The organism is Isoptericola sp. NPDC057653 (genome assembly GCF_042799955.1).
In the GTDB taxonomy this organism is placed as follows: domain Bacteria; phylum Actinomycetota; class Actinomycetes; order Actinomycetales; family Cellulomonadaceae; genus Isoptericola.
This window is the reverse complement of the sequence record NZ_JBHVHP010000002.1, coordinates 840,054-896,199: the sequence shown is the minus strand read 5'-3', so window position 1 is coordinate 896,199 and position 56,146 is coordinate 840,054. Positions and strand designations below refer to the sequence as shown.

At 75.3% G+C, this 56,146-nt stretch carries 55 protein-coding genes and 1 tRNA gene (2 of these 56 only partly in view); 26 read left to right on the top strand and 30 right to left on the bottom strand.

All coding sequences use genetic code 11. The features are described from left to right. The 3 genes from leuA to ACFU9A_RS15315 all read left to right on the top strand — a co-directional run. Positions 1-727 carry the final stretch of a 2-isopropylmalate synthase gene (gene leuA / locus ACFU9A_RS15325; protein ID WP_430576137.1) on the top strand. Its footprint begins 1,043 nt before the window's first position, so the window shows 727 of its 1,770 coding nt (coding positions 1,044-1,770); the start codon falls outside the window, past its left edge; it ends in the stop codon at positions 725-727. 89 nt (positions 728-816) lie between these two features. Continuing rightward, positions 817-1,548, top strand: coding sequence for a DNA repair protein RecO (gene recO, locus ACFU9A_RS15320; RefSeq protein ID WP_430576136.1), 732 nt, complete (start codon positions 817-819; stop codon positions 1,546-1,548). Positions 1,549-1,594: 46 nt separating this feature from the next. After that, positions 1,595-2,392, top strand: a complete 798-nt coding sequence (locus ACFU9A_RS15315) for an isoprenyl transferase (RefSeq protein WP_430576135.1) — start codon at positions 1,595-1,597, stop codon at positions 2,390-2,392. Between the two features lie 116 nt (positions 2,393-2,508). Here the strand turns inward: ACFU9A_RS15315 and ACFU9A_RS15310 are convergent, their stop codons facing one another. From ACFU9A_RS15310 to ACFU9A_RS15260, 11 genes are all read right to left on the bottom strand, one after another. Continuing rightward, entirely contained in the window at positions 2,509-3,564 is a 1,056-nt protein-coding gene (locus tag ACFU9A_RS15310) for an iron-siderophore ABC transporter substrate-binding protein (protein ID WP_430576134.1), read from the bottom strand. Positions 3,565-3,629: 65 nt separating this feature from the next. Beyond that, positions 3,630-4,436, bottom strand: a complete 807-nt coding sequence (locus ACFU9A_RS15305) for an ABC transporter ATP-binding protein (protein WP_430576133.1) — start codon at positions 4,434-4,436, stop codon at positions 3,630-3,632. Continuing rightward, positions 4,433-5,497 (bottom strand): FecCD family ABC transporter permease, encoded by a 1,065-nt coding sequence (locus tag ACFU9A_RS15300; protein WP_430576132.1) that lies wholly within the window; start codon positions 5,495-5,497, stop codon positions 4,433-4,435. The genes ACFU9A_RS15305 and ACFU9A_RS15300 overlap by 4 nt, the downstream gene beginning before the upstream one ends. A gap of 1 nt (position 5,498) precedes the next feature. After that, positions 5,499-6,542, bottom strand: coding sequence for a FecCD family ABC transporter permease (locus ACFU9A_RS15295; protein ID WP_430576131.1), 1,044 nt, complete (start codon positions 6,540-6,542; stop codon positions 5,499-5,501). Then, positions 6,539-7,162, bottom strand: coding sequence for a DedA family protein (locus tag ACFU9A_RS15290; protein WP_430576130.1), 624 nt, complete (start codon positions 7,160-7,162; stop codon positions 6,539-6,541). The genes ACFU9A_RS15295 and ACFU9A_RS15290 overlap by 4 nt, the downstream gene beginning before the upstream one ends. 42 nt (positions 7,163-7,204) lie before the next feature. Next, positions 7,205-7,612 (bottom strand): Fur family transcriptional regulator, encoded by a 408-nt coding sequence (locus ACFU9A_RS15285; RefSeq protein ID WP_430576478.1) that lies wholly within the window; start codon positions 7,610-7,612, stop codon positions 7,205-7,207. Between the two features lie 41 nt (positions 7,613-7,653). After that, positions 7,654-8,574, bottom strand: a complete 921-nt coding sequence (locus ACFU9A_RS15280) for a metal ABC transporter permease (RefSeq protein WP_430576477.1) — start codon at positions 8,572-8,574, stop codon at positions 7,654-7,656. A gap of 14 nt (positions 8,575-8,588) precedes the next feature. After that, positions 8,589-9,458 carry a metal ABC transporter ATP-binding protein gene (locus tag ACFU9A_RS15275; RefSeq protein WP_430576129.1) on the bottom strand — a complete coding sequence of 290 codons (870 nt, stop codon included), beginning with the start codon at positions 9,456-9,458 and terminating at the stop codon, positions 8,589-8,591. Beyond that, positions 9,455-10,411, bottom strand: a complete 957-nt coding sequence (locus ACFU9A_RS15270; protein ID WP_430576128.1) for a metal ABC transporter solute-binding protein, Zn/Mn family — start codon at positions 10,409-10,411, stop codon at positions 9,455-9,457. Before ACFU9A_RS15270 ends, ACFU9A_RS15275 begins: the two co-directional genes overlap by 4 nt. Before the next feature lie 32 nt (positions 10,412-10,443). After that, complete coding sequence (locus ACFU9A_RS15265; protein ID WP_430576127.1) at positions 10,444-11,721, bottom strand: RNA polymerase sigma factor; 1,278 nt, start codon at positions 11,719-11,721, stop codon at positions 10,444-10,446. 8 nt (positions 11,722-11,729) lie between these two features. Beyond that, entirely contained in the window at positions 11,730-12,116 is a 387-nt protein-coding gene (locus ACFU9A_RS15260; protein WP_430576126.1) for a YciI family protein, read from the bottom strand. A gap of 207 nt (positions 12,117-12,323) precedes the next feature. Between ACFU9A_RS15260 and ACFU9A_RS15255 the strand changes: the two genes are divergently transcribed. Continuing rightward, a complete protein-coding gene (locus ACFU9A_RS15255; protein WP_430576125.1) occupies positions 12,324-13,715 on the top strand; it encodes a glycine--tRNA ligase in 1,392 nt (463 codons plus the stop codon). Positions 13,716-13,786: 71 nt separating this feature from the next. Here the strand turns inward: ACFU9A_RS15255 and ACFU9A_RS15250 are convergent, their stop codons facing one another. The 3 genes from ACFU9A_RS15250 to ACFU9A_RS15240 form a co-directional block, all read right to left on the bottom strand. Further along, on the bottom strand, positions 13,787-13,936 hold the full coding sequence (locus ACFU9A_RS15250) for a hypothetical protein (RefSeq protein WP_430576124.1): 150 nt from the start codon (positions 13,934-13,936) through the stop codon (positions 13,787-13,789). Positions 13,937-14,081: 145 nt separating this feature from the next. After that, entirely contained in the window at positions 14,082-14,951 is an 870-nt protein-coding gene (locus tag ACFU9A_RS15245) for an LLM class flavin-dependent oxidoreductase (RefSeq protein WP_430576123.1), read from the bottom strand. Between the two features lie 73 nt (positions 14,952-15,024). Beyond that, positions 15,025-15,975 carry a LysR family transcriptional regulator gene (locus ACFU9A_RS15240; RefSeq protein ID WP_430576122.1) on the bottom strand — a complete coding sequence of 317 codons (951 nt, stop codon included), beginning with the start codon at positions 15,973-15,975 and terminating at the stop codon, positions 15,025-15,027. A gap of 186 nt (positions 15,976-16,161) precedes the next feature. Here ACFU9A_RS15240 and ACFU9A_RS15235 point away from each other — a divergent pair, with 186 nt between their 5' ends. Genes ACFU9A_RS15235 through ACFU9A_RS15225 form a run of 3 tightly spaced genes read left to right on the top strand, consistent with a single transcriptional unit; the run spans position 16,162 to position 20,300 of the window. Further along, positions 16,162-17,358, top strand: coding sequence for an NAD(P)/FAD-dependent oxidoreductase (locus tag ACFU9A_RS15235; RefSeq protein ID WP_430576121.1), 1,197 nt, complete (start codon positions 16,162-16,164; stop codon positions 17,356-17,358). An 18-nt stretch (positions 17,359-17,376) separates the two neighbouring features. Continuing rightward, positions 17,377-18,750, top strand: coding sequence for a 2-oxoadipate dioxygenase/decarboxylase family protein (locus ACFU9A_RS15230; RefSeq protein WP_430576120.1), 1,374 nt, complete (start codon positions 17,377-17,379; stop codon positions 18,748-18,750). Further along, complete coding sequence (locus tag ACFU9A_RS15225; protein WP_430576119.1) at positions 18,747-20,300, top strand: aldehyde dehydrogenase family protein; 1,554 nt, start codon at positions 18,747-18,749, stop codon at positions 20,298-20,300. Before ACFU9A_RS15230 ends, ACFU9A_RS15225 begins: the two co-directional genes overlap by 4 nt. Positions 20,301-20,321: 21 nt before the next feature. Here ACFU9A_RS15225 and ACFU9A_RS15220 read toward each other — a convergent pair whose 3' ends face one another. Then, on the bottom strand, positions 20,322-21,794 hold the full coding sequence (locus ACFU9A_RS15220) for an MFS transporter (RefSeq protein WP_430576118.1): 1,473 nt from the start codon (positions 21,792-21,794) through the stop codon (positions 20,322-20,324). Next, on the bottom strand, positions 21,791-22,357 hold the full coding sequence (locus tag ACFU9A_RS15215; protein ID WP_430576117.1) for a PadR family transcriptional regulator: 567 nt from the start codon (positions 22,355-22,357) through the stop codon (positions 21,791-21,793). The genes ACFU9A_RS15220 and ACFU9A_RS15215 overlap by 4 nt, the downstream gene beginning before the upstream one ends. Before the next feature lie 113 nt (positions 22,358-22,470). Between ACFU9A_RS15215 and ACFU9A_RS15210 the strand changes: the two genes are divergently transcribed. From ACFU9A_RS15210 to dusB, 5 genes are all read left to right on the top strand, one after another. Beyond that, the gene (locus ACFU9A_RS15210) at positions 22,471-23,424 is read left to right on the top strand and encodes an ABC transporter ATP-binding protein (RefSeq protein ID WP_430576116.1); all 954 of its coding nucleotides are present in this window, start codon (positions 22,471-22,473) and stop codon (positions 23,422-23,424) included. Next, positions 23,421-24,230, top strand: coding sequence for an ABC transporter permease (locus ACFU9A_RS15205; protein ID WP_430576115.1), 810 nt, complete (start codon positions 23,421-23,423; stop codon positions 24,228-24,230). Before ACFU9A_RS15210 ends, ACFU9A_RS15205 begins: the two co-directional genes overlap by 4 nt. A 47-nt stretch (positions 24,231-24,277) precedes the next feature. After that, positions 24,278-25,513, top strand: a complete 1,236-nt coding sequence (locus tag ACFU9A_RS15200; RefSeq protein ID WP_430576114.1) for a sensor histidine kinase — start codon at positions 24,278-24,280, stop codon at positions 25,511-25,513. After that, the gene (locus tag ACFU9A_RS15195; protein WP_430576113.1) at positions 25,510-26,115 is read left to right on the top strand and encodes a response regulator; all 606 of its coding nucleotides are present in this window, start codon (positions 25,510-25,512) and stop codon (positions 26,113-26,115) included. The genes ACFU9A_RS15200 and ACFU9A_RS15195 overlap by 4 nt, the downstream gene beginning before the upstream one ends. 99 nt (positions 26,116-26,214) lie before the next feature. Beyond that, a complete protein-coding gene (dusB, locus tag ACFU9A_RS15190) occupies positions 26,215-27,447 on the top strand; it encodes a tRNA dihydrouridine synthase DusB (RefSeq protein ID WP_430576112.1) in 1,233 nt (410 codons plus the stop codon). A gap of 79 nt (positions 27,448-27,526) precedes the next feature. Here the strand turns inward: dusB and ACFU9A_RS15185 are convergent, their stop codons facing one another. Both ACFU9A_RS15185 and ACFU9A_RS15180 read right to left on the bottom strand, forming a co-directional pair. Continuing rightward, complete coding sequence (locus ACFU9A_RS15185; RefSeq protein WP_430576111.1) at positions 27,527-29,335, bottom strand: glycoside hydrolase family 13 protein; 1,809 nt, start codon at positions 29,333-29,335, stop codon at positions 27,527-27,529. A gap of 146 nt (positions 29,336-29,481) precedes the next feature. Beyond that, the gene (locus ACFU9A_RS15180; protein ID WP_430576110.1) at positions 29,482-30,504 is read right to left on the bottom strand and encodes a LacI family DNA-binding transcriptional regulator; all 1,023 of its coding nucleotides are present in this window, start codon (positions 30,502-30,504) and stop codon (positions 29,482-29,484) included. Between the two features lie 221 nt (positions 30,505-30,725). On the opposite strand from ACFU9A_RS15180, the gene ACFU9A_RS15175 reads away from it, so the two are divergent. The 5 genes from ACFU9A_RS15175 to ACFU9A_RS15155 all read left to right on the top strand — a co-directional run bounded on the left by ACFU9A_RS15175 (position 30,726) and on the right by ACFU9A_RS15155 (position 37,175). Beyond that, positions 30,726-31,961: an extracellular solute-binding protein gene (locus ACFU9A_RS15175; protein ID WP_430576109.1), complete on the top strand. Its 1,236-nt coding sequence runs from the start codon at positions 30,726-30,728 to the stop codon at positions 31,959-31,961. Next, positions 31,961-33,541, top strand: coding sequence for an ABC transporter permease subunit (locus ACFU9A_RS15170; RefSeq protein WP_430576108.1), 1,581 nt, complete (start codon positions 31,961-31,963; stop codon positions 33,539-33,541). Before ACFU9A_RS15175 ends, ACFU9A_RS15170 begins: the two co-directional genes overlap by 1 nt. After that, positions 33,538-34,452, top strand: coding sequence for a sugar ABC transporter permease (locus ACFU9A_RS15165; RefSeq protein WP_430576107.1), 915 nt, complete (start codon positions 33,538-33,540; stop codon positions 34,450-34,452). Before ACFU9A_RS15170 ends, ACFU9A_RS15165 begins: the two co-directional genes overlap by 4 nt. A gap of 81 nt (positions 34,453-34,533) precedes the next feature. Next, the gene (locus tag ACFU9A_RS15160) at positions 34,534-35,211 is read left to right on the top strand and encodes a hypothetical protein (protein ID WP_430576106.1); all 678 of its coding nucleotides are present in this window, start codon (positions 34,534-34,536) and stop codon (positions 35,209-35,211) included. A gap of 53 nt (positions 35,212-35,264) precedes the next feature. Next, positions 35,265-37,175, top strand: a complete 1,911-nt coding sequence (locus tag ACFU9A_RS15155; RefSeq protein ID WP_430576105.1) for a glycoside hydrolase family 13 protein — start codon at positions 35,265-35,267, stop codon at positions 37,173-37,175. A gap of 128 nt (positions 37,176-37,303) precedes the next feature. Here ACFU9A_RS15155 and ACFU9A_RS15150 read toward each other — a convergent pair whose 3' ends face one another. Together ACFU9A_RS15150 and ACFU9A_RS15145 are read right to left on the bottom strand one after the other, a co-directional pair. After that, positions 37,304-38,494: a serine hydrolase domain-containing protein gene (locus ACFU9A_RS15150; RefSeq protein WP_430576104.1), complete on the bottom strand. Its 1,191-nt coding sequence runs from the start codon at positions 38,492-38,494 to the stop codon at positions 37,304-37,306. Further along, entirely contained in the window at positions 38,491-38,850 is a 360-nt protein-coding gene (locus tag ACFU9A_RS15145) for a hypothetical protein (protein ID WP_430576103.1), read from the bottom strand. The genes ACFU9A_RS15150 and ACFU9A_RS15145 overlap by 4 nt, the downstream gene beginning before the upstream one ends. 96 nt (positions 38,851-38,946) lie before the next feature. Here ACFU9A_RS15145 and ACFU9A_RS15140 point away from each other — a divergent pair, with 96 nt between their 5' ends. Beyond that, a complete protein-coding gene (locus ACFU9A_RS15140; protein WP_430576102.1) occupies positions 38,947-39,423 on the top strand; it encodes a MarR family winged helix-turn-helix transcriptional regulator in 477 nt (158 codons plus the stop codon). Between the two features lie 49 nt (positions 39,424-39,472). Then, positions 39,473-40,765, top strand: a complete 1,293-nt coding sequence (locus tag ACFU9A_RS15135; protein ID WP_430576476.1) for a deoxyguanosinetriphosphate triphosphohydrolase — start codon at positions 39,473-39,475, stop codon at positions 40,763-40,765. Positions 40,766-40,787: 22 nt separating this feature from the next. Here ACFU9A_RS15135 and ACFU9A_RS15130 read toward each other — a convergent pair whose 3' ends face one another. Next, a complete protein-coding gene (locus tag ACFU9A_RS15130) occupies positions 40,788-41,243 on the bottom strand; it encodes a VOC family protein (protein ID WP_430576101.1) in 456 nt (151 codons plus the stop codon). 93 nt (positions 41,244-41,336) lie between these two features. Between ACFU9A_RS15130 and ACFU9A_RS15125 the strand changes: the two genes are divergently transcribed. Together ACFU9A_RS15125 and dnaG are read left to right on the top strand one after the other, a co-directional pair. Continuing rightward, positions 41,337-42,272: a helix-turn-helix domain-containing protein gene (locus ACFU9A_RS15125; RefSeq protein WP_430576100.1), complete on the top strand. Its 936-nt coding sequence runs from the start codon at positions 41,337-41,339 to the stop codon at positions 42,270-42,272. A 9-nt stretch (positions 42,273-42,281) separates the two neighbouring features. Then, complete coding sequence (dnaG, locus tag ACFU9A_RS15120) at positions 42,282-44,222, top strand: DNA primase (protein WP_430576099.1); 1,941 nt, start codon at positions 42,282-42,284, stop codon at positions 44,220-44,222. 44 nt (positions 44,223-44,266) lie between these two features. On the opposite strand, the gene ACFU9A_RS15115 is transcribed toward dnaG, so the two are convergent. The 4 genes from ACFU9A_RS15115 to ACFU9A_RS15100 form a co-directional block, all read right to left on the bottom strand. Next, positions 44,267-44,833, bottom strand: a complete 567-nt coding sequence (locus ACFU9A_RS15115) for a dihydrofolate reductase family protein (protein WP_430576098.1) — start codon at positions 44,831-44,833, stop codon at positions 44,267-44,269. A gap of 63 nt (positions 44,834-44,896) precedes the next feature. Continuing rightward, the gene (locus ACFU9A_RS15110) at positions 44,897-45,841 is read right to left on the bottom strand and encodes an RNA polymerase subunit sigma-70 (protein WP_430576097.1); all 945 of its coding nucleotides are present in this window, start codon (positions 45,839-45,841) and stop codon (positions 44,897-44,899) included. Positions 45,842-45,901: 60 nt separating this feature from the next. Next, positions 45,902-46,669 carry an alpha/beta hydrolase gene (locus ACFU9A_RS15105; RefSeq protein ID WP_430576096.1) on the bottom strand — a complete coding sequence of 256 codons (768 nt, stop codon included), beginning with the start codon at positions 46,667-46,669 and terminating at the stop codon, positions 45,902-45,904. A 176-nt stretch (positions 46,670-46,845) separates the two neighbouring features. Beyond that, positions 46,846-47,475 (bottom strand): TetR/AcrR family transcriptional regulator, encoded by a 630-nt coding sequence (locus ACFU9A_RS15100; RefSeq protein WP_430576095.1) that lies wholly within the window; start codon positions 47,473-47,475, stop codon positions 46,846-46,848. A gap of 63 nt (positions 47,476-47,538) precedes the next feature. Here ACFU9A_RS15100 and ACFU9A_RS15095 point away from each other — a divergent pair, with 63 nt between their 5' ends. Then, positions 47,539-48,723, top strand: a complete 1,185-nt coding sequence (locus ACFU9A_RS15095) for an FAD-dependent monooxygenase (RefSeq protein WP_430576094.1) — start codon at positions 47,539-47,541, stop codon at positions 48,721-48,723. A gap of 31 nt (positions 48,724-48,754) precedes the next feature. Here ACFU9A_RS15095 and ACFU9A_RS15090 read toward each other — a convergent pair whose 3' ends face one another. Next, complete coding sequence (locus ACFU9A_RS15090; protein WP_430576093.1) at positions 48,755-50,209, bottom strand: MDR family MFS transporter; 1,455 nt, start codon at positions 50,207-50,209, stop codon at positions 48,755-48,757. Positions 50,210-50,261: 52 nt separating this feature from the next. Continuing rightward, positions 50,262-51,050, bottom strand: coding sequence for a GntR family transcriptional regulator (locus ACFU9A_RS15085; protein ID WP_430576092.1), 789 nt, complete (start codon positions 51,048-51,050; stop codon positions 50,262-50,264). A gap of 132 nt (positions 51,051-51,182) precedes the next feature. Here ACFU9A_RS15085 and ACFU9A_RS15080 point away from each other — a divergent pair, with 132 nt between their 5' ends. From ACFU9A_RS15080 to ACFU9A_RS15070, 3 genes are read left to right on the top strand one after another with little or no spacing between them, the layout of a single operon-like run. Further along, positions 51,183-52,616 carry an MFS transporter gene (locus ACFU9A_RS15080; RefSeq protein WP_430576091.1) on the top strand — a complete coding sequence of 478 codons (1,434 nt, stop codon included), beginning with the start codon at positions 51,183-51,185 and terminating at the stop codon, positions 52,614-52,616. 53 nt (positions 52,617-52,669) lie between these two features. Further along, on the top strand, positions 52,670-53,638 hold the full coding sequence (locus ACFU9A_RS15075; RefSeq protein WP_430576090.1) for a nucleoside hydrolase: 969 nt from the start codon (positions 52,670-52,672) through the stop codon (positions 53,636-53,638). 38 nt (positions 53,639-53,676) lie between these two features. After that, entirely contained in the window at positions 53,677-54,609 is a 933-nt protein-coding gene (locus ACFU9A_RS15070; protein ID WP_430576089.1) for a ribokinase, read from the top strand. An 87-nt stretch (positions 54,610-54,696) separates the two neighbouring features. Here the strand turns inward: ACFU9A_RS15070 and ACFU9A_RS15065 are convergent, their stop codons facing one another. From ACFU9A_RS15065 to ACFU9A_RS15055, 3 genes are all read right to left on the bottom strand, one after another. Continuing rightward, positions 54,697-54,870, bottom strand: coding sequence for a CsbD family protein (locus tag ACFU9A_RS15065; protein WP_430576088.1), 174 nt, complete (start codon positions 54,868-54,870; stop codon positions 54,697-54,699). Between the two features lie 300 nt (positions 54,871-55,170). Beyond that, a tRNA-Asn gene (locus ACFU9A_RS15060) sits at positions 55,171-55,243 on the bottom strand. A gap of 51 nt (positions 55,244-55,294) precedes the next feature. Beyond that, a complete protein-coding gene (locus tag ACFU9A_RS15055; protein WP_430576087.1) occupies positions 55,295-55,810 on the bottom strand; it encodes a hypothetical protein in 516 nt (171 codons plus the stop codon). A 113-nt stretch (positions 55,811-55,923) separates the two neighbouring features. On the opposite strand from ACFU9A_RS15055, the gene ACFU9A_RS15050 reads away from it, so the two are divergent. Then, on the top strand, positions 55,924-56,146 hold the start of the coding sequence (locus tag ACFU9A_RS15050) for a hypothetical protein (protein WP_430576086.1). The gene runs 254 nt beyond the window's last position; 223 of the gene's 477 nt are visible here — the first part of the coding sequence; its start codon is at positions 55,924-55,926; the stop codon falls past the right edge of the window.

Sequence of the window (56,146 nt, the reverse complement as noted above, 5' to 3'; positions counted from 1 at the left end):
CTTCACCGCGTTCTCCGGCTCCCACCAGGACGCGATCAAGAAGGGCTTCGAGCACATGGCGGCCCGCGCCGAGGCCGAGGGCAAGGCCATGGACGACCTGACCTGGGGCGTCCCGTACCTGCCGATCGACCCGAAGGACGTGGGCCGGTCGTACGAGGCCGTGATCCGCGTGAACTCGCAGTCCGGCAAGGGCGGCATCGCGTACCTGCTCTCCGCCGAGCACTCGCTGGACCTGCCCCGTCGCCTGCAGATCGAGTTCTCCGGCGTGGTGCAGCACTACACGGACGCCGAGGGCAGCGAGGTGACCGGCTCCGACATCTGGCGGATGTTCAGCGACGAGTACCTGCCCGTCGAGGAGCACGACGCCCGGGGCCTGGAGCCGTGGGGCCGCCTGCGGCTGCGCGAGACCCGCACCACGTCGGCCGAGGGCGGCGCCACCGCGCTGTCGGTCGACGTCGTCGACCACGGCGAGAACGTGACGCTGGAGGGCTCCGGCAACGGCCCGCTCGCGGCGTTCGTCGACGCGATCTCGAAGGTCGGCGTGGACGTGCGCGTGCTGGACTACGCGGAGCACGCGCTGTCCGAGGGCGGCGACGCCACCGCCGCGGCGTACGTCGAGTGCCAGGTGGGCGACGACGTCCTGTGGGGCGTCGGCATCGACCCGTCGATCACCACCGCGTCGCTCAAGGCCGTGGTCTCCGCCGTGAACCGCGCCGCCCGGGGCTGACCCGCCCCGCGAGCCGTCAGGACCAGGGTGGGGTACACCTCGCCCTGGTCCTGACACCTTTCGTGGGTGGGGGCTGGGACAATGGGACCGTGCCCCTGTACCGAGACGACGCGATCGTGCTGCGCACCCACAAGCTGGGCGAGGCGGACCGCATCGTGACGTTCCTGACCCGCGAGCACGGCAAGGTGCGCGGGGTGGGGCGCGGGGTACGCCGCACGTCGTCGCGCTTCGGCGCGCGGCTGGAGCCGTTCATGGTCGTGGACGTGCAGCTGCACACGGGCCGCAACCTCGACACCGTCACGCAGGTCGAGACCGTGGGCCCGTACGCCCGCGCCATCTGCGAGGACTACGCCCTGTACACCTCCGGCGCGGCGATGCTCGAGGCCGCCGACCGGCTGGTGGCGGCCGAGCACGAGCCCGCGGTGCAGCAGTACTGGCTGCTCGCGGGGGCGCTCCGGGCCCTGTCGGAGCGCGCGCACGCCCCGGGCCTCGTGCTCGACTCCTACCTGCTGCGCGGCCTCGCCGTCGCCGGCTGGGCGCCGTCGTTCACCGACTGCGCCCGCTGCGGGGAGCCGGGCCCGCACCACGCGTTCTCCGTGGGGCAGGGCGGGGCGGTCTGCTCGCGCTGCCGCCCGCCGGGCTCGACGGCGCCCGCGCCGGAGACGTTCGCGCTGCTGGGCGCCCTGCTCGGCGGCGACTGGGAGACGGCGGACGCCTCCGACGCGCGCCACCGCACCGAGGCGTCCGGGCTGGTCGCGGCCTACTCGCAGTACTACCTGGAGCGCACGCTGCGTTCCCTGCGCATGATCGAGCGCGCATGACTGGATCGCGCATGACCGGATCGCGCACGACCGAGAGAGAGGCCTGATGCCCCGCACCCCCGACGCCCGGTACGCCGAGCCCTACCCGCACCCCTCGGGGGCGACGCCGCCGGACATCCCGGCCCAGTTCGTGCCGAACCACGTGGCGATCGTCATGGACGGCAACGGCCGGTGGGCCAACGCGCGGGGCCTGCCCCGGGTGGAGGGGCACAAGCAGGGCGAGAAGTCGCTGCTCGACGTCGTGGCCGGCGCCGTGCAGATCGGCGTCAAGCACGTGTCGGCGTACGCGTTCAGCACGGAGAACTGGAAGCGGTCGCCGGACGAGGTGAAGTTCCTCATGAACTTCAACCGCGACGTCATCCGCCGCCGCCGCGACGAGATGTCGTCGTGGGGCGTGCGCATCCGCTGGGCGGGTCGCCGGCCGAAGCTGTGGGGGTCGGTGATCAAGGAGCTGCAGGTCGCCGAGGAGATGACCAAGGAGAACGACCGCTGCACGCTGACGATGTGCGTCAACTACGGCGGCCGGGCCGAGATCGCGGACGCCGCGGCCGCCATCGCGCGCGAGGTCGCCGCCGGCCGGCTCAACCCGGCGCGGGTCACCGAGAAGACGGTGCAGCGCTACCTCGACGAGCCGGACCTGCCGGACGTCGACCTGTTCCTGCGCTCGTCGGGGGAGCAGCGCACGTCCAACTTCATGATCTGGCAGGCCGCGTACGCGGAGATGGTGTTCCTGCCCGAGCCGTGGCCCGACGTCGACCGCCGGCACCTGTGGCGCGCGGTCGAGGAGTTCGCGCGCCGCGACCGGCGCTACGGCGGCGCGGTGGACACGCCCGACGCCGAGTGAGCGCGCCGGACGAGAACCCCGGCCGAGCGCACGGCTGAGCATGCCGGCCGGACGACGGAGACCCCCGCCCGCTCCCGAGGAGCGGACGGGGGTCTCGGTGCGTCCGGGCGGCGACGTCAGTCGCCGAGCACCGTCGCCATCGAGTCGACGAGGGCGGGGAAGCCGTCCTCCCAGTACACCGACAGGGCGGTGGGCGGGGAGACCGACGAGACGGGCGCGGTGCCGACGATCTGCGCGACCTTGCCGGCCTTGACGGCCGGGATCGCCTGCAGCTCCTTCTTGGTGAGGAACGCCTTGGCGTCCTCGGGCGTGTAGGCGTAGTCGACGATGAAGTCGGACGTCAGCTTGTCGAGCTCCTCGTACGACAGGGCGTAGAAGAACCCGCCGTCGGAGGTGTCGAGCTCGGCCACCGAGGGCGCGATCTTCACGCCGAGGCCCTCGAGGAAGCCCGCGCGCGGGTCGGCCTGCGGGTACACGTAGACCTTGCCCTCGGTGGGCGAGTCGACGACGGCCGCGAACGTCTTGCCGGCGAACTCGGGGTGCTTCGCGGCCTTGTCGGCGACGAAGGCGTCGATGTCGGAGAGCACCTTGTCGCCGGCGGCCGAGCGGCCGAGCGCCTGCGCGGTGATGCGGATCGTGTCGTCCCACGGGGTGGTCCAGGCCGTGTCGGGGAAGGCGACGACGGGCGCGATGTCCTTGAGGACGTCGTACTGCTCCTTGGTGAGGCCGGAGTACGGCGCCACGATGAGGTCGGGCTTGGCCTCGACGAACTCCTCGTAGGGGACGGACGCGCCGGCCTCGGGGTCGTCGAGGATGGTCGGCTTGGCGACGCCGGCCTCGTCGTAGGCCTCCTCGACCCAGGGGAGCAGCGCGTCCTCGCCGACGGTCCAGACCTGCTCGGCCACGGCCACGGGGTACACGCCGACGGAGATGGCGGCCTCGGTGGAGCCCCAGCCCCAGGTGGCGACGCGCTCGGGCGCCTTGTCGATCACGGTCTCGCCGAAGGCGTGCTCGATGGTGATCGGGAACTCGTCGGTGGCGCCGGACGCCGACCCGCTCGGGGCGGCGGACCCGTCGCCCTCGGGGGAGTCGCCGGAGGCGCAGCCGGCGAGGGTCAGGGCTGCCGTCGCCGCCAGGGCGGCGGCAGCGGCGAGAGGACGGCGAAGACGCACGGGTTCTCCTCGGTGTGCTCGCGCCGACGCGGCGCGAGAGGAACGGTAGGTGAGGAGAGCCTAACCTATGCAGCGTTGCCGGAATGAGTCCGTCCGAGGGGCACGACGAGTGGCGTTCCCGACACCGGGTCGGGCACGACGCGGGACCGCAGGCCGAACGCGGCGTGCACCGTCTCCTCGGTGAGGACGTCCCCGGGCCGGCCCCCCGCCACGACCTGCCCCGCGCTCATCACCACGAGGTGGTCGGCGTAGCGGGCGGCGAGGTTCAGCTCGTGCAGCACCATGACGACCGTGGTGCCGCGGGTGCGGTTCAGCTCCGACAGCAGGTCGAGCAGGTCCACCTGGTGCGCGACGTCGAGGTATGTCGTGGGCTCGTCGAGCAGCACGATGTCGGTCTCCTGGGCCAGCACCATCGCGATCCACACGCGCTGCCGCTGCCCGCCGGAGAGCTCCGCCACGGGTCGGTCGGCGAGGTCGGCGACGCCGGTGGCGTCCAGCGCGCGCAGCACCGCGGCGTCGTCGGTCGAGCTGTGCCGCCCGAACCAGCCCTGGTGGGGGTAGCGGCCGCGCGCCACGAGCTCGGCGACCCGCACGCCGTCGGGGGCGATCGACGCCTGCGGGAGCACGCCCACGCGCCGCGCGAGCTCCTTGCGGGGCAGGGCTCCCACGTCCTCGCCGCCGAGCGTGACGCTGCCGGCCTCCAGGGGGTGCAGCCGTGCCAGGCCGCGCAGCAGCGTCGACTTGCCGCAGGCGTTGGGTCCGACGATCGCCGTGACGCTCCCCGCGGGCAGCTCGAGGTCGAGCCCCTCGATCACGCGGCGCCCGTCGTAGCCCAGGCTGACGCCGTGCGCGCGCAGGGTGACGTCGGTCATGCGAGGGACTTCCTTCCGTCGGTGGCGAGCAGCCACAGCAGGTACGGGGCGCCGATGAGGCCGGTGACGATGCCCGTCGGCGCCTGGATGCCGAAGAGCAGGTGCTGGCCCACGACGTCGGCGGCGAGGACGAGGAGGGCGCCCGTGAGGACGGACGTGGTGAGGGCGGCGCCGCCGTCGTCCACCAGCCGGCGGGCGATGGCGGGCGCCACCAGCGCGACGAACGCGAGCGGCCCGACGAACGACGTGGCGGTGGCGACGAGGCCGACCGCCAGCAGCAGCGTGAGGACACGTGCGGTGTCGACCCGGACGCCGAGGCCGCGGGCGTGGTCGTCGCCGAGTGCGAGCGGCGCCTGCCAGCGCGACGCCAGCGCCACCCCGGCGCCGAGCGCCACGACGGCCACCGCGAGGGTGAGGAGCTCGGCGCCGCGCACGTCGGCGACGCTGCCCACGGTCCACAGCAGCGCGGACTGCGCCTCGCGGACGTCGGCGCTGGCCAGCAGCCACGCGAGCAGGGACGAGCACAGGTAGGCGAAGCCGACGCCCACCAGCACGAACCGGATGGAGTGCAGCCCGCGGCGCCACGCGAACAGCCAGATCAGCAGCGCGACGACCAGCGCCCCCGCGAAGGCGGCGCCGGAGACCGCCAGGCCGGTGAGGCCCGCGACGAGCAGCGCCCACACGGCGCCCAGGCTCGCGCCGCTGGCGATGCCCAGGATGTCGGGGCTGGCCAGCGGGTTGCGCAGCGTCGTCTGGAAGAGCGCGCCCGCGAGGCCGAACGCGGCGCCCGCGAGGACGGCCGTCTCGAGGCGGGGGAGGCGCAGCCGGTGCACGACGAACACGTCCGCGTCGGAGCCGACGCCGAACAGCGCGGCGAGGGCGCGACCGGGGGAGAGGGAGGCCTCCCCGAGCGTGAGCGCGAGCGTGGCGACCGCGACGAGGAGCACGACCAGGGTGATGACCACGATCGCGAGGCGGCGCCGCCGGCGGGCGCGCAGCGCGGTCACCGGGCTCAGGTCGGCGCCGGGGTCGAGGTCCAGGGCGGTGGTCCCGGTGGCCATGTCAGACCCCCGCCACGGACTTGCCGCGGGCGACCGCGACGAGGACGGGGGCGCCGATCGCGGCGGCGACGACGCCGGCCTCGAGCTCGGCGTGCGGCAGCACGAGGCGCCCGATGACGTCGGAGCCGAGCAGCATCACCGGGCCGAGCAGGGCGGTGAGCGGCACGATCCAGCGGTAGTCGGTGCCCACGAGCCGGCGCGCGGCGTGCGGCACGGCGAGGCCGACGAGGGCGATCGGCCCCGCCAGCGCGGTGGCGCTGCCGGCGAGCAGGACGACCGCGGCGGCGGTCAGCCCGCGCGTGAGGCCGACGCGCTGGCCGAGCGCCCGCGCGACGTCGTCGCCCAGCGCCAGCATCGTGAGGCGGTGCGCCAGTGCGCCCGCGAGGACGACGCCGATCGCGACGAACGGCCAGAGCTTGTCGAGCGTCTCCATGCCGCGGCCGGTGAGCGAGCCGACGGCCCAGAACCGGTAGGTGTTGAACGCGGCCGGGTCGCGCAGCAGCACGAGGGTGATCATCGGCGTGATGAGCGCGGTCACCGTGGCGCCCACCAGCGCCAGCTTCACGGGCTGTCCCGCGCCGATCGAGAAGACCAGCAGCGCCGCGACGGCCGCACCGGCGAACGCGAACCAGACGAAACCCAGCGGCGACGTCACGCCGAGCAGGGAGACCGCGACGACGACGGCGAGCGACGCGCCCGCGTTGAGCCCCAGCAGGCCGGGGTCGGCGATGGGGTTGCGGGTGACGCCCTGGATGAGGGTGCCGGCCACGCCGAGCGCGGCGCCCGCCGCGAGGCCGATGAGGGTGCGGGGCACGCGCTGGTCGCGCACGACGTCGTGGTCGACGTTGCCCGCCACCGGGTGCGTGAGCGCCTGCCAGACGGTGCCGAGGTCGATGTCGCGGACACCGAGGGCCAGGCTCGCCGCGGCGATCGCGAGCAGCACCAGGAGGGTGAGCGCGACGACGAGCAGGCGCCCGCGCGTGCGCCGGGCGACGAGCGCGGCCGCCTCGCTCGGGGTGGTCGCGACGGCGGCGGGCGCGCTCACCGGGCCTCCCGGTCGGCGTCCGGCAGGGTGTCGGGCAGGGTGTCGGGCAGGGTGCCGGGCGTCGCGTCGGTCGCGGCGTCCGCGAGGTCGAGGGAAGCGGCGCGGGAGCGGCGGGTGAGGCGGCTCGCGACCCACGCCACGAGGGCCACGGCCGCGGCCCCGACGACCGCGAGGGTCACGGGGTGGTGCAGCCCGACGGCGATCGCGCCGTTCACGGCGGCGGTGCCGATCGTCGTCCAGATGCCGGCCCACACGGCGCAGCCGGCGAGCAGCGCCACGAGGTAGCGGCCGAACGGCATGCGCAGGTAGCCCGCGGCGAGGTTGACGAGCGTCTGCACGCCGACGGTGAAGAACGAGAGCGTGACCGCGGGCGGGCCCCACCGGTGCACCCGGTCCACGACGGCGACCGCGCCCGGCCGGGCCAGCATCTCGGCGAACCGGCCGCGGGCGGTGCCGCGGGCCACGCCGCGGCCGGCCCAGTACGTGGCCTGGGCGCGCACGAGGACGATCGCGAACGCCGCGGCGTACACCACCCAGAACGGCACGCCGGCGATCGTGAAGACGCCGGTGGCGGTGGCGCCGTCGGACGCCAGGGTGAGCGCGGGGGTGGTCGGGTGCACGGCACTCATTGTGCCCGACTGAGGTATGGCTGCCCTAATTCCTCACCGGTCGGACCCGGCCGCCGCCGGGGCCTCCCCGGCGCGGCACTGGGCGCACGTGCCCCACAGCTCCACCGTGTGGTCGATGTCGGCGAAGCCGTGGGCGGCGCCGACCGACGCGGCCCACGCCTCGACGGTGGGCCCGTCGATCTCGACGGCCCGCCCGCAGGCCCGGCAGACCAGGTGGTGGTGGTGCTCGCGGCGCTCGCAGCGGCGGTACAGGCTCTCGCCGTCCTCGGCCCGCAGCACGTCGACGTCGCCGCCGTCGACCATGGCCTGCAGGGTGCGGTAGACGGTGGCGAGGCCGACGGCGTCGCCCCGCGCGTGCAGCAGCTCGTGGAGCTGCTGCGCGCTGCGGAACTCGTCGGTCTCGCCGAGCGCGTCGGCGACGGCGGCGCGCTGCCGGGTCATCCGGGGCGCGGTCCCGGTGGTGGCGCGGGAGGTGGTGGCGTTCACGGGGTGCACTCCTCCTGGGCGGTCGCCCGGCCGGTGGCGGGGGCGAGCGCGACGTCGTCGGGGATGTCGGGGTGCGGGTCGACGGGCGGGCGGCGGCGGGCGAGCACGGGGTGCACCAGCGCGACGACCGCGTAGATGGCGATCGCGAGCACCACGATGAGCGCGCCGGGCGACACGTTGTACCAGTAGGTGACGGAGAGCCCGGTGACGCAGACCGCGACGCCGATGACGGACGCGACCAGCATGGTGCGCCGGAACGACCGGGTCAGGAGCTGCCCGATCGCGACCGGGACGATCATGAGCGCCGACACCAGCAGGAGCCCCACCACGCGCATCGCGACCGTGACGGTCAGCGCGGCGAGCACGGCCACGGCCATGTTCAGCGCCCACACGGGCAGCCCGGAGGAGATGGCGAACTCCTCGTCGTGGCTCACGGAGAACAGCGCGGCGCGCAGGCCGAGCCCGATCAGCAGGATCAGCCCGCACAGCGCCACGGTGACCCAGACGTCGGACAGGGTGACCGACGAGATCGAGCCGAACAGGTACGCCATGAGGCTTCCGGACGAGCCGCCGGCCAGGCCGATGAGCAGCACGCCGCCGGCGATGCCGCCGTAGAAGAGGATGGCGAGCGCCAGGTCCCCGGACGTGCGGCCCCGGCGGCGGACGACCTCGATGAGCACGGAGCCGGCGACGGCGGCGACGACCGCGCCCGGCACGGCGAGCGCGTCGTCGGGCACGAGGCCCATCGCGGCGCCGACGAGCCAGCCCAGCGCGACGCCGGTGAGCGCGACGTGCCCGATGCCGTCGCCCAGCAGGGCGAGGCGCTTCTGCACCAGGTAGGTGCCGACGACGGGCGCGCTGAGGCCCACGAGCAGCGCGGCGACGAGCGCGCGCTGCATGAACGGGTCGGTGACCATCTCCCACAGGCCGCTCACGGTGCCACCTCGTCCTCGGTGCTCTCGGGTCGGGCCTCGAAGGGGCCCTCGGCCAGCCGCACCTCGTCGGTGCGCGGCCGGGCGGTCGGATGGGCGTGCGGGTGCACGTGCTCGTGCGCCTCGCCGCCGTGCCCCGGGCGGGGCGTCGGCGGGGCGCCGTCGTGCACCACGCGCCCGTGGCGCAGCACGACGGCGCGCTGCACCAGCGGCGCGAGCTCGCCGAGCTCGTGCAGCACGACGAGCACGGTCATGCCGTCGTCGACGAGCCGCGTCATGGTCGCGGCGAACGCCTCCTGGCTGGGGCGGTCGACGCCCGCGACGGGCTCGTCGAGCACCAGCAGCTCGGGCCTGCGCACCAGGGCGCGGGCGATGAGCACGCGCTGCTGCTGCCCGCCGGAGAGCTGGTGCGTGGCGTACCGGGCGCGGTCGGCGAGGCCGACCAGGTCGAGGGCCTCGCCGACCTGGGCGCGCCAGCCGCGCGGCAGGCGCAGGCGGCGGCCGTGCAGCAGGCCGGAGGCGACGACCTCGGCCGCCGTCGACGGGACGCCCGCGACCGCGCTGACGCGCTGAGGCACGTAGCCGACCCGCGACCAGGGCACGTCGTTGCCGAGCTCGTGGCCGAACAGGCGCACGCTGCCCGCGGTGGCGGGCAGCACGCCCACCAGCGTGCGCACCAGCGTGGACTTGCCGGAGCCGTTGGCGCCGAGCAGCGCGACGACGTCGCCGCGCCGGACCGTGAGGTCCACCCCGCGCAGCACCGGGCTCGCGCCGAGGCGCACGTGCACGTCGCGGGCCTCGATCGGGGGAGCGTCGCCCTCCGGCGGCGTGGCCGCCGCGGGCAAGGAATCGGTGGCGGGCGTCGTCATGAGCACTGGAGCCCTTCGGTGAGCGCGGCCAGGTTGTCCTGCATGACCGAGACGTAGTCCGCCCCGGACGCGGCGTCGTCCTTGGACAGCCCCTCGAGCGGGTCGAGCACGGCGGTCGTGACCCCGATGTCCTGGGCGAGCGTGTCGGCGACCTTCGGGCTGGTCAGCGTCTCGGTGAAGATCGTGCTGACGTCGTTCTCCTCGACGATCGCACCCACCTCCCGCAGGCGCGCGGGGGACGGCTCCGCCTCGGGGTCCAGGCCGACGATGCCGACCTGGGTGAGGTCGTAGCGCTCGGCGAGGTAGCCGAACGCGGCGTGCGAGGTCACGAGGGTGCGCGTGGCGCACTCCTTCAGGCCCGCGGAGAGCTGGCCGTCGAGGTCCTTCAGGGACGCCGCCAGCGCGTCGGCGTTCTCCGCGTACACGGCGGAGTGCTCCGGATCGACGGCGCCGAGCTGGGCGGCGACGGCGTGGCCGACGTCGACCAGCCGCGTGGGGTCGAGCCAGAAGTGCGGGTCGAGGGCCGCCTCGTCGTGGTCGTGCCCGTCGCCCTCGTCCTCCTCGGCGGCCGTCCCCGCCGCCGTGCCGGGGTGCGCCTCGAGGTGCACGACGTCGCTCGTGTCGACGACGTGCTCCGGGTCCTGGGTGCCGACCGCCTCGTCGACCGCGGCCTGGAAGCCCGAGGAGTAGACGACGAGGTCCGCCCGGCCGATCTCGCGCACCTGCGCGGGGGAGAGCTCCAGGTCGTGCGGCTCCGCGGCCGGCGGCGTGAGGTTGGAGACGGAGACGAGGTCGCCGCCCACCTGCTCGGCCACGTACTGCAGCGGGTAGTAGGAGGCGAGGACCTCGAGCGTGCCGTCGGAGCCGCCGTCGTCGGTCGGGGCGCACGCGGCCAGGAGGGCGGGCAGCGCGAGGGCGGGCAGGGCGGCGAGGGCCGCGCGTCGGCGAAGCATGAGAACGATTCTCAGGAAGTTGAGAACCGTTGTCAACTCGCGCGGGGCGACGGCAGCCCGGCGCGCCGGGCCCGGAGGTGGGCGCGGAGGGCGGGGTCGGAGGTCAGCGCGAGCGCGCGGTCGTAGGCGACCGCGGCGTCGCCCGGGCGGCCGAGGCGGGCGAGGAGGTCGGCGCGCACGGCCCAGGCGGGCTGGAACCGGGAGACTCGGGCCTCGGGCCCGCCGGGTCCGTCCGGGTCGCCCAGCGCGTCGAGGGCGGCCAGCCCGGCGGCGGGGCCGTCGGTCTCGGCGACCACGGCCGCGCGCGCGACGGCGCCGCCGAGCGAGGGAGCCACCTGCTGCAGCGCGTCGTGCAGCCGCCGCAGCGCGTCCAGGTCGGGCGGCTCACCGGGCCGGCGGGCGCAGTGCACGGCCTGGACGGCGGCCTCGAGCTGGAACCGGCCCACCGCGCCGCGGGCGTGGGCCGCCCGCAGGTGCGCGTGGGCGCGGGCGATCGCCGCGGCGTCCCACCGGGCTGGGTCCTGGTCGGCCAGGGGCACGAACCGCCCGGCGGCGTCGGTGCGGGCGGCGGCACGCGCGGAGGAGAGCAGGACGAGGGCGGCCAGGCCGCGCACCTCCGGGTCGTCGGGCACGAGCTGCGCGAGCACCTCGGCGAGGCGCAGGGCCTCGGAGGGCAGGGGGCGGGGCTCGGCGTCGGCGGTCGCCCACTCCACGACGTACGCGCCGTAGACGGCCTCGAGCACGTCGACCATGCGGCCGGGCAGGGCGGAGCGGTCGGGGAGCGCGAACGGCACGCCGGCGTCCCGGATCCGCCGCTTGGCGCGCGTGAGCCGCGTGGCCATCGTCGCGGCGGGCACCGAGAACGCGGGCGCCACCTGGGCCGCGGTGAACCCGAGCACGGTGGTGAGCATCAGCGGCGTGCGGGCCACGGGGTCGACGGCGGGGTGCGCGCACGCGAGCATCAGCTCCAGCCGGCGGTCGCCCACCGCGTCCGGGTCCACGTCCTCGAGCCGCGCGGGCGCGTGGCGCTCGGGCACCAGCGGCACGGTGCGCGCCACCTCGGCCGACCGCTGCCGGTCGCGCAGGCGGCGGCGCGCGACGGTGAGGAGCCAGCCGGCGGGGTTGTCGGGCACGCCGCCGGCGGGCCACGTCCGCAGGGCACGCTCCAGCGCGTCGCCGAGCGCGTCCTCGGCGGCCTGCAGGTCGCCCGACCCGGCGGCCAGCAGCGCGACGAGGCGGCCGTAGCCGTCCCGCGCGGCCGCGGCCGCCGCGTCGGACGCGCCGTCGCCGGCGGTCGTCGTGACCGGCACGACGGCTCCTACTCCGCCGGGCCGTTCCCGGTCCAGGAGCCGCCCACGACCGACGTCGCGACCGGGCGCACCTCGACCGACCCGTAGGTGGCGCCGGGGCACTTCTCGGCCCAGGCGACGGCGGCGTCGAGGTCCGGCACGTCGACGACGAAGACGCCCGCGAGCGCCTCCTTGGTCTCGGCGAACGGGCCGTCCTGGACCTGCGTGGCTCCGGTGCGGCGCGTGACGGTGGTGGTGGCGTGGGAGAACTGCAGGATGTCGGCCCCGACGAGGACGCCGGCGCCCACGAGCGCGTCGGCGTACTCGGAGAACAGCCGCTCCATCTCGGCGATCCCCTCCGCGGGGATCTCGCCGGGGGCGGGCTCGGGGTTGTGCAGCAGCAGTGCGTAGCGCATGGTGCGCCTCCTCGGGTCTCGATCATTGTCGTGCGTACCCCCATGACGATCGAGCGGGCGCGAGATCGTCACCCCGACCCGGCGACGCGCCCCGGTAGGCTGGTGCCACCGCAGCCGGTCGACGTCGGACCCCGACGTGCCGAGGCTGCGGCGTTCCCCGCACCGGCCCCACGAGCCACGTGGCGGCCCGACACCCAGGAGTGATCCGTGGCAGCACCGTCCCCGACCGCCAAGCTCGACGCCGTCGTCTCCCTCGCCAAGCGGCGAGGTTTCGTGTTCCAGTCCGGCGAGATCTACGGCGGTACGCGCTCCGCGTGGGACTACGGGCCCCTCGGCGTGGAGCTGAAGGAGAACATCAAGCAGCAGTGGTGGCGTGCGATGACGCGCCGCGACGACGTCGTGGGCCTGGACTCCGCGGTCATCCTGCCCACCCCGGTGTGGCACGCGTCCGGCCACCTCGGCGCGTTCAACGACCCGCTGACCGAGTGCCTCTCGTGCCACAAGCGGTTCCGCGAGGACCACATGATCGAGGAGTTCGAGGAGAAGAAGGGCCGCGCGCCCGAGGGCGGCCTCGCCGAGATCGCCTGCCCGAACTGCGGCACCCGCGGCCAGTGGACCGAGCCGCGCGACTTCAACATGATGCTCAAGACGTACCTCGGCCCGGTCGAGGACGAGTCCGGCGTGCACTACCTGCGCCCCGAGACCGCGCAGGGCATCTTCGTGAACTTCTCGAACGTGGCCGCGGCGTCGCGCAAGAAGCCGCCGTTCGGCATCGCGCAGATCGGGAAGTCGTTCCGCAACGAGATCACGCCGGGCAACTTCATCTTCCGCACCCGCGAGTTCGAGCAGATGGAGATGGAGTTCTTCGTCGCGCCGGGCACGGACGCCGAGTGGCACCAGTACTGGATCGACACCCGCATGGCCTGGTACACGGACCTCGGCATCGACCCCGAGAACCTGCGCCTGTACGAGCACCCGGCCGAGAAGCTGTCGCACTACTCCACCCGCACGGTGGACATCGAGTACCGCTTCGGCTTCTCCGGCAGCGAGTGGGGCGAGCTCGAGGGCGTCGCCAACCGCACCGACTTCGACCTCAAGACGCACTCGGAGCACTCGGGCAAGGACCTGTCGTTCTTCGACCAGTCCACGAACGAGCGCTGGCTGCCGTACGTCATCGAGCCGGCCGCGGGCCTGACCCGCTCGCTCATGGCGTTCCTCGTCGAGGCGTACGCCGAGGACGAGGCGCCCAACACCAAGGGCGGCGTCGACAAGCGCACGGTGCTGCGCCTCGACCCGCGCCTCGCGCCGGTCAAGGCCGCCGTCCTCCCGCTGTCGCGCAACGAGGCCCTGTCGCCCAAGGCGCGCGACCTCGCCGTGGAGCTGCGTCGGAGCTGGAACGTCGACTTCGACGACGCCGGCGCCATCGGCCGCCGCTACCGCCGCCAGGACGAGATCGGCACGCCGTTCTGCGTCACCGTCGACTTCGACACCCTCGACGACGACGCGGTCACGATCCGCCACCGCGACACGATGACGCAGGAGCGCGTCGCGCTGCCCAAGGTGACGGCCTACCTCGCGGAGCACCTCGCCGCGTTCTGACCCGCCCCGCACGACGGTGCCCGGGTCCGCTGCGGCGGACCCGGGCACCGTCGTGCGAGGCGCCGTCCCCGCTAGGCGCGGTTCCTGCGCAGCAGGCCGAGCACCAGGCTCACGACCAGGACGATCACGCCGATCCAGATGAGGAACTGGCCGATGTTGGTCGCGACGCCGAGGATCACCAGGACGACGCCGATGATGATGAGGACGAGCCACGCGGGCATGGGAACCTCCAGTCTCCGCACGCCGCCCGTGCGGCGGCGTGGCGGACCGACCGTGCCACGTCTTCTGGATGCACGCACGGTGTCGGGTACGTCCGTGATGCCCGTCCTCGGCCGAGGGGCAGGCGCCGCGCGGGGTGGGGTGCGCTCACGCGTCCGCGACCCGCTCCACGGCGCCGCCGACGGCGGCCAGCGCGCCGGCGTCCCACGGCCGCGGCGTGATGAGCACGAGGTGGGTGATGCCCCATCCGGCGGCGGTCTCCGCCTTCGCGGCCAGCTCGTCGGCGGTGGTTCCGGGCGCGAGCCGGGCGCTGAGCGTGCGGTCGATCGTGGCGACGTCCCGCCCGACGTCGGCGCAGTGGTCGGCCAGGACGGCCAGCTTGTGCCGCACCGTGGCGCCGTCGTCGGGCAGGTCGAAGACGTTGCAGGCGTCGGCGTGCTCGGCCACGAGGCGCAGCGTGCGGCGCTCGCCCGCGCCGCCCACGAGGACGGGCGGGCCGCCGGGCGTGGCGGGCGCGGGCCGGCAGCGCGGCCGCTCCAGCCGTAGCCCGTCGCTGCCGGTGAACGGCGACTCGTCCCCGGCCCACATGCGGCGGGCCAGGCGCAGCACGTCGGCCAGCCGGTCCAGCCGGGCCCGGGTGCCGGGCAGGTCCAGGCCCATGTCCGCGGCCTCCTGCGCCTGGTGGCCGGCGCCCACCCCGAACCAGGCGCGGCCGCCGCTGAGCACGTCGAGCGTCGTGACGGCCTTGACGAGCAGCGCCGGCGTCCGGAACGTCGCGGCGCTCACCATCGTGCCCAGCCGGATCCGCGACGTGCGCGCGGCGAGGTAGCCCAGCGCCGTGTACGCCTCGAGCTGGTCGTCGTGCTCCGGCGGCAGCGTCGGGTCGGCCTGCACCAGGTGGTCGGGCAGCCAGAGGGTGTCGGCGCCGGCGTCCTCGGCGCGGCGCGCGACGTCGGCGAGCCCGTCGGGCAGGGCGCCGGGCCAGGACTGGTCGGTGACGTTGATGCTGATCCGCACGGGGTCTCCTCGGTGGGCGCGGTCGCCGTGGTGGGCGCGGTCGACAGGGCCCGCGGGTGCGCCGGTGCCCCGGTCACCATCCTGGGTGCGGGGCGCCGTCGTCGCCCGTGAGGCTGCCGTGCACCACCGACTCGATCACCCGGGTGAGCGCGTCGACGGCGGGCCGCCGCGGCGCGCCGCTGGGCTCCAGCAGCACCACCTCGCGCTCGACGAGGTCGCGCAGCGTGCTGGTGTGCAGGTCGCCCCAGGTGCGCAGGGTGCGCATCATCGGGGTCGCGAGCGCGACGCCCAGGCCCTGCGCGACGAGCGCGAGCGTGGTGGACGTGTCGTTCACCTCGTGCGCCGCGCGCGGCTCGAACCCCGCGGCCCGGCACGCGTGCCGCACCGCCGCGCCGTAGTGCGTGGCCTGCGGCGGCAGGATCCACGGCACCTCCGCCAGGTCGGCGAGCGCGAGGCGGTCCGGCAGGTCGGACGTCGGCGCGGAGACGAGGGCGAACCGCTCCGTGCGCAGCGGGCGCAGCGTGGTGCCGGGGACGCGGGGGATCGGCGCGCCCGGGTAGTCGAGGCCGAGGCCGAGGTCCACGTCGCCGCGGCGCACCGCCGCCGCCACGTCGTCGACCGTGAGCTCGAAGCCCTCGAGCGTCACCCGGGGGTGGGTGGCGGCGAGCCCCGCCACCAGGCGGGGCAGCATGTTCGCGGCCACGGTGGCGAACGCCCCGACGCGCACCGTGCCGACCGTGTCGCGGGTGGCGGCCCGCGCGGCGTCGACGGCGTCGCGCTGGGCCACCAGCAGGTCCTCGGCCCGTGCGGCGAGCACGGCGCCCGCCTCGGTGAGCGCGACGCCGCGGCCGTGCGGGCGCACGACCTCCGTGCCGAGGTGCCGCGCGAGGACGGCGAGCTGCTGGGAGACGGCGCCCGTCGTGTACCCGAGGGCGGCCGCGGCGGCCGTCATCGTGCCGTGCTCGGCCAGCGCTCGCAGGGCCCGCAGCGCGGGCCAGGGCAGATCGTGCGACGACGTGTCCACCGACCACCTCCACACTCCATCGTGCGCCCGGTCGCGCGCCTCCTACCGTAGAGAGAATCTGCACGGTAGGCACGAGGAACCTTCGATGGTGCTGACCGCTCCCGCTCGGCACGATGAGACCGGGCGAGCGCCGTCGACGTCACGACGGACCGCCCGCAGCGCAGGACGCCGAGCGAGGGAGGTCGGGTGCCGGACGCAGGACCCGTGGCGGTGCCCGGGACGGCCGACGCCGTGGTGGTCGGCGGCGGGGTGATGGGCGCGTCCGTCGCGTTCCACCTGGCCGAGGCGGGCGCGGACGTCGTGCTGCTGGAGTCCGGCGAGCTGGGCCGCGGGAGCTCGGGCAAGCCCATCGGCGGCGTGCGCGCGCAGTTCTCCGACCCCGCCAACGTGGATCTCGGCCACCGCAGCCTGGAGCTCTTCGAGGACTTCGGGCGCCGGCCCGGGGCGGACGTCGGGCTGCGCCAGGCCGGGTACCTGTTCGTCCTGCCGACCGACGACGACGTCGACCTGTTCGCCGGGTCCGTCGCGATGCAGCGCTCCCGCGGCGTCGACAGCCGCCTGCTCACCATGGCCGAGGCACGCCGTCTCAACCCCTACCTCGCCGCGACCGCGTACGCCGGCGCGGCCTTCGCGCCGCGCGACGGCTGGGCGCACCCCGCCGAGGTCGTCGCCGGGTACGCGGGCGGGGCTCGGGCCCACGGCGCGACCGTGGTCACCCACGCGCCCGTGACGGCCGTCGAGGCCGCCCCGGACGGCCGGGCGACGGTCGTGACGCCACGGGGCCGGGTCACCACGCCCGCCGTCGTCGTGTGCGCCGGGGCGTGGTCGCGCGCCGTCGGCGCCCTCGTGGACGTCGACCTGCCCGTGGAGCCGGTGCGCCGCCAGATCGCCTTCACGGCGCCGCTGGAGCCGGCCCCGCCGACCCTCCCGTTCACCATCGACTTCGGCACCACCTACTACCTGCACAACGCCGACGCCCGCGGCACGCTGCTGCTCGGCGCCTCCGAGCCCGCCACCCCGGTCGGGTTCGACACCACCTACGACCCCGCGTGGGAGCCGTGGCTGCGCGGCCTGGCCGCGCGCGCCACCCCGGCGCTCGCCGACGCGCCGCTGACCGGCGGCTGGGCCGGGCTGTACGAGCTGACGCCCGACCACGACGCCCTCATCGGCGAGGCCCCCACCGGCCCCGGCGGCGCCCGCGTCCTGTACGCCTGCGGGTTCTCCGGGCACGGCTTCCTGCAGGCGCCCGCCGTGGGCGAGGCCGTCACCGACCTCTACCTGGGACGGGCGGGGACGCCCGCGGCGCGCGGCGTCGACGTGTCCGCGTTCGACGCCGGCCGCTTCGGGGCGCGACGGGCGCGCACCGAGGCCAACATCATCTGAGCGAGGGAGCAACGCACCGTGACGACCGACGCCTTCTTCGAACCGTGGCAGCTGCGCGCCGCGTTCGCGCGCTCCCTGTCCGACATGTACGGCCGCGAGGTGCCCGCCTACACGACGCTGCTCGAGGTCTCCCACGACGTCAACGCCGACGTCGTGCGCGCCCGCGGCGCCGACGCCGAGCGGCTGGGCTCCATCGACCGGGTCACCGCGGAGCGGCACGGCGCCATCCGGGTGGGCACGCCCGAGGAGATCCGGCAGGTCGCGCGGGTCTTCGGCGCGATGGGCATGCACCCGGTGGGCTTCTACGACCTGCGCGACGCCTCGTCGTCGTCCGTGCCGGTGGTCTCGACGGCGTTCCGACCCGTGGACCGCGAGGAGCTGGCCCGCAACCCGTTCCGCGTCTTCACGTCCCTGCTGGTGCCCGGCGACCGCCGGTTCTTCAGCGCGGACCTGCAGCAGCGGCTCGAGCGCTTCCTGGGGAGCAGGACGCTCTTCGGGCCCGAGCTGCTGGCGCTCGCGGACCGCGCCGAGGCCGGCGGCGGCCTGGCCGGCGACGACGCCGCCACGTTCCTCCGGCTGGCCACGGAGGCGTTCGAGCTGTCCCACGAGCCCGTCGACCAGGCCTGGTACCGCGAGCTGGAGGCCGTCTCCGCGGTCGCCGCCGACATCGGCGGCGTCGCCTCCACGCACATCAACCACCTCACGCCCCGCGTGCTCGACATCGACGACCTGTACGCCCGCATGGAGGCGCGCGGCATCACGATGATCGACGCCATCCAGGGCCCGCCGCTGTGGGAGGGGCCGGACGTGCTGCTGCGGCAGACGTCGTTCCGGGCGCTCGCGGAGCCGCGGACGTTCCGCACGCCGGACGGCCGGGTGGTGCAGGACTCCCTGCGGGTGCGGTTCGGCGAGGTCGAGGCGCGCGGCATCGCCCTCACCCCGCAGGGCCGGGCGCGCTACGACGCCGCCATCGTCCAGGGCGCGACGCCCGACGTCTGGCGCGAGACGTTCCCGGACACCGAGGCCGGGTTGGTGGAGCAGGGGCTCGGCTACTTCACCTACGAGGTGCCCGCCGCGGCCGCCGGGCCGGGCGCGCTCACCCGCGAGCCGATCGTGTACGAGGACTTCCTGCCCCGCTCGGCGGCCGGCATCTTCCAGTCCAACCTCACCGAGGAGGGCTCCAAGGACGCCAGCCAGGCCGGCGAGGACCGGGACGCCGACTGGATGGCCGGCGCCGTCGGGCGCGAGCTGTTCGACCCCTTCGACCTGTACGCCGCGCAGGTGGCGGCGTCGCGCGACCGCGCGGCGGCCCGCCTCGGCGTCGACCCCGAGTCCCTCGAGACCCCGTCCCTCGGGGACCGTTCCTCCACCACCCAGGGAGCCCAGGCATGACCACGTCGACCACCCACACCCCGACCTCGAGCACGCTCACCGCCGAGCTGCGCGACGCCGCGCTGGCCGCCCTCGGCCGGATCGGCGCCGACGCCCCCGCGGCGGCCGACGGCGGGCTGCCCGTCGTCTCGCCGCTGACCGGCGAGGCGCTGCTGACCCTGCCCGAGGCGGGCGCCGCCGACGTCGACGCGGCCGTCACCGCCGCCGCGGAGGCGTTCCGCACCTGGCGCTCGGTGCCCGGCCCGGTGCGCGGCGCCGTCGTGCGCCGCCTCGGCGAGCTGCTCACCGAGCACAAGGCGGACCTGGCCGAGCTCGTGACGATCGAGGCCGGCAAGATCACCTCCGAGGCCCTCGGCGAGGTGCAGGAGATGATCGACGTCTGCGACTACGCGGTCGGACTGTCGCGGTCGCTCGGCGGGCGCACCATGCCGTCCGAGCGCCCCGGCCACCGCCTCATGGAGCAGTGGCACCCGCTCGGCGTCGTCGGCGTCGTCAGCGCCTTCAACTTCCCGGTCGCGGTGTGGTCGTGGAACACGGCCGTCGCGCTGGTCTGCGGCGACACCGTCGTGTGGAAGCCGAGCGAGAAGACGCCCCTCAGCGCCCTCGCCTCGAACGCCCTCCTGCGTCGGGCCCTGGCCGAGGCCGGGTTCCCGGAGGCGGTGAGCACCGTGGTGCTCGGCGCCCGCGAGGCGGGGGAGGCGCTCGTCGCCGACCGGCGCGTCGCGCTGCTGTCCGCCACCGGCTCGGAGCGCATGGGCCAGCAGGTGGCGCCCGTCGTCGCCGGGCGCGGGGGCCGCTACCTGCTGGAGCTCGGCGGCAACAACGCGGCCGTCGTCGCCCCGTCGGCCGACCTGGACCTCGCCGTGCGCGGCATCGTGTTCGCCGCGGCCGGCACCGCCGGGCAGCGGTGCACCTCGCTGCGCCGCCTCATCGTGCACACGTCGGTGGTCGACGACCTCGTGGACCGCCTCCGGTCCGTGTACGCCGGGCTGCCGGTGGGCGACCCGCGCGCCGCGGGCACGCTGGTCGGGCCGCTCACCGACGCCGGCGCGCGCGAGCGGATGATCGCCGCGCTCGACGAGGCCCGGGCGGACGGCGGCACGGTCGTCGTCGGCGGCGAGGCGGTGGCCGTGGACGGCGCCCCCGCCGCGGCGTACGTGTCGCCGGCGCTGGTGCGGATGCCGGGGCAGACGGACGTCGTGCGCCGGGAGACGTTCGCCCCGCTGCTGTACGTGCTGACCTACGACGCGCTGGAGGAGGCCATCGCCCTGCACAACGACGTCCCGCAGGGGCTCAGCAGCGCGATCTTCACGCTCGACGTCCGCGAGGCGGAGACCTTCCTGTCCGAGGTCGGTTCCGACTGCGGCATCGTCAACGTCAACATCGGCACCTCCGGCGCCGAGATCGGCGGGGCGTTCGGCGGCGAGAAGTCCACGGGCGGCGGCCGCGAGTCCGGCTCCGACTCGTGGAAGCAGTACATGCGACGCGTCACCAACACCGTGAACTACTCGACCGAGCTCCCGCTCGCGCAGGGCGTGAACTTCGGCTGACGGGCGGCCCCGCCGTGGTGGTCAGTGCCCGCGTGAGACCTGCCGCGGCAGGGCGAACACGAGCGCGAAGGCCACCACGGCGAGGGCGGCGCTGACCGCCATCGCGAGCGACGCGGCGTGCGTGAAGACCTCCGCCACGACGTCGGGCGTGGGCGCCCCGGCGGGGAACGTCAGGGCGCCGAAGAGCACGGAGCCGACGACGGCGATGCCGGCCGCGGACCCGACGCGCTGCGCGGTGCCGACCACGCCGGAGGCGGCCCCTGCGCTCGACGGCTCCACCGTGGCGACGATGAACTGCGCGTTCGGCGCGATGAACATGCCGGACCCGAGGCCCGCCACCAGCAGCGGGGGCAGCAGCATCCAGTGGTTGAGGTCGGTGGCCGGCACCGTGGCCAGCAGGATCCACAGGGCGACGAGGCCGACGGCGACCATCGCGGTCCCCGCGACGAGCACCGTGCGCCCGAGGCGGGCGGCCAGCCGGTCGCTCTGCGACGCCCCGATGATCGAGCCGATCGCGAACGGGATCGAGACGAGGCCCGACTCCAGCGCGGTGTGCCCCAGGCCGGCCTGCCAGAGGATCGAGATGGTGAAGAAGATGCTGGTGAAGGCCGCGAAGTAGACCAGCGCGAGGATGACGCCGCCCGTGAAGTGGCCGTGCGCGAACAGCTTCGGCGGGACCAGGGGGGTGCGGCCGCCCCGGTCCACGGCGACCTCCCACGCGCCGAACGCCGCGAGGAGCAGGACGCCGCCGACCAGGCTCACCCAGGTCCAGACCGGCCAGCCCGCGTCCTGGCCCTGGATGAGCGGCACGAGGATCGCGACCAGCGACCCGGCGAGCAGCACGAGGCCGACCCCGTCGACGCCCCGGGCCTCCCCGCCCGCCACGATGCGCGGCAGCAGGGCGAGCGCGGCCACGACGGCGATCACGCCGAACGGGAGGTTGACGAAGAAGATGGAGCGCCAGCCGTCGCCGGTGCCGAACCACTCGATGAGGAGCCCGCCGACGATCGGGCCGAGCGCGGTGGAGAAGCCGATGGTGGCGCCCATGACGGCGAACGCCCGGCCGCGCAGGGGGCCGGGGAACATGAGCTGGATCAGCGCGGTGACGGCGGGGAAGAAGATGCCGCCGAACAGGCCCTGCACGACGCGGGCCACGACCAGCGACGTCGGGCCGTCGGCGAGCCCGCACCACAGGCTGGCCAGCGTGAAGCCGGCGAGGCCCACGACGAACACCCACGTGTGGCCGAACCGGTCGCCGACGCGGCCGGCGGGGATGAGGGCGAGGCCGAAGGCCAGGGCGTAGCCCGAGATGATCCACGACAGGGTGGCCTCGGAGGCGTCGAGGCTGGTGCGGATCGTGGGCAGGGCGACGTTGACGATGGTGGTGTCGAGCAGGGCCATCGCGACGCCGAGCAGGATCACCGCCAGGGAGACCCAGGTGCGGCGGTCGACGGTCGGTGCGGCGGCCCGCGCGGGCGGGGTGGTGTCGGTCATGAGGGGTCCTTCGGGGAGCGCTCGTCGGCGATGATCTCGGGGACGGACGCCAGGAGGCGCTCGTGGAACGTGATCTCGGCCCGGAGCCGGTCGGTGGTGTGGGAGACGGACAGGCGCTCGGCGACCGTGAGGTAGCGGTCGATCTGCGCCCGGTGCTGGTCGTGGTGGTCGAGGGCGTCCCGCAGGGCGGCGAGGCGCGCGGCCACGACGTCGGGGAGGTCGTCCAGGGTGTCGGGCTGGGGGCGGGCGACGGCCAGGTCGACGGGGTCGGGGCGCAGCCCGACCTCGTTCAGGGTGGCGGCGTGCAGCCGGGACAGTGCGGCACGGCCCGCGGCCGTGATGCCGAGCACGCGGCGCTCGGGGTAGTTGCCCTCGCGCTCCGTGCGGACCGCCTCGATGAGGCCGTCCGCCTCGAGACGCTTGAGCGCCCCGTAGAGGGAGCCGACGGTGATGTCGGTCCACTGGTCGACGTGCTCCTCGTCGGCGAGCGCCCGCATCTGGTGGCCGTGCATCGCGCCGCGGCGCGCCAGGGAGTCGAGGACGAAGAGACGGATCGTGGACACCCGACTACTCTCGCACGAGTAGTGGGGTGCTCACCAGCGCCGTGACAGATGTCATGGCCACGTCGTGACAGGCGACCCTGCAGGTCAGAGCGTCCCGCGGCGAGGATCGAGACATGACCTCGACGACCCGCCCCGTCCCCGCGCTGAGCCTGCGCGGGCTGCGCAAGGAGTTCCCGTCGTCCGCCGGCCCGGTCCGCGCGGTCGACGGCATCGACCTGGAGATCGCCCCCGGCGAGGTGGTGGCCTTCCTCGGCCCCAACGGCGCCGGCAAGACCAGCACCATCGACATGGTGCTCGGCCTGAGCGCCCCCAGCTCCGGCACCGTGCAGGTGTTCGGCGCCGACCCGGCCGCCGCGATCGCCGCCGGCCGTGTGGCCGCCGTCATGCAGACCGGAGGCCTGCTGCGCGACATCACCGTGGGGGAGACGGTCGCCCTCACCGCAGCGCTGTTCGGCCAGACCGGCTCGCCGGTGCCGTACCTGGAGCGCGCCGGCATCGCCGACCTCGCCGACCGCATGGTGGGCAAGTGCTCCGGCGGCCAGCAGCAGCGCCTCCGCTTCGCGATGGCGCTGGTCAGCGAGCCCGACCTGCTCCTCCTGGACGAGCCCACCACCGGCATGGACGTGGAGGGCCGCCGGGAGTTCTGGTCGGCCATCCGTGCCGACGCCGCCGCCGGCCGCACCGTCGTGTTCGCCACCCACTACCTGGAGGAGGCCGACACGTACGCCGACCGCGTGGTGCTGGTCAGCCAGGGCCGGGTCGTCGCCGACGGGTCCACCGCCGAGGTCAAGAGCCTCGCGTCCGGCCGCACCGTGAGCGCGCGGATCGACGACGACGGCGACCGCGCCGCCGTCGCCGCGCGGCTGCGGGAGATGCCCGCCGTGGACGCCATCGACCACCGCGGCGCACGGCTCGTCGTGCGCACGCCCGACTCCGACGTCGTCGCCCGGTTCCTGCTCACCCAGACCGCGGCGCGCGACCTCGAGGTCGCCTCCGAGAACCTCGAGGACGCGTTCGTCGCCCTCACCGCCACCGCAGCACCCAGCACGGACGGAGCCACCCGATGAGCGCCACGACCTCGACCGCCGGCACGACGCCGGCCCTCGCCGGCACCCCCGCCGCGCGGCCGCGCATCCGCACCACGACCGCGGTGCGCACCTACCTCGCCGTCGAGCTGCGCCGCGCGCTGCGCAACCGGCGCAACCTCGTCTTCTCCGTCGTGATGCCGCCCGTCTTCTTCCTCATCTTCGGGCTGCAGGGCGACTACCAGGACCAGAGCGCCGGGAACGGCAACGTCACCGCCTGGATCGCCGTCTCGATGGCGCTGTACGGGGCGATGGTCACCGCCACCGGCGGCGGCGCGAGCGTCTCCGTCGAGCGCGCCCAGGGCTGGACCCGGCAGCTGCGCCTGACGCCGCTGCGGCCCGCGGTCTACGTGGCGGTCAAGCTCGCCGCCGCGATGGCCCTCGGGGCCGGGTCCGTCCTCATCACCCTCGTGGTGGCCGGGGTCGCCGGGGCGCAGATGCCCGTGGGCGCCTGGGTCCTGTGCGCCCTGCTCGCCTGGGTGGGCTCGCTCGTCTTCGCGGCGTTCGGCCTGTTCATGGGCTACCTGCTGCCGGCGGAGAACGTCATGCAGATCCTCGGCCCGGTACTCGCGCTCCTGTCCTTCGGCGGCGGCCTGTTCGTGCCGCTGGGCGACGGCTGGTGGGCGGACGTCGCCCGGTTCTTCCCGACGTACGGCCTCGCCGAGCTGGTGCACGCCCCGCTCGGCGGCGACCTGGGCGTCGCCGCCGTCCTCAACGTCGTGGCCTGGGCCGCCATCTTCTTCGTCGGCGCCGCCTGGCGGTTCCGCAAGGACACGGCGCGGGTGTGAGCACCGGCTCCGGCGCCCGCGTGCGCGGCCGTGGCACGGTGGGGGACGTGACCTCGACGTCCCCCGCCGCGCCGTCCGCCGAGCCCGCGGGCGGCCTGGCGTCCGACCCCGTCGGCCCCGTGGCCCCGGGCGCGCCGCCCTGGGCACGGCGGCGCATCGGGCTGCTCGTCTCGGTCGTCTGGGTCGTCTTCCTCGCGGAACCGCTCACGGCGTCGCTCGACGCCGAGAACCTCGCGCTGCGGGTCGTCGGCGTCCTCGGCGTGCTCGGTGTGGCCGGGATCTTCGCCGGGACCGTGCTCACCCTGCAGCGCCGCGGCCGGGTGCCGCGCCGTGCCGCCACCGTGCTGATCGTGGTCCAGATCGCCTGCGTCGCGCTGTCGTGCCTCGCCGCGCACGAGCACGGCCTGGTGGGCCTCGTCTTCGTGTGCGTCACGGCGATCTACTCCCTCGGAGGCCGTCCGGCCCTGTGGATCGTCGCGGCGAGCATCGTCGTCATGCTCGTCCTGCCTCGCGTGCTGCCCGGCTGGGCGCCCGAGGACGGCAACGCGCTCGCCGTCGTCCTGGCCAGCGCCGCCGTCTACGGGTTCACGCAGGTCATCGACCGCAACCGGCGGCTGATCGCCGCGCAGCAGGAGCTCGCCGACCTCGCCGTCGCCCGCGAGCGCGAGCGCATCGCCCGCGACATGCACGACGTGCTCGGCCACTCGCTCACCGTCATCTCCGTCAAGGCCGAGCTGGCGGCCAAGCTCCTCGCCGCGGCCGGCACCGCGCCCGTCGGCGCGGCCTCCTCTCCGACGGCGCGGGCCGCCGCCGAGGTCGCGGACATCCAGGACCTCGCCCGCGGGGCGCTCGCCGACGTGCGCGGCACCGTCGCCGGCGCCCGGCGCGTCACCCTCGCCGGCGAGCTCGCCGCCGCCCGCACGGCCCTCGACGCCGCGGGGGTCGCCGCCGAGCTCCCCGGCACCGTCGACGCCGTCCCCGCCGAGCGGCGCGAGCTCTTCGCCTGGGTGCTGCGCGAGGGCACCACCAACGTGCTGCGGCACTCGGGCGCGACCCGCGTCGTCGTGACCCTCACCGCCGGCACGCTCGCCGTCGAGGACGACGGCCGCGGCGTGCCCGCGGCCCGGGAGGAGGGCGGCGGGCACGGGCTCGCCGGCCTCGCCGCGCGCGCCGGGCAGGCCGGCGCCGTGCTGGAGACGGGCCCCAGCCCGCTCGGCGGCTTCCGTCTCGCCGTGACCGCGCGCGACGACGTCGCGCCCGCGGGTGCCAGGATCGACCCGTGATCCGACTGCTCCTCGCCGACGACCAGGCCCTCGTGCGCGGCGCGCTCGCCGCCCTCCTCGACCTCGAGCCCGACCTCGAGGTGGTCGCGCAGGTGGGCCGCGGCGACGAGGTGCTCGACGCGGCCCGCGAGCACGCCGCCGACGTCGCCCTCCTCGACGTCGAGATGCCCGGGCTGGACGGCATCGCGGCGGCCGCGGCGCTGCGCCGCGAGCTGCCGTCCTGCCGGGCGCTGGTCGTGACGACCTTCGGGCGCCCGGGCTACCTGCGCCGCGCCCTGGACGCCGGCGCGAGCGGGTTCGTCGTCAAGGACACCCCCGCCGAGCAGCTCGCCGACGCGGTGCGGCGCGTGCACGCCGGGCTGCGCGCCGTCGACCCGGAGCTCGCCGTGGCGTCGCTGGCCGTGGGCGCGAGCCCGCTCACCGAGCGCGAACGGCACGTGCTGGCGCTCGCCGCCGACGGGGGCACCGTCGCGCAGGTGGCCGCGGACGCCTTCCTGTCCGAGGGCACGGTGCGCAACTACCTCTCCGCGGCGATCGGCAAGACCGGCGCCCGCACGCGGGCCGAGGCCGTGCGCATCGCCCAGGACAACGGCTGGCTGTAGGCCTCCGGCCCGCGGTCCGTCAGGGCACCGGGCGCCGTCGCGCGACAGATCACGTCCGGGGAGGTCAGGGCGGCCGGCGGGGTTTGCGACAATGGGGAGGTGACCTCCACCCTCGATCCCGTCAGCACGCCGGCGCCCGGACCCGGCGTCCCCGCCGACGCCGCGCGCGTCCTGCCGCCGCTGCAGATCGGGCCGATCACCGTGGACACCCCGGTGGTGCTGGCCCCGATGGCCGGCGTCACCAACCGCGCCTTCCGCACCCTGTGCCGCGAGGCGGGTGCGTCGCAGGGCTTCGACCCCGGGCTGTACGTCGCGGAGATGGTGACCAGCCGCGCCCTCGTGGAGCGGAACGTCGAGTCGCTGCGCATCGTCACGTTCGGCGAGGAGGAGACCCCGCGCTCGGCGCAGGTCTACGGCGTGGACCCGGCCACCGTCGGGGCCGCGGTGAAGATCATCGCGTCCGAGGACCGCGCCGACCACGTCGACCTCAACTTCGGCTGCCCGGTGCCCAAGGTGACGCGCAAGGGCGGTGGCTCCGCCCTGCCGTGGAAGCGGCAGCTGTTCACCGACATCGTGCGGGCCGCGGTCCGCGCCGCCGAGCCGTACGGCGTGCCCGTCACCGTGAAGATGCGCAAGGGCATCGACGACGATCACCTCACCTACCTCGAGGCCGGCCGCATCGCGGAGTCGTTGGGCGTGGCGGCCGTCGCCCTGCACGCCCGCACGGCGGCGGAGTACTACTCCGGGCAGGCCGACTGGACCGCGATCGCGCGGCTCAAGGAGGCCGTCCGCACCGTCCCGGTGCTCGGCAACGGCGACATCTGGTCGGCCGAGGACGCGCTGCGCATGGTGCGCGAGACCGGCGCCGACGGCGTCGTCGTCGGGCGCGGCTGCCAGGGCCGGCCGTGGCTGTTCGCGGACCTCGCGGCCGCGTTCCACGGCGTCACCACGCGCGTGCGCCCCGGCCTGCGCGAGGTGGCCGACGCGATCTACCGCCACGGCGAGCTGATGATCGAGTACTTCGACGGCGACGAGGGCAAGGGCATGCGCGACCTGCGCAAGCACATGGCCTGGTACCTCAAGGGCTACGCCGTCGGCGGCGACGCCCGCCACGAGCTCGCCATGGTCTCCACGACGGCCGAGCTGCGCGAGCGCCTCGACGCCCTCGACCTCGACCTGCCCTACCCGGGCGAGGGCGCGGAGGGACCGCGCGGCCGCGCCGGCTCCCCGAAGCAGCCGCACCTGCCGTACGGCTGGTTGGACTCGCGCGACCTCGACGCGGAGTTCGAGGCCAAGCTGCGCGAGGCCGAGCTGAGCGTCAGCGGCGGCTGACCCGCCGCGACACGGAGGGGCCCCCTCGCCGGCTCGGCGAGGGGGCCCCTCCGTCTCGCGGGTCCCGGTCCGCTCGCGGTCAGGCGCGCAGCCAGACCGTGGTGTCGGCGGGGACGCGCGTCTGCGGGTCGGCGGAGCGGTCGGTGACGACCGGGCCGGACGCGAGCAGCACCCGGGCGCCGCGGGGCAGCAGCACCGGCTCGGTGCCCAGGTTCGCCACCACGACGACGTCCTGGTTGCGCAGCGCGATGACGTCCGCGGACGTCTCCCAGCCCGCGAGCCAGGCGAGCCCGCCGAGGCCGAGGCCCTCGGCCTTCCGCAGCGCGAGCGCGGCACGGTAGGTCTCGAAGGTCGAGTCCTCGACGCCGTACTGGACGTCCGCGGCGTAGCGCGCGAACGACGCGGGCTGCGGCAGCCACGGGTCGCCGGCGGGGCCGAAGCCGAAGCCGGGGGCGTCGGCGGACCAGGGCAGGGGCACGCGGCAGCCGTCGCGGCCGGCCTCGGTGCCGCCGGTGCGGAAGAACGCCGGGTCCTGGCGCACCTCGGCGGGCAGCGCGGTGTGCTCCGGCAGCCCGAGCTCCTCGCCCTGGTACAGGTACGCGGAGCCGGGCAGGCCGAGCATGAGCAGGCTGGCGGCGCGGGCGCGGCGCAGGCCGAGCGCCTCGTCGGGCTGCGGGTCGGTGGCGAAGACGCCGTTGACCTTCTTCGACGGGTCGGCCGAGCCGAGCCGCGAGGGGTGCCGCACGACGTCGTGGTTGGACAGCACCCAGGTGGTGGGCGCGCCGACCTCGTCGTTCGCCTGGTACGACGCCGCGATGACGGTGCGCAGGGCGGCGGCGTCCCAGCCGGTGGTGAGGAACGAGAAGTTGAACGCCTGGTGCATCTCGTCCGGGCGCACGTAGCGGGCGAGACGGCTCAGCGGCTCCACCCACGCCTCGGCGACGAGGCAGCGGTCGCCGTCGTACTCGGCGAGCACGCGGTGCCAGGCGCGGTAGACGTCGTGCACGCCGTCCTGGTCGAACATGGGGCCGTGGTTGCCGGCGCCGGTGGAGCCGTCCTCGGGCGCGCCGGGCTCGACGGCGGTGTCGTCGGCGGAGCCGGCCACCATCTCGGCGTGGCCGTGCCAGTCGGGCAGGCCGTCGGCCTTGATGAGGCCGTGCGCCACGTCGACGCGGAAGCCGTCGACGCCGCGGTCGAGCCAGAAGCGCAGCACGTCCTCGAACTCGGTGCGCACCTCGGGCCGCTGCCAGTCGAGGTCGGGCTGCGTGGAGTCGAACAGGTGCAGGTACCACTGCGGGCCCAGCGGGCCGTCGTCCTCGCGCGGGGCGAGGCGCGTCCAGGCGGGACCGCCGAAGATCGACTGCCAGTTGTTCGGCGCCTCGGCGCCCTCGGGGCCGCGGCCGTCGCGGAAGAGGTACCGGGCGCGCTCGGGGGAGCCGGGCGCGGCGGCGAGCGCGGCCTGGAACCAGGCGTGCTGGTCGGAGGTGTGGTTGGGCACCAGGTCGACGACCACGCGGATGCCGCGGGCGTGGGCGCCGGCGAGCAGGTCGTCGAAGTCGGCGAGCGTGCCGAACAGGGGGTCGACGTCGCGGTAGTCGGCGACGTCGTAGCCCGCGTCGTTCTGCGGCGACCGGTAGAAGGGCGACAGCCAGACGGCGTCGACGCCGAGGGTCTCGAGGTGGTCGAGGCGCGCCGTGACGCCGGGGATGTCGCCGATCCCGTCGCCGTCGCCGTCCGCGAACGAGCGCGGGTAGACCTGGTAGATCACGGCGTCGCGCCACCACTGCCGGGCGGTGTCGCTCCCGGCGTGCACGACGACGCCGGTGCGCAGCAGGTCGTCGGCGGTGCCCGCCGCGGTCGCGGCGGGGGTGGTCTGGGTGGAGGTCATCGCTGGCTTCCTCACCTGGTCGAGGGGCCGTGCACAGCGGACGAGGCACGGGCGGGCACGGTCGGGGCACGGCGGGACCGTGCACGACCGTCGAGTGTAAGCGTTGCAGCAAGGTTTGCAGCAACTGCCCGCCCCGAGGGGGTCGGTCAGGCGCGCGGAGCCGCCCCGGTGGAGCCGCGGACGACCAGCTCGGGCGCGAAGAGGAGCTCCGTGCGCGGCGCCCGCTCGCCCTGGATCTCGGTGAGCAGCGCGCTCACGGTGGCCCGCGCCATGGCCTCGACCGGCTGGCGCACGGTGGTCAGGGGCGGCTCGGTGAACGCGATGAGGGGCGCGTCGTCGTACCCGACGACCGACACGTCGTCGGGCACGGACAACCCGCGCGACCGCGCGGCGCGCACGGCGCCCAGGGCCATGAGGTCGGACGCGCAGACGATAGCGGTGTGGCCGGCGTCGAGGAGCTCGGCGGCCGCGGCCTGCCCGCCCTCGAGCGTGTACAGGCTGGAGCGCACGTGGTCGCGGGCGGCGGCCTCGTCGGCCGCGAGGCCGTGCCGCACGAGGGCGGCGAGGAATGCCGCGAGCTTGCGGCGCGACGGCACGTACCGCTCGGGGCCGATCGCGAGGCCCACGCTGCGGTGGCCGAGCGTCACCAGGTGCTGCACGGCGACGTCCACGCTGGCGGCGTCGTCGGGGGAGACGAAGGGGGCGTCGACGCCCGGCGCGTAGCCGTTGACCAGCACGATCGGCACGCCCTGGCTGCGCAGCATCGAGTACCGGGTGTGGTCGGCGCGGGTGTCGGCGTGCAGCCCGGAGACGAAGACGATGCCGTCGACGGAGTGGTCCACGAGGGTGCTGACGTACTCGTCCTCGGTGGTGCCGCCGGGTGCCTGGGTGCACAGCAGCGGGGTGTACCCGCGCTGCGCCAGGATCGACTCGATGGCCTGGGCGAAGGCGGGGAACACGGGGTTCGTGAGCTCGGGGACGATGAGGCCCACGAGGCCGGCGGAGCGACCCCGCAGCGCGGAGGGTCGTTCGTAGCCGAGGACGTCCAGGGCGGCGAGGACGGCCTGACGGGTGGAGCTGGCCACACCCGGCTTGCCGTTCAGCACGCGCGAGACGGTGGCCGTCGACACTCCTGCCTGCTCCGCCAGGTCGCTCAATCGGGTGCGCACCCGAGGAATCGTAGGGGACACGGGACCTCCTCGTCCTGGGGTGGGATACCGGCGGTCCGATCGCCGGGTGGTGGGGACGCTGCGACGTCGTTGCCACGCGTTGCTGAAAAGTTATCGCAAGATCTTGCATCGCGCTGCAACGGTCCGTACGTTGTGGGCATTCAGGGTCCGGCGGCGAGGCTGCGCGGACCGTCCACCGAAGACAGCTGGGAGTAACCACGATGCGAAGGAGCATCCTTCTCGCCTCGGCCCTGGCCACCACGCTGGCCCTCGCGGCCTGTGGCAGCGGCGAGCCGGCCGCGGAGTCCTCCGCCGACGCCGACGCGAGCGCCAAGCCGTCCGCCTCGGGCACCCTCACCGTGTGGGTCGACGAGACCCGCGAGGCCGCCGTCAAGGCCTCCGCCGAGGCGTACGAAGAGGAGTCCGGCGTCGACGTCGAGATCGTCCAGAAGAACTTCGAGGACATCCGGGCGGACTTCCTCGCCCAGGTCCCGACGGGCGAGGGCCCCGACATCACCGTCGGCGCGCACGACTGGCTGGGCGAGTTCACCGCGAACGGCGTGGTCCAGCCCATCGAGCTCGGCGACAAGGCCGACGACTTCATCCCGGTGTCGGTGCAGGCGTTCACGCAGGACGGCCAGGTCTACGGCCTCCCGTACGCCATCGAGAACATCGCGCTCATCCGCAACACGGAGCTCGCCCCCGAGGCCCCGAAGTCCTACGACGACATGATCGCCGCGGGGAAGAAGGCCGGCACCAAGTTCCCGTTCCTCATCCAGTCGGACGGCGACAAGGGCGACCCGTACACGTACTACCCGTTCCAGACGTCGTTCGGCGCCCCCGTCTTCGAGCAGAACGACGACGGCTCGTACCGCCCCGAGCTCGCGCTCGGCGGCAAGAACGGCGAGGCGTTCGCCACCTGGCTCTCGGAGCAGGGCAAGGCGGGCAACCTCAGCACGGACATCTCGTACGACATCGCCGTCGAGGCGTTCGCCAAGGGCAAGTCGCCGTTCATCGTCGGCGGCCCGTGGATGCTCGACCAGTTCAAGGACCTGAAGCTCTCGGTCGACCCGATCCCGGCCCCCGGCGACCAGGCGGCGCAGCCGTTCGTGGGCGTGCAGGGCTTCTACGTCAGCGCGCAGAGCAAGAACGCGCTCGTCGCCAACGACTTCCTCGTCAACTACATGTCGACCCCGGAGGCGCAGACCGCGCTGTTCGAGGCCGGCGGCCGCCCGCCGGCTCTCGTCGAGGCCGCGGACGCCGCGTCCTCCGACCCGCTGGTCGCGGGCTTCCGCGAGGTCGGCGCCACCGCCGTGCCGATGCCCTCCATCCCCGAGATGGGCTCGGTCTGGTCCTTCTGGGGCGTCACCGAGGCGAGCATCATCTCGGGCAAGGCCTCCGACCCGGTGAAGGCCTGGAACAAGATGGTCTCCGACATCCAGGGCGCGCTCGACTGATGTCGCGTTCCCGCTACAGGGGCGCCGAGGCCGGCTCCGGGAGCTTCTCCGGAGCCGGCTTCGCCGTCAAGATCGTGCTCATCGCCCTCGTGGACGCCCTCGGCGTCCTCGCCGTGCTGGCCGCGTGGCGCGCCGGGTCGTGGGGGATCCTCGCCGCGATGGTGGCGCTGCTCGTCGCGGCCAACTGGGTGTACTTCACGAAGCGTGCGCTGCCGCTGAAGTACATCCTGCCCGGGCTCGCGTTCCTGCTCGTCTACCAGGTGTACGTCGTGGGGTACACGGGGTACGTCGCCTTCACGAACTACGGCGACGGCCACAACTCCACCAAGGAGCAGGCGGTCGACGCCCTCCTGGTGCAGAACGAGCGCCGCGTCGAGGGCTCGCCGGCGCTGCCGCTGACGGTGGTGGAGTCGGGCGACGGCGACCTCGGGTTCGCCGTGCTCTCCGACGGCGCGGTGGAGGTCGGCACGGCCGAGGAGCCGCTGACCGACGCGCCCGACGCGACCGTCGACGGCACCACGGTCACGCAGGTGCCCGGCTGGACGGTGCTCGACCGCGCGACGGTGCTGCAGCGCCAGCAGGAGGTCACGACGCTGCGGGTGCCCGTCTCGGACGACCCGGCCGACGGCTCGATACGCACCCAGGACGCCCGCACGGGCTACGTCTTCCAGTCGGTGCTCGAGTACGACGAGGCCGCCGACACGATGACGGACACGTCGACCGGCGTGGTGTACACGCCGAACGACGAGGGCCAGTTCGAGGCGGCGGACGGCACCACCCTCCCGGTGGGCTGGCGCGTCACGGTGGGCTTCGAGAACTTCGCGACGGCGTTCGGCGACTCCCGGTACGCGGGACCGTTCGTCAAGATCCTCGCGTGGACGTTCGCGTTCGCGCTGCTGTCGGTCGTGACGACCTTCGCGCTGGGCATGTTCCTCGCGATGGTGTTCAACGACCCCCGCCTGCGGGGCCGCAAGGTCTACCGCACGCTGATGATCCTCCCGTACGCGATGCCGGGGTTCCTCGCGGCCCTGCTGTGGTCCGGCATGCTCAACAAGAGCTTCGGCGTGATCAACCAGGTGCTGCTGGGCGGCGCGGCGATCCCGTGGCTGACCGATCCCTGGCTCGCCAAGCTGTCCGTGCTGGGCGTCAACCTCTGGCTCGGCTTCCCCTACATGTTCCTCATCTGCACGGGTGCGCTGCAGTCGCTGCCGGGCGACGTGTACGAGGCGGCCCGCATCGACGGGGCCGGCCGCTGGCGCATGTGGCGCTCCATCACGATGCCGCTGCTGCTGGTGGCCACGGCGCCGCTGCTCATCTCGAGCTTCGCCTTCAACTTCAACAACTTCACGCTGATCAAGATGCTGACGGGCGGCGGGCCACGGTTCGACGACGCGTCGGTGCCGCTGGGGCACACGGACATCCTCATCTCGATGGTCTACAACGTGTCCGGGCTGGACGGCTCCGCGCCGCGCGACTACGGCCTGGCGAGCGCGCTGTCCATCGTGATCTTCGTGGTGGTGGGCGTGATCTCCGCGATCGCCTTCCGGCAGACCCGCAAGCTCGAGGAGCTGAGCTCATGACGGAGCAGACCGCGCACGCCGCGCAGACCGCGCCGCGGGCCCCGCAGGAGCTGCGGCACCGCATGTCGCCGGGCCGCTGGGCCCGGGAGCTGGGATGGCGGCACGTCGTCGGGGTCGTGGCGGTGCTCTACGCCGTCTTCCCGATCGTGTACGTCGTCTCGGCGTCGCTGTCGCCGAACGGCACCCTCACCGGTTCGAACGAGCTGTTCGCCCAGGTGAGCGGCGTGAACTACGCCGCCCTGGGGAGCACGAAGTTCTGGACGTGGATGGGCAACACGCTCGTCATCGGCGTCGCGACGTCGGTGGGGACCGTGCTCATGGGCGCGGCGGCCGCGTACGCGTTCTCGCGCTTCCGGTTCGCCGGGCGGCGCGTGGGGCTCACGTCGCTGCTGATCATCCAGATGTTCCCGCAGATGCTGGCGTTCGTCGCGATCTTCCTGCTGCTCATCTCGCTGGGGCAGGTCGTGCCGGTGCTGGGCCTCAACTCGAAGCTCGCGCTGATCTGCGTGTACCTGGGCGGGGCGCTGGGCGTGAACACGTTCCTCATGTACGGGTTCTTCAACACCGTGCCGCGCGAGCTCGACGAGGCGGCGAAGATCGACGGCGCCACGCACGCCCAGGTGTACTGGACGATCATCCTGCGGCTGGTGACGCCGATCCTCGCCGTCGTGGCGCTGCTGAGCTTCATCAGCACGTTCGGCGAGTTCATCATCGCCCGCGTGGTGCTCCAGTCGGAGTCCAACTGGACGCTGGCGGTGGGTCTGTACGGCTGGGTGTCGTCGCTGCTCGAGGCCAACTGGGGCCTATTCGCCGCGGGCGCCGTGCTGTCGGCGATCCCCGTGCTCGCGCTGTTCCTCTTCCTGCAGAAGTACATCGTGGGCGGCCTCACGGCGGGCTCCGTCAAGGGCTGACCGGCGGCCGCCACGAAGTTCGTCGGGATCCACCCGCGATCCTTGTGGCGGCCGTCACAGCGCGGTCCTAGCCTGGGCGTCATGACCGACGACTCGCGCTCCTACTCCCCGGACCTCGCGCGTCTCACCGACGCCGCCGACGACTCGTTCTCCGTGCGCCGTGCGTACGGCGAGCCCTACGAGCACCAGGGCCAGCTGATCATCCCCGTCGCCAAGGTGTGGGGCGGGATCGGGACCGGCTCGGGGGGCGGTGGCGGCGCCGGGTCCGCGCTCGGCACCGGCACCGGCTCCGGCAACGGGACCGGCAGCGGCTCGGGCCGCGGCACCGGCAAGAGCTCGGGGGAGGGCAGCTCGCCGGGCTGGCGCCGGTCGTTCAGCTTCGGCTCGGGCTCCTCCGACACCGCGGCCGACGCCGGCGAGGCCGAGGTCGCGGACGACGCGGCCGGCGCGCCGGGTGCGCCCGGCGGCCAGGGTGGTTCGGCGCACGGCGACGCGTCCGGCGAGGCGCAGGGCGACGCCCAGGGAGAGCTCAAGGGCGAGGCCCGCGGCGAGGCCCGGGGCGAGGGGCACGGCGAGGGCGGCGGCGGTGGCGGCGGCTACGGGCTGCGTGTCAAGCCGCTGGGCGTCTTCGTGGTCTCGGCCGAGGGCACGCGCTACCAGCCGGTGCTGGACCTCAACAAGGTGATCCTCGGCGGGCAGATCGTCGGGATCGCGATCGCGCTCGCCGCGGGGTGGGCGATCGGGCGCCGCCGCCACTGAGCCGTCCTCGCGTCGGCCGGGCGGCACGCCCGCCGGACCGACGAGAGGACGACATGACCACGCAGGCCTTCACGGGGGTCGCGACGCCGACCCGCACGCTGCTCGACGAGCCGCACCACGACGGGTCGGAGCTCTTCGCGCCCGACGGCACGCCCGCCCTGGGCGACGAGGTCACGGTGCGCGTGCGCGTGCCGAAGGGCGCGGGGGTGCGCGACGTGCGCCTGCGGACGGTGCGCGACGGCGAGCCCCGGCTGCTGCCCGCCCGCCGCGACGGGGGCGACGAGCACGAGGACTGGTACGCGGCCGACCTCGTCGTGCACCACCCGGTGACGTCGTACCGGTTCTTCCTCGACGTGCCCGGCGGCTACCGCTGGCTGGACGGCCGCGGCGTGCACGACCGCGAGGTGCCGGACGCCGCGAGCTTCCGCCTCACCACGCACGCACCCGCGCCGGGCTGGCTGCGCGACGGCCTGGCGTACCAGGTGTTCCCCGACCGGTTCGCCCGCTCGGCGGCCGCGGCCGGTCGTGACGCGCCCGCCTGGGCCGCGCCCGCCGGGTGGGACGACGAGCCCGCCGGTTCCGGCCCGCTCGCCGGGACGCAGCTGTTCGGCGGCGACCTCGACGGCGTGGTCGACCACCTGGACCACCTCGAGGCGCTCGGCGTGCGCACCCTGTACCTCACGCCCGTCTTCCCCGGACGGTCGAACCACCGCTACGACGCGTCGACCTTCGACCACGTCGACCCGCTGCTCGGCGGGGACGCGGCCTACGCGCGCCTCGCCCGTGCCGTGCACGCCCGCGGGATGCGTCTCATGGGCGACGTGACGACCAACCACACGGGCGCCGGCCACGAGTGGTTCCTCGCCGCCCGGGCCGACGCCGCGGCGCCCGAGCGCGACCTGTACCTCTGGGAGGACGGCGGGCCCGACGTCGTGCCCCCCGGCGACGGCCCGGGCGCCGACGGGTACGTGGGCTGGCTGGGGCACGGGTCGCTGCCCAAGCTGGACTGGGCCGCCGAGGAGACGTGGCGCCGGATGGTCACGGGCGAGGACGCCGTGGTGGCCCGCTACCTGCGCGAGCCGTTCGCCCTCGACGGCTGGCGCGTGGACGTCGCGAACATGACCGGCCGCCGGGGGAGCGCGGACCGCGCCCACGCCGTCGCGCGGGCCCTGCGCGCGCGCATCCTGGCCGAGCGGCCCGACGGCGCGCTGGTCGCCGAGCACTTCCACGACGCGTCGGGGGACCTGGCCGGCGACGGCTGGCACGCGAACATGAACTACGCCGGCTTCACGCGGCCCGCGTGGTCGTGGCTGGTGCCGGACGGCTCGGACGTCCCGTTCCTCGACCTGCCCGTCCCGGTGCCGCGCCGCCCGGCCGCGTCGATGGTCGAGACGATGCGCGAGGTCGCGGCCCTGGTGCCGTGGCGGGTGACGGCCACGCAGTGGAACATGCTCGGCTCGCACGACACGCCGCGGCTGCGCTCGATCGTCGGGTCGCCGGACCTGGTGGAGGTCGCCGCGACCCTGCTGTTCACCTACCCCGGCGCACCCGTCGTGTTCGCGGGCGACGAGGTGGGCGCCACGGGCACCAACGGCGAGCACGCCCGCACCACGATGGCGTGGGACCAGTCCGCCGGCGGGGGCCCGCGCTGGGACCCGGCGACCCTGGAGGTGTACCGGCGGCTGTCGGCGCTGCGCTCGTCGTCGGGCGCCCTGCGCGACGGCGGGCTGCGGTGGGCGGCCGTGCACGACGACGCCGTCGCCTACCTGCGCGAGACGCCGGGCGAGCGGGTGCTCGTCGTGCTGGCGCGCGCGCCGTGGCCGGGCGTGCGGCTCCCGGGGCACCTGCTCGCCGCCGGTGCCGCGCCCGAGGTGCTCTACGGCGGCCTCGGCGTCCGCGCGACCGCCGACGGCCTCGAGGTCGCCGGCGACGGGCCGGGCGTCGCCGTCGTGCGCCTCGCCTGAGAGCCGAGCAGGCGGTTGCGCACGTCCTGAGCGCTCAGAGCGCGCGCAACCGCCTGGTCGACACGCTCGAGGCGGTGCTCGCCGACGTCGCGGTACGCGGAGGGGGAGCGTGAGCTGCGCACCGGCGTCTACCGCGGCATCGTGGCGGCGTCCTCGTCGGCCTGAGCGGCCGCGCGCGTCACGGCGGCGACGAGCAGCCCGTTCTCCGGCGCGGCCCCGCCGCCCGCGCCGAACAGGGACCGCGCGTACCCGTAGGCGATCCCGGAGCCCGGGTCGGCGAACCCGAGCGCCCCCGCGGCGCCCGAGTGGCCGAACGCGCCGGCCGGCGCGGCGGCGAACCGGGAGGCGATGCGCTCGAAGCCGGCGCCGAAGTGGTCCGGCTCGCCGGTCACGACGTCGCGACCGGCCTGCCGCGGCGTCGCGAGCCCGGCGGCCGTCGACGCCGCCAGCAGCGCGGGCCGTGAGCCGGACCCGCTGATCGCCGCCGCGTACAGCGCGGCGACCCCTCGGGCCGTGCCGAAGGCGCCCGAGGACGACGGACCGCCGGCGTGCACCCGCGGGTCGGAGGCCAGCCCGACGACGTCGGTGGGCTCGGCGGCGTGCTGGTTGAAGGCGAGCTCCATGAGGGTGGCCTCGGCGAGCGGCACGGGCGCGCGCCGCGGTCCCGGCGCTCCGGCGGCCCGGGTGACCGGCGCGAGGCGCGCGCGGTCCGCCTCCGGCAGGCCGAGGTGGAGGTCCACGCCGAACGGCTCGCGCACGCGCTCGGCGTACAGCTCCGCGAGGGTCGCCCCGGTCGCGCGCCGCACGACCTCCGCGACGAGCGCCCCGACCACGAGCGCGTGGTAGCCGTACCCGTCGCCGGGCCGCCACCAGGGGCGCTGACCGGCCAGGAGCTCGGCGAGCGCCGCGTCGTCGGCGAGCTCGTCGACGCCGAACCCCTGCGGCACGGCGACGAGCCCGGCGCCGTGCGACCAGAGCGTGCCGACGGTGACGGCGCCCTTGCCCTCGGCCGCGAACGCCGGCCAGTAGTGGGCGACCGGGCGGGCCAGGTCGACGGCACCGTCCTGCACGGCGAGCGCCCCGACGAGGTGGGCCACGCCCTTCGCGACGGAGAACAGGCCCGTGACCGTGTCCGCGGTGGTGTCGGGCGCCCAGAGGTCCACGACGACGCGCCCGTGGTGGCGCACCGCCAGCTGCGCCCCGACGGGCTCGGGGTGGCGCGCGAGCGCGCGCTCGAAGGCCGCGCGCACCTGCGCGAAGCCCGGGGCCACGGTGCCCTGCACGCCCTGCGCGCCCTGCGCCGGGGGAGCGGCGCTCACCGGCCGTCGCCGGCGGACGGGGTGGCGGAGGCGGCGGCGACCGCGGTGCCCGACTCGGCGGCGAGCAGCTCCGCGATCGGGGCGAAGAAGGCGGCCACGGCGGGGTCGTCGCCCCCGCGACGCTGCGACTCGGCGAGGTCCTCGGGGGTGGCCCAGTGCACGACGTCGACCCAGGTCTCGGCGTCGAGGCGCACCAGCTCGGCGTCGACGAATCCCCGGCGGCCGGCGGCGAAAGCGGCGAGCATCCCGGGCCGCGCGGCGAGGAGCTCGTCGGCGCGCTCCGCAGGGACGCGGAACCGGGTGAGCTCCACGGTGACGGGGCGGCCGTGCGCCGCGCCGGGTCGGGTGGTGGTCATGGTCGCTCCGCTCGTCGGACGTACGATGTGGTCACCTACCTATATCGTCAACATAGGTGACTATATTCCCGGCCGCCAGCCCGAGGAGGAGACCGCATGGACGAGGCCCGCACGTCGCGCGCGGCGGCGAAGGCGGAGCGACCCGACCTCGGCGTGCTGGCAGGGCGGCTCCTGTTCGCCGTCCAGGGCGCCCTGTTCGGCCGGCTCGCCGCCGAGGGGTTCGACGACCTGCGCCCGCAGCACGGCGCGGTGCTCGCCTGGATCGAGGCCGACGGCAGCCGCGCCACCGAGCTCGCGCAGCGCTCCGGCCAGCACAAGCAGGTCATCGGCAAGCTCGTCGACGAGCTCGAGGCGCTCGGCTACGTGGAACGGCACCCCGACCCGGACGACCGTCGCGCCAAGCTCGTCGTGCCGACCCCGCGCGGGCGCCGGCAGATGGCGCGGTCCGACGCGATCGTCGCCGACGTCGAGCGCGAGCTCGCCGACGCGGTCGGCGCCGCGCGCTACGCGAGCTTCGACGCCGGGCTGCGGGAGGTCGTCGAGGCCGCGAGGCGAGTCGGCGGCGCTCGCTAGGCTTCGTCTCGTGCAGACGTTCGAGCAGGGCGCGTTCGACGCCGAGGTGATGGGCCGGTCGGTGCGCCCGGACACGGGCGAGGAGTGGCTCGGGTCGTACACCGACGCCGACACGGAGCGCTGGTACCCCGAGCCGCCCAAGTCCAAGCACCGCACGGCCTTCGAGCGCGACCGCGCCCGGGTGGTGCACTCCTCGGGGCTGCGCCGGCTCGGCGCGAAGACACAGGTGCTGGGCCCGGGCAGCGACGACTTCGTCCGCACGCGGCTCACCCACTCCCTCGAGGTGGCGCAGGTGGGCCGGGAGATGGGGCGCGCCCTCGGCTGCGACCCCGACCTCGTGGACACCGCCTGCCTGACGCACGACCTGGGTCACCCGCCGTTCGGCCACAACGGGGAACGGGCGCTCGCGGAGATCGCGGAGGGGATCGGCGGCTTCGAGGGCAACGCCCAGACGCTGCGGCTGCTGACGCGGCTCGAGCCCAAGGTCTTCGCGGGGGACGGCTCGCCCCGCGGCCTGAACCTCACGCGCGCCAGCCTGGACGCCAGCGTCAAGTACCCGTGGGGCCTGGGCGCGGGCCCGGCACGGCCCGACGGCGGCGCGACCGGCAAGTTCGGCGTCTACCCCGACGACCGTCCCGTCTTCGAGTGGCTGCGCCGCGGGGCGCCCGGCGGGCGCGTGCGGTGCATGGAGGCGCAGGTCATGGACCTCGCCGACGACATCAGCTACTCGGTGCACGACGTCGAGGACGCCGTCGTGGGCGGCCGCCTCGACCTGCGGATGCTCGACGACGCCGACGAGCGGGCGCGGGTCGCCGCCCACGTGCGGGCCTGGTACGGGTCGTGGCACGAGCCGGACGCGATCGACGCGGCGCTGTGCCGCCTGCGCGACACCGGATACCTGGTGACGGACTTCGACGGCTCGCGTCGTGCGCTCGCCCGGCTGAAGGACGCGACCAGCCAGCTCATCGGGCGCTTCAGCGGCGCGGCCCAGGACGCGACGCGCGAGGTGTTCGGCGACGGCCCCCTCACCCGCTACGTCGCGCGGCTGGTCGTGCCGCCCGAGACGGCGGACGAGATCCTCGCGCTCAAGGGCGTCGCCGTCGCGTACGTCATGGCCCCGCGCGAGGCCGAGCCCGTGTACGGCGCGCAGCGCGAGATGATCGCCGACCTCGTCGACGTCCTGACCGACCGCGGGCCGGACGCGCTCGAGGCGCCGTTCGTCGCGGACTGGCACGCCGCGGCCGACGACGACGCGCGGCTGCGCGTCGTCGTCGACCAGGTCGCGTCGCTCACGGACGTGTCGGCCAGCCAGTGGCACGACCGGCTCGTCCGCGGACACTGACCGCTGCTCCGCCGGACCCGGGTCAGGACTGCTCGGCCATCCACGCGTCGCTGGCGCGCTGCACGTCCTCGGGCGTGACGTGGTCGGCGACCTGCGCGAAGAACCAGCGGTGCCCCGCCGGACAGCGGACGGCCGCCTGCCGGAACCCCGGGAACCAGTCGCCCGGCTCCTGCGTGCTGGTGGCGCCGGCCGCGACCGCGCGGGCGTGCGCGGCGTCGGCGTCGTCCACGTTGAGGGTGAACGAGCCCGTGGTGCCGCCGCCCGGCTCGGGCGCCACCGCGCCCTCGGACGGGAACGCGGCGGCGACGGTGAACGTCGACCAGGCCGAGCCGGAGGCGATCCTCAGGTCCGAGTGGATGATCGCGTCCCCCGCGGTGATCTCGTCGATCACCTCGGCGCCCAGGCCGGCGACGTAGAAGTCGATCGCGGCCCGCGGGTCGGCGACCGTGAGGTTGGGGTGCAGGGGTGACAGGTCCATGGGGGCTCCCTCCAGCGGTGCTCCGGCCAGGGCCGGCTGACGTTCCCCATGCTGGTGTCGGAGGGTGGGGGCAGTCTTGGAGGAATGCGACAGGTGTTCGAACCGCGACCGACGGCGTCCACCCGCGGCATCGTCGACCCGACGGCGGCCCGCGGCGGGTTCGCGCTGGTGCGCCTGGACCCGGCTCCGGACCTCGCCGACCTGGTGGAGCGGCACTGGGTGGTGCGGTGGGACCTGCCGCCGGGCGTCGAGTTCACGCAGGTGGTCATCCCGCACCCGAACGCGAACGTGGTCGCCGAGGCCGACGGGTTCGCGGTGCACGGCATCCCCGGCGGGCTGTTCGAGCGGACGCTGCGGGGCGCGGGCGCGGTGCTGGGCACCAAACTGCGGCCGGGTGCCCTGCGCGTCCTGCTCGACGGGCCCGACGCCCTGCGCCCCGGCCTGGTCGCGCCCGCGGCGAGCGCCCTGGCGACCGGACCGGGCGGGCCGACCGGCGCCGACGTCGAGGTCGCCGGGCGGCGCGCGGTCGCCGCGGCCCGGGCCGGGGACGACGCGGCGGCCGTCGCGGAGGTCACGCCGCTGCTGCGCGCGGCGGCGGCGGTCCGGCGCACGCCCCGCGCGGGCGACGCGCTGGACCGCGTCGCCCGGGTGCTCGCCGCGGTGGTCGGGGGAGAGCTCGGGCCCGACGCCGGCGTGGCCGAACTCGCCGCGCTCGCGGGCACGACGCCGCGCTCCCTGCAGCGGCTGTTCGCCGCCTGGGTCGGCGTGAGCCCCAAGTGGGTGCTCCAGCGGCACCGCGTGCACCTCGCGGCGGACCTGGTCGCCGCCGACCCCGCGCGCCCCCTTGCGGACCTGGCCGCCGCCGTCGGCTACTACGACCAGGCCCACCTGAGCACCGACTTCGCGCGCGCCCTCGGGATGCCGCCGGCCGCCTACGCACGGCGCTGCGCGGCGTCGCGGGACGAGGTCGGGTCGCTCGCCGGCCGGACGCGGGGGACGGCCGACCTGGTCGGCGCCGGGCGCGCATAGACTCGGCCCGTGGCGGGGCTGATCAAGCGGGAGGATGTCGAGGCGGTACGAGAGCGCGCGCGGATCGAGGAGATCGTCTCCGCGCACGTGACGCTGAAGCCCGCGGGGGTGGGATCCCTCAAGGGGTTGTGCCCCTTCCACGACGAGCGGACGCCGTCGTTCCACGTGCGGCCCGGCGTCGGGCGCTGGCACTGCTTCGGGTGCGGCGAGGGCGGCGACGTCATCTCCTTCGTGCAGAAGGTCGACGGCATGGGGTTCACGGACGCCGTCGAGTTCCTCGCGGACCGCGTGGGGGTGCAGCTGCGCTACGAGGACTCCCGCACGGGCGCCGCCGCGGACCGCGGCCGCCGGGAGGAACCGGGCAAGCGCCAGCGCCTCGTCGAGGCGCACAAGGTGGCCGCCGAGTTCTACGCCGAGCAGCTCTTCGGCCCGGGGGCGCAGGCCGGTCGCGCGTTCCTCGCGGAGCGCAGCTTCGACCGCGCCGACGCCGAGCACTTCGGCGTCGGCTACGCCCCGACGGGCTGGGACGCGCTGCTGCGCCACCTGCAGGGCCGTGGGTTCACGCAGGCCGAACTGGTCGCCTCCGGTCTGGTCAGCCAGGGCCAGCGCGGCATCTACGACCGGTTCCGCGGGCGCCTCGTGTGGCCGATCCGCGACGTCACCGGGGCCGTGATCGGCTTCGGCGCCCGCCGCCTGTACGACGACGACCAGGGCCCCAAGTACCTCAACACCCCCGAGACGTCCCTCTACAAGAAGTCTCAGGTGCTGTACGGGATCGACCTGGCCAAGCGGTCGATCGCGCAGGGCAAGCGCGTCGTGATCGTCGAGGGCTACACCGACGTCATGGCGGCGCACCTGTCCGGCGTCGAGTCCGCGGTGGCCACCTGCGGCACCGCGTTCGGGGCCGAGCACGCCAAGGTGGTGCGGCGCCTGCTCGGCGACACCACCGCCGGCGGCGGGCTGCAGCTCGCGTCGGGGGCGTCGCTGGGCGGCGAGGTGATCTTCACGTTCGACGGCGACGCGGCCGGGCAGAAGGCCGCCGTGCGCGCGTTCGGCGAGGACCAGCGCTTCCACGCGCAGACGTTCGTCGCGGTCGAGCCCAGCGGCATGGACCCCTGCGAGCTGCGCATGGCGCGCGGGCCGGAGGGGGTGCGCGCGCTCGTCGACGGCCGCCAGCCGCTCTTCGAGTTCGTCATCCGCACCACCCTCGACACGTTCGACCTCGACACGGTGGAGGGCCGCGTCGGCGCCCTGCGCGCCGCGGCGCCGCTGGTGGCGGGCATCCGCGACCGGTCGATGCAGCTCGGCTACGCCCGCTCGCTCGCGCGGTGGATCGGCATCGACACCGAGGACGTGCGCCGGGAGGTGGCGCGCGCGGCCTCGACGCCGGCGCGCGCCAGGCCCGACCACGACCAGCGCCGCGACTCCCGGGCCGAGCCGGAGGCCGCGCCCGCGGTGCCGGTCCTCGCGGCGCCCGACCCGCGCGACCCGGTGGCTCGGCTGGAACGCCAGGCCCTGATCGTCGTCCTGCAGTACCCGCAGCACGTGCCCGCGTCGTTCGACGAGCTGGGCGAGGCGGCGTTCGGCGTCCCCGCGTGGCGCGCGGTGCACGACGCCGTGCGCGCCGCGGGCGGCGTCGCGGCCGGTCGCGACGTGGACGGCGGCCGGTGGGTGGAGAGCGTCGCGGAGCAGGCGCCGGAGACCGTCGCGCCGCTGGTGACGGAGCTCGCCGTCGCCCCGGTCCCGGAGGACCGCGAGGCGGTCATCGGCAAGTACGTGGCCGACGTCGTGCGCGCCCTCGTGGACCTCGGCCTCACGCGGCGCATCGCCGACGCCAAGAGCCGCCTGCAGCGCCTCGACGCCGAGAAGGACCCGGCCGCCTACCAGCAGGCGTTCACCGACCTGCTCGCCATCGAGCAGCAGCGGCGCACGCTGCGCGACGGGGCCTGAGCCCGGGCGTGCGCCCCGGGCCCGGCCTCCGTTGCCGCTCGCGGTCAGGCGCGGACCCGCCGGTACCGCGTCCGGACCGCCGCCCCGGCCTGCTCCACGGCCAGGCACTCCAGCTCCGCGGGTGCGGACCCCGCGGGGAAGAGTCGTTCCCCGTCGCCCAGCACGGTGGGGAACGTCAGCAGCCGGTACTCGTCGACGAGGTCGGCCGCAAGCAGGGCGCGCACCACGCTCACGCTGCCCATGACGACGACGTCCCGCTCCTCGCGGCGTGCGGCGTCCACCAGGTCGCCCGCGACCACCCGCGAGCCCGGCCAGGTCCGCCCGGCGGCCTCGTCGGCGAGGCTGCGGGACGCGACGAGCTTGGCCGCGGCGTTCATCCGCGCGGCGAACGGGTCGTCGCGGTGCGGCCAGATCCGGGCGAACAGCTCCCAGGTGCGGCGCCCGAGCAGCAGGACGCCCTCGTCCAGGGTGCTCCCGAGCCGGAAGGCGTCGCCGGAGACCGGCTCGGGGCCGTGCCGGAACGCCCAGCCCGCGTGCGGCGCGCCGGTCGACGGGTCGGGGTCGGAGACGACGCCGTCCAGGGTGATGAACTCGATCACGACGGTGCTCATGGTGGTGCCTCTCGGTCGACGGTCGGACAGGTCGTCCGTACGTACCGCCGAGGGCACCGGAACTCATCGCGGCGGCGCGAGCCCCTCGCCGTCGAGCGTCGGGGGCAGGTCGAACGACGCGAGGACGCCGGGGTCGATGAAGACCACGTTGGACGACACGAGGCCGCCGGTCACCGTGAGGACCTGGAGGGTGTGCAGCCGGTGCCCTCCGCCCGGCGCCGGCGCGTAGGCGGCGAGGGCCGGCTGCCCGTTCGCCGTCAGGGTGCGCACCGACCAGCCGGTCCCGTTCATCGCGAACACCCGCTCGATGAAGCGGCCGTAGTCGTCCCGCCCGCGGTACCAGAGGGGCACGGGCGGCATCTCGAGCACCGCGTCGGCGGTGAGCAGCCGCACCAGCGCGGTGACGTCGGCCGCCTCGAACGCCTGCACGTACCGCTGGACGGCGGCGCGGGTCCCGGCGTCGTCCGGGTCGCCGACGTCCTCGGCCGCGCCGACGTGCGCGACGGCCGCGCGGGCCCGTTGGAGCGCGCTGTTGACGCCCGCGACGCTGGTGCCGAGCAGCTGTGCCACCTCGGCCGCGCTGAGCTCGAGCACCTCGCGCAGCAGCAGCACGGCGCGCTGACGGGGCGGGAGGGACTGCATCGCGGCCACCAGGGCGAGCCGGAGGTCGGTGCGGGCGGCCGTGTCGTACCGGGCGTCGGGGAACGGCTGCAGCCACGGCACGTCGGCGGCCGGGGTGAGCGGCGCCCCCGGGTCGTCGCTCGGCGCGCCGAGCCCGGACGGCAGGGGCCGCCGCGCCCGGTGCTCGAGCGCGGTGAGGCAGACGTTCGTCGCGATCCGGTAGAGCCACGTCCGCTGCGACGCCCGCGCCGGGTCGTACCGGTCGCGGGCGCGCCACGCCCGCAGCATCACGTCCTGCGTCAGGTCCTCGGCCTCGTGGAACGAGCCCGTCATCCGGTAGCAGTAGGCGACGAGCTCGCGGCGGTAGGGCTCGAGGTCGAGGTCCACGGCGTCATCATGGCGCAGGCCGGGCCCCGCCCGCCCGGGCGCGGCGGGCGGGGCGCCGCCTCACCGGAGGTGCCGCGCGAAGAACCGTGCCGCGTCCTCGCCGGCGAAGGCGGGGACGCCGGTGTGGCCGCCGAGGTTGGCCTGCAGGGTCTTCTCGGCGGACCCGAAGGCGTCGAACAGGTCGAGGGCGGCCTGGCGGTCGTTGCCCTCGTCGTCCCACTGCAGCAGCACGTGCAGCGGGATGGTGACACGGCGCGCCTCGTCCAGGGTGGACCGAGGCACGTAGCTGCCGGCGAAGAGCCCGGCGGCCACGATGCGCGGCTCGACCAGCGCCAGGCGGACGCCGACGGCGATCACGCCGCCGGAGAAGCCGACCGGCCCGGCGACCTCCGGGAGGGCGAGGAGCGCGTCCAGGGCGGACCGCATCTCCGGTACGGACCGGTCCACGAGGGGGAGGACCAGCCGGTCGACGATGTCGCCGGAGACGGGCTCGCCGGCGGTGATCGCCGCGCGCAGGTCCGCGCGGACCTGGTCCGCCCCGGGCAGCGGCGGCCGGTCGCCGCTGCCCGGGAGCTCGAGGGCGGCGGCCGCGAAGCCGTCGACCGCGGCGCCGTGGGCCCGGCCGGCGAGCCGGGGGTACATCCGGTCCATGCCGAGGCCACCGGGTTGGCCGAGCAGGATCAGGGGTGCGGGGTCGGACGGCGTGGCGCTCGGGGGCGTCCAGAGGATGCCGGGGATCTCGCCGAGGGCGAAGCGGCGCTCGAGGACGCCGTCGTCGAGCCGCGCGGAGGAGGTGAAGGTGAGGGCGGAGGAGGTCGAGGTGCTCATGGTCGTGCCTTTCGGGAGGACTGCGTGAAAGGCGCTCCCGGGCGACCTATCGCCCGACCATGACTCCGCGGAGGAGCACCCACGTCGATACGTTCACGGGTACCACCTCCTTGCTCTGTCTCGCACGGCCTCCGCGAGGCTAGCAACGCCACCGGCACGCCTCAACGTGTTTCCGCTCACCGCCCCGGCGGGGCGGTGGGCGCGAGGGCGCCGTGCACGATGGCACGGGCCAGCTGCCGGGTGGTGCCCGCGTCGGCGGGCGCGGCCCCCGTGACGAGCGTCAGCAGCGCGCCCCCGTACAGCAGCACGAGGGTGGGCACCGCGGCGGGGTCGACGTCGAGACCGGTGTCGGCGTGCATCGCCGCGGTGAGGTCGGACGCCTGGGTCGCCAGGCCGGCGAGCGCGCCGGCGAGAGCGGGGCGCCGGCGCGCCTCGAGCTGGAGCTCGGCGATCGCGAGGTAGCGGTCGCGGTGCGCGGTGGCGGCGTCGAGGAGCGAGGCGGCGAGCAGGTCCGTCATGCGCTCGTGGAGGTCGCCGTCGTGCCTGGGCGCCCGGCCCGCGGGCTCGGCCGCGACCGACGCCTCGGTCGCGGCGCGGGCGTCGGCGAGGTGCAGCTCGACGACCCGCTCGGCCGTGGCGACCAGCAGGTCCTCGCGCCCGGGGAAGTAGTTCGCGGCCGTCCCGGCGGGGAGGCCGGCCGCGCGCTCGACGGCGCGGTGGCTGAGGCCGTGCACCCCGGCGGCGACGAGCAGGCCGATCGCGGCATCGGTGAGGGCGCGGCGGCGCTCGGGGTTCGTCCTGGGCACGCGGCCAGTATGGCAAGATGAATACCACTACGCACGTGGTGGTATGAGCGCGGAGGTGGACGGATGACACGCACGGCGGTCGTGGTCGGTGGCGGCATCGGCGGGCTCGCCTCGGCCGTGGCGCTCGCGGACGCGGGGTGGCGCACGACGGTCCTCGAGCGGGCGCGGGAGGTCGGCGAGGTCGGCGCAGGCGTCGCGCTCACCGCCAACGCCGTGGCCGCGCTCGGCGGGCTGGGCCTCGACGGCGTGGCCGTCGCGGAGATGGGGCCGCGCACCTGGGCCGCCGGCACGTGGGACTCCCACGGGCGACCGATCCTGCGTCTCCCCGACGACCTGGCCGCGGGAGCGAGCACGGCGCTGCGCGGCGTGCACCGCGCGCGCCTGCACGGCGCCCTGCTGGAGCGGGCGCGACGGCTCGGCGTCGAGGTCGTGACCGACGCCCGCGTGACGACCGTCGACGCGGGCGGCCCCGCTGCGCCCGCCCGGGTGCGGCACGTCGACCGCTCGGGGGCGGAGCACGAGCACGAGGCGGACCTCGTCGTCGGGGCCGACGGAGTGCGCAGCGCGGTCCGGGCGGCGCTGTATCCGGGCCACCTCCCCGTGAACTCGGGGTACTCGAGCTGGCGCGCCGTCGTGCCCGGGCTGTCCGCCGGGCCGAGCCTTCGGCAGTACTGGGGTGCGCGCGCGGAGTTCGGCACCATGCCCGTCAGCGACGGCGCGAGCTACTGGTACGGGTACGTGGCCCTGCCGGAGGGCACGCGGTTCGACGACGAGCACGCGGCCGCCGTCGAGCGGTTCGCCGGCTGGGCGCAGGAGGTGCAGGACGTCGTCGCCGCCACGCCGCCGGGCGCGGTGCTCCGCCACGACGTGCACCACCTGCCGGGCGGGCTGCCGCGCTACGTGCGCGGCCGCGTCGTCATGGTCGGCGACGCGGCGCACGCCACCCTGCCCACGATGGGGCAGGGCGCGGCGACCGCGCTGGAGGACGGCGTCTGCGTAGGGCGCATCGTGGCCGCCGGCGTCGCGTCCGGCCGGTCGCTCGGCGACGCGCTCGCCGCGTACGACGCCGCCCGCCGCCCCCGGTGCCGGGCGCTCGCGCGGGCCTCGGTCGCCAGCGGCCGGTTCGGCTCGCACCTGGGGCCGCGCTGGCAGGGCCTGCGCAACTCGCTGATGCGCCGCACCCCGACGTCGGTGATCACCCGTGGTACCCGCGCCGTCATGGGCTGGACGCCCCCCGGCCTGCCCTGACCGGCTGTGCGGGTCCGTGGGGGTCCGTGGGTCAGGCGGGCGCGACGTCCGCCGTCGCGGCGCGGCGCTCGCGGGCCGCCTGCAGGTCGGCGGGCATGAACGCCGCGAGGACGACGAGCAGGGCGGCCACGCCGACCAGCAGCGCGAAGACGAGGTGGAGCGCCGCCATCAGCCCGGGGCCCTCGGGGGTGCCGTCGGCGCCCACGGTGGTGCGGGCGTTGACGATCGCGCCGCAGACGGCCACGCCGACGGCCGAGCCGATCGACCGGGCGAACATGTTGGTGCCGGTGACGGCGCCGCGCTCGGTGAACGACGCCTGCGACTGCGCCGCGATGAGGGTCGGCACGGCCGTGAGGCCCATGCCCGCGCCGATGACGAAGCACGCGCCCGCGACGGCGAGCACGGACGACCCGGACGCGAGCAGCAGCGTGAGCGCCGTGCCCACCAGCGCCAGGGACGTGCCGATCACGGCGGTGAGGCGGAACCCGATCCGCAGGTAGAGCCGTCCGGCGTTCGATGCGGACAGGGGCCAGCCGATGGTCATCGCGGCGAGGGCGAAGCCCGCGACGAGCGGGCCGGTGCCGAGCACGCCCTGGGCGTAGATCGGCACGTAGGTGGACAGCGCGAGCACCACCACGCCGACGAGGAGGGAGACGGAGGTCGAGACGCCGACCACGCGGCGGCGCAGGATGGCGAGGTCCACGATCGGGTGCCGGGCGCGGCGGCTGTGCACGGCGAAGCCGGCGAGCAGCAGCACCGCGACCGCGAAGACCACCACCGACGGGAGCGAGTTCCATGCCCACCGGGTGCCGCCCTCGAGCAGGCCCAGGAGCAGCAGCGTGCTGCCGGCGGCGAGGAGCGAGGCGCCGAGGTAGTCGATCGGCTCGCGGGCGCCCTCGCGCGCGGGCTCGTGGTAGCGGCGGGCCAGCATCCAGGCGGCGAGCAGGCAGAGCGGGATGTTGACGAGGAAGATCCAGCGCCAGCTCGTGAACTGCGAGAACACGCCGCCGAGGGTGGGGCCGACGACGGCGGAGATCGCCCACACCGACGCGAGGTAGCCCTGGGTCCTGGCGCGTTCCTCGAGCGTGTAGATGTCCGCCGCGATGGTCATCGACACGGGCATGACGGCGCCGGCGCCGAGGCCCTGGAGCACGCGCCCGGCGATGAGGACGCCCATCGTGGGCGCGAGGCCGGCCACCAGCGACCCGGCGAAGAAGAGGGCGACGCCGGCGAGCATGAGGCGCTTGCGCCCCAGCACGTCGGCGAGCCGCCCGAACACCGGCGTGCTGACGGCCTGGGCGAGCAGGTAGGTGGAGAACAGCCAGGGGAGCTGGTCGAAGCCGCCGAGCTCGCGGGCGATCGTCGCCGACGCCGTGGCGATGATCGTGGCGTCGAGCGCGACCAGCGCCGTCGCGAGCATGAGGGACAGGAGGATGGGCCCGCGCTCGGAGCGCAGGCCCACGGAGGCACGACCGGTCGTGGGCACGACAGGCACAAGCCGCGAGCAACCACCGGGTATTCCCGGCGGCCGGGGGCGCTCAGGCGGTGACGGACTGCAGCACGCGCAGGTGCCCGGCGCGCGGCGGCACGATGACCTTCGCGAGGTAGAGCGGCTGCCCGCCGTGGCGCGCGGTCTGGGTGAGGACCAGCACCGGGTCGGCGGGGTCGACCTCGAGCAGCGCGCCGCGCGTGTCGCCCGGCACGCCGGCCACGATCTCGCACTCGCCCGCGGTGAGCACGGGCCCCACCTGCGCGGTGAGGTTGGCGAGCAGCGTCCCGGGCCCCTCGACGGCGCGGGGGAGCGCGTCCGCCACGGCGCGCGAGACGTCGGCGAGGTCCCGTCCGGCGGGCAGGTGCTCCTGGACGAGGGCCACCGGCTCGCCGTCGCGCAGCAGCACGTGCTCGGCGAACCAGGTGCTGGCGTCCTCGCGCAGGCCGAGCGCGCCGGAGACGAAGTCGGTCGTGGGCTGCGTGCGCACGTCGACGCGCCGCACGTCGACCGCGCCGTCGCCGTCCGCGAAGACCTGCTCGTACGGGCGGACCCGCTCCAGGCCGGCGCGGGGGAGCGCCGCGGCGACGAAGCGACCGATGCCCCGGCGCGTCTGGATGAGTCCGTCCTCCTCGAGCAGCATCAGGGCCTCGCGCACCACGGTGCGGGAGACGCCGAGGGCCGTGCCGAGGTCGGTCTCGTTGGGCAGCACCGAGCCGAGGGGGAACACCGCGCGCCGGATCCCGTCCGCCATCCGGGAGTAGACGGCCACCCGCATCGGCTGCCCCGGCGGGACGGCGACGGGGCGGGACAGGAGCTCGGCGACGGGCTGGTCCACGCGTTCCTCCGGGGTCGGTGCGGTGGGGTCGGTCCATTCAAGCACGTCAGAGGCCTGGTGCTTAGACGTCATACAAGGTCGTATGATGTCCAACGATCCCGCGCCGTCGCGGGCCGTGACGAAGGAGTCCTCGTGCACACATCCACCGCCTCGCGCGACGCCGACGCGTCCGCGCGCACCCCCGAGACGGGGCTGACCGGCCGCGCGGCCGCCACCCTGGTCGCCTCGCTCCTGGTCGCCGTCGTGGCGTTCCAGCTCGGCGCCAGCATGGTGACGCCGGCGCTGCCCGCCATCGCCCGCGAGCTCGGCGTCGGCGCCGACGACGTCGCGGGCGTCTCCTCGTACTTCTTCCTCGCCGGGGCCGTGGCAGGCGTCGTGCTCAGCCGCTGGAGCGACTACGTCGGCCGCCGGCGGATCATGCTCCTCACCCTCGGGATCATGCTCACCGGCACCGTGGTGTGCCTCCTGGCGCACAGCCTCCCGCTGCTGCTGGCCGGCCGCGTCATGCAGGGCACGTCGAGCGCGATCTTCCAGCTGTCGTACATCATCCTCAGCGAACGGCTCGCCGCCCGTGTCTTCGGCACCGCGCTCGGCGTCGTGACCGCGATCAACGGCGGCGTCGGCGGCGTCGACGGGTTCGTGGGCGGCCTGCTCACGGACCGCTTCGGCTACCGCTCGGTGTTCGTCGTGATCGTCGCCGTCGGGCTGCTCGCCCTCGTGTGCGTGCTGCGCACCGTGCCCGCCGCCGGTCGGCCCGCCGTCACGGGCGCCATGGACTGGTGGGGCGCCGCCGCCCTGTCGGTGACGCTGGTCTGCGTCACCCTGTTCGTCAACCAGGGCCCGGCACAGGGCTGGACGGCGCCCGGCACCCTCGGCTTGATCGCCGGCGCCGTCGTGGCCGCCGTCGCCTTCTGGCAGATCGAGCGTCGCCGCCGCTCGCCGCTCTTCCCGCTGCAGCACCTGCGCTCGCGCGAGGTGTGGCCGCTGGTCGTCACCACGCTGCTCACGCTCTCCAGCGTGTTCGCCGTCGTCAACTTCACCGTCGTGATGCTCAGCCAGGACGCGACGGTCGGGTTCGGCATGACGGCGTCGATGTCCGCGCTGCTCTTCCTGTCGCCGCCCGCGCTCATCGGGCTGTTCGCGGCCCCGCTCTCCGGCTGGCTCGCGGGCCGGCACGGCTGGGTCGTCGTCCTGCGCTGGGGCCTGGTGGCCTGCCTCGCCCTCCTCGTGGTCGTGGCGCTCGCGCCCACCCACCGCTGGGTCGTGGTCGCCGCCGTCGCCGGCCTCGGCGTCGCGTACAACGGGCTCGTCCTCACGACCGCGAACGGCCTGGGCGTGCTCCAGTCCCCGCCCGACGCCCCCGGCGCGCTGCCCGGCCTCAACAGCTCCGCCTTCGGCATCGGCGCCGGGCTCGGCATCGGCATCGTCGCCCCGTTCGTCGCGCAGGGCGGCCTCGGCGGGTACACCACCGCGCTGTGGATCTCCGTCGGCATCACCCTGCTCGCGCTGTGCACCAGCCTGCTGCTGGTCGCGCGCCCCGCCGCCGCCCCCGGCGGTCAGGCATGACCGCTCCGGTGCGCGACACTGGACCCCGCTCCCACGACCGCGAAGGATCATCCGTGACCCAGCACGCCCCGTCCGCCGCCCCCCTCTACCTCGACTGCGACACCGGCGTCGACGACTCGCTCGCCCTCGCCTACCTGCTCGCGTCGCCCGAGATCGACCTGGTCGGGGTCGGCAGCGTCCACGGCAACATCGACGCCCCGCAGGGCGCCGTCAACACCCTCGACCTGCTGGCGCTCGCGGGCCGCGACGACGTGCCCGTCGCCGTGGGGGCGCACGACCCGCTGGTCGGCTCCTACGACGGCGGGGTCGCCCACATCCACGGCGCGAACGGCGTGGGCGACGTGACGCTCCCGCCGTCGGGCCGCACGCCCGCGGCGGAGTCGGCCGTCGAGCTCCTGCTCCGGCTGTCGCACGAGCACGCCGGCCGGCTGCGGGTCGTCGCCGTCGGGCCGCTGACCAACCTCGCGCTCGCGCTCCGGGAGGACCCGACCCTCGTCGAGCGCGTGCTCGACGTGACCGTCATGGGTGGCGCCGCCCTCCACCCGGGCAACGTGTCGCCGGTCGCCGAGGCCAACATCGCGAACGATCCCGAGGCCGCCGCCGAGGTGCTCTCCGCCGACTGGGACGTCACCCTCGTGCCGCTCGACGTCACCATGGCCAACCTGCTCGAGGAGACCGACCGCAAGACGCTCCTGGAGGCGGGCACCGCGCTGGCGCCCTGGCTCGGCGAGGTGCTGGACCTGTACTTCGGGTTCCACGTGCCCACGTTCGGCCGCCGCTGCTCGGCGCTGCACGACCCGCTGGCCACGGCCATCGCGGTCGGGGGCGTCCGGGCCACCGTCGCGCCGCGCGTGCCGGTCGTGGTCGACGCCACCGACGGCCCCGGGCGGGGCCAGACGCTGTGCGACCTGCGCGGCCTGTACGCCGGGCACCCCGACGTGCCCGGCGCCCGCACCCGCGTCGTCCTCGCCACGGACTCGCCGCTGGCGCCCCACCTGGTCGAGCGCCTGCGCGGCCTCTGACCGCCGCCCCGCCGCCCGCCCCACGAACCGGAGAGACCATGACCACCAGCCCCGCCGAGCCTGCGACCGTCGTCGTCGTGGGGTCCACCAACGCCGACCTGCTGGCCCGCACCACCGTGCACCCGGCGCCGGGGGAGACGGTGCTGGGCCGCGACCTCCAGGTGCTCCCCGGCGGCAAGGGGGCCAACCAGGCGGTGGCCGCCGCCCTGCTGGGGGCGCGGGTCGCGTTCGTCGGGGCGGTCGGCGAGGACGAGTTCGCGCAGGCCGCCACCTCCGGCCTGCGCGACGCCGGGGTGGACCTCGCGCGGCTCGACGTGGTGCCGGGCGGCACGGGGGTCGCCGTCGTGACCGTCGCGGCCGACGGCGAGAACGCCATCGTGGTGATCCCCGGCGCGAACGCCGCGGTGGGCGCCGCGCAGGTGCGGCGGCACGCCGACCTGCTCGACACGGCCGCCGTGGTGGTGCTGCAGGGCGAGATCCCGCGCGACGGGATCGAGGAGGCGGCCCGGCTGGCCGGCGGGCGCGTGGTGGTCAACCTGGCGCCCGTGATCGACGTCGACCCGGCCGTGCTGCGCGGTGCCGACCCGCTGGTGGTCAACGAGCACGAGGCGCACGCCGCCCTCGGCCTGCTCGAGCACGGCGGCCCGACGGGCGCCGAGCTCTCCGACGAGGACGTCGTCGCCGCGCTGCGGCGCCTCGGCGTCCCCTCCGTCGTGCTCACGCGCGGCGCGCAGGGCGCGCTGGTCGCCGGGCACGGCGTCGACGGCGTGGTCGCCGTCCCGTCGCCGCGTGTCGCCGCGGTCGACACGACGGGTGCCGGCGACGCGTTCGTCGGCGCCCTCGCGGGCGAGCTCGCGCGGGGGACCGGTCTGGTCGACGCCGCCCGGCTCGCCGCCCGCGTCGGCGCGTTCGCCGTCCGCGGCTCCGGCGCGCAGCCGTCCTACCCGCGCGGGGGCGACGAGCTCCCCTGACAGAGCCGTGTGTCGTCGAGCGAGGCGGCCCGGCGAGGACGCGCGAAGGGCGGGGTCGTCGACCCCGCCCTTCGCCGTCGTCGGGGACTACTTGTCGAAGGCGTCCTTGACGTCGTCGCCGGCCTTCTTCAGGTTGGCGGCCGTCTGGTCCTTCTTGCCCTCGGCCTCGAGCCGCTCGTCGTCCGTGGCCTTGCCGGCGCCTTCCTTGACCTTGCCGGCGACCTCTTCGGCGGTGTGCTTGGCCTTGTCTCCGATACCCATGCTGTCTCTCCTCGGTGGTGCCGATGTCCGCGGCCGGTGATGCCGGGCCTTCGGACGGTGGGCGCCCTGGTCTCGAGCGCCCGGTGGTTCAGGAGCGCCGCGCGTCTCCCGTCGCTCGTGCGTAAACCGACTATTCGGAAATAACTCCGATTCGCTGGCCCGCCGACGATGGCACAGGAGCTCGTTCCTCGCACGTCCGGCGACGCCGGTCGCGGCCCTGGTTCGCGTCGCCGGGGCGCACCGCGACCGGAGACGACAAGAGGCCCCGCACCCCCACAGGGGTCCAGGGCCTCGTCTCGGCTCCCGCGGTTGGACTTGAACCAACGACCGTCCGATTAACAGTCGGATGCTCTGCCAGCTGAGCTACGCGGGATCGCTCGGTCGTCGGGCCGTGGCCTTCGAACCGGGAAGAACATTACCAGGCCTACACCGGTAGTCCGGACGCCCCTCGGACCCTGGACTCCGTGGCGTCCACCACTCGGGCGACGGCGGGGTCGTCGAGGTCGACCCCCGGCCCGGCGACCGCCTGGGAGAAGAACCGGCCGCCCGCCGTCCGCCGCACGGCGACCTTCACGTCGCCGCCGCCGGGGACGGCGACGGTCTCGGAGAGCACCACCGACCACTGCACGCGTTCGCGCAGGGCCTGGGGGAACGGGGTGCGCTCGGGGTCGACGAGGCGCAGCACGAGGTCCGGTGCGGCGTCCACCCAGGAGATCTGCAGCTCGGACCGCTCGGGGTCGAACACGCCCCGGTCGACGTCGCACCACGGGCGGCGCGTGCCGACGTCCTGCGGCTCCGGCCCGACGACGACGAGGTCGGCGGTGGTCGCGACCGCCCAGCGGCCGTCGGCGAGGTCGGCGGACGCGAGGACGCGCTCCCCGCGGGCGAGGGGCAGCGCGCGGCGCACGTCGTCGGGCAGGGGGGACCGGCTGAACCACATGGCGCCACCGTACCGAGGTCGGCCGTGGTCGCGGGGCGTCCTCGCGGCGGCCGCACGGCAGGATGTGCCCGTGACCATGTCCCGCACCGCCGCACCCGTCCGGAGCTCCGCCCGTGGCTGACCTCGCGCCCCCGGCGCCCGCCGCCTCCCCGACCACGGACCCGCGTGCGACGCGGCGCGACATGGTCGGACTGGTCGTGACCGGTCTCGTGACGCTCGTCGCGATGCCGTTCGTCGCGTTCTTCTACCTGGTCGCCGCGTTCGGCGGGCACGACGGGATCGCCGGCCTGATCGTCGTCCCGATCGTCGTCGCCGGCCTGGTCGGTACGTGGATGA

Bases quoted from the DNA above. Each gene is read 5' to 3' on its own strand.
- ACFU9A_RS15315 (WP_430576135.1), top strand. From the start codon at position 1,595: ATGCCCCGCACCCCCGACGCCCGGTACGCCGAGCCCTACCCGCACCCC.
- ACFU9A_RS15305 (WP_430576133.1), bottom strand. From the start codon at position 4,436: ATGACCGACGTCACCCTGCGCGCGCACGGCGTCAGCCTGGGCTACGAC.
- ACFU9A_RS15300 (WP_430576132.1), bottom strand. From the start codon at position 5,497: ATGGCCACCGGGACCACCGCCCTGGACCTCGACCCCGGCGCCGACCTG.
- ACFU9A_RS15285 (WP_430576478.1), bottom strand. From the start codon at position 7,612: ATGACCCGGCAGCGCGCCGCCGTCGCCGACGCGCTCGGCGAGACCGAC.
- ACFU9A_RS15280 (WP_430576477.1), bottom strand. From the start codon at position 8,574: ATGGTCACCGACCCGTTCATGCAGCGCGCGCTCGTCGCCGCGCTGCTC.
- ACFU9A_RS15275 (WP_430576129.1), bottom strand. From the start codon at position 9,458: ATGACGACGCCCGCCACCGATTCCTTGCCCGCGGCGGCCACGCCGCCG.
- ACFU9A_RS15270 (WP_430576128.1), bottom strand. From the start codon at position 10,411: ATGCTTCGCCGACGCGCGGCCCTCGCCGCCCTGCCCGCCCTCGCGCTG.
- ACFU9A_RS15260 (WP_430576126.1), bottom strand. From the start codon at position 12,116: ATGCGCTACGCACTGCTGCTGCACAACCCCGAGCCCGCCCCCGGCGAG.
- ACFU9A_RS15250 (WP_430576124.1), bottom strand. From the start codon at position 13,936: ATGCCCGCGTGGCTCGTCCTCATCATCATCGGCGTCGTCCTGGTGATC.
- ACFU9A_RS15225 (WP_430576119.1), top strand. From the start codon at position 18,747: ATGACCACGTCGACCACCCACACCCCGACCTCGAGCACGCTCACCGCC.
- ACFU9A_RS15220 (WP_430576118.1), bottom strand. From the start codon at position 21,794: ATGACCGACACCACCCCGCCCGCGCGGGCCGCCGCACCGACCGTCGAC.
- ACFU9A_RS15210 (WP_430576116.1), top strand. From the start codon at position 22,471: ATGACCTCGACGACCCGCCCCGTCCCCGCGCTGAGCCTGCGCGGGCTG.
- ACFU9A_RS15205 (WP_430576115.1), top strand. From the start codon at position 23,421: ATGAGCGCCACGACCTCGACCGCCGGCACGACGCCGGCCCTCGCCGGC.
- ACFU9A_RS15185 (WP_430576111.1), bottom strand. From the start codon at position 29,335: ATGACCTCCACCCAGACCACCCCCGCCGCGACCGCGGCGGGCACCGCC.
- ACFU9A_RS15175 (WP_430576109.1), top strand. From the start codon at position 30,726: ATGCGAAGGAGCATCCTTCTCGCCTCGGCCCTGGCCACCACGCTGGCC.
- ACFU9A_RS15170 (WP_430576108.1), top strand. From the start codon at position 31,961: ATGTCGCGTTCCCGCTACAGGGGCGCCGAGGCCGGCTCCGGGAGCTTC.
- ACFU9A_RS15165 (WP_430576107.1), top strand. From the start codon at position 33,538: ATGACGGAGCAGACCGCGCACGCCGCGCAGACCGCGCCGCGGGCCCCG.
- ACFU9A_RS15160 (WP_430576106.1), top strand. From the start codon at position 34,534: ATGACCGACGACTCGCGCTCCTACTCCCCGGACCTCGCGCGTCTCACC.
- ACFU9A_RS15155 (WP_430576105.1), top strand. From the start codon at position 35,265: ATGACCACGCAGGCCTTCACGGGGGTCGCGACGCCGACCCGCACGCTG.
- ACFU9A_RS15145 (WP_430576103.1), bottom strand. From the start codon at position 38,850: ATGACCACCACCCGACCCGGCGCGGCGCACGGCCGCCCCGTCACCGTG.
- ACFU9A_RS15140 (WP_430576102.1), top strand. From the start codon at position 38,947: ATGGACGAGGCCCGCACGTCGCGCGCGGCGGCGAAGGCGGAGCGACCC.
- ACFU9A_RS15135 (WP_430576476.1), top strand. From the start codon at position 39,473: ATGGGCCGGTCGGTGCGCCCGGACACGGGCGAGGAGTGGCTCGGGTCG.
- ACFU9A_RS15130 (WP_430576101.1), bottom strand. From the start codon at position 41,243: ATGGACCTGTCACCCCTGCACCCCAACCTCACGGTCGCCGACCCGCGG.
- ACFU9A_RS15115 (WP_430576098.1), bottom strand. From the start codon at position 44,833: ATGAGCACCGTCGTGATCGAGTTCATCACCCTGGACGGCGTCGTCTCC.
- ACFU9A_RS15105 (WP_430576096.1), bottom strand. From the start codon at position 46,669: ATGAGCACCTCGACCTCCTCCGCCCTCACCTTCACCTCCTCCGCGCGG.
- ACFU9A_RS15095 (WP_430576094.1), top strand. From the start codon at position 47,539: ATGACACGCACGGCGGTCGTGGTCGGTGGCGGCATCGGCGGGCTCGCC.
- ACFU9A_RS15070 (WP_430576089.1), top strand. From the start codon at position 53,677: ATGACCACCAGCCCCGCCGAGCCTGCGACCGTCGTCGTCGTGGGGTCC.
- ACFU9A_RS15065 (WP_430576088.1), bottom strand. From the start codon at position 54,870: ATGGGTATCGGAGACAAGGCCAAGCACACCGCCGAAGAGGTCGCCGGC.
- ACFU9A_RS15055 (WP_430576087.1), bottom strand. From the start codon at position 55,810: ATGTGGTTCAGCCGGTCCCCCCTGCCCGACGACGTGCGCCGCGCGCTG.